A 45174-nucleotide genomic window follows, 5' to 3' on the forward strand; every position below is an offset into this window, starting at 1 on the left:
GGCGCCGGCTCGGCGCGCAGGTAACCGTGGTGGAATACTTAGACCGCATCTGCCCCGGCGTCGACGGCGAAGCCGGCAAAACCCTGCAACGCTCGCTGAGCAAACAGGGCATCAGCTTCAAGTTGAGCTCGAAAGTGACCAGCGCCACCTCCTCGGCCACTGGCGTACAGCTCAGCGTCGAACCCGCCGCTGGCGGCAGCGCGGAAATCCTCGAAGCCGATTACGTGCTGGTGGCCATCGGTCGGCGTCCGTACACCCAGGGCCTGGGCCTGGAAAATGTCGGCCTGAGCACCGACAAACGCGGCATGCTCGCCAATAAACAGCATCGCACCGAAGCACCCGGCGTGTGGGTGATTGGCGACGTGACGTCCGGGCCGATGCTCGCGCACAAGGCCGAAGACGAAGCCATGGCCTGCATCGAGCAGATCGTCGGCAAGGCCGGCGAGGTCAATTACGACCTGATTCCCAACGTGATCTACACCCGCCCGGAACTGGCCAGCGTCGGCAAGACCGAAGAGCAACTGAAGGCCGAAGGCCGGGCGTACAAGGTCGGCAAATTCCCGTTCACCGCCAATAGCCGGGCGAAGATCAATCACGAGACCGAGGGCTTTGCCAAGGTCATCGCCGATGAGCGCACCGACGAAGTCCTCGGCGTGCATCTGGTCGGGCCGAGCGTCAGTGAAATGATCGGTGAGTTCTGCGTGGCCATGGAATTCAGCGCCTCGGCCGAAGACATCGCGCTGACCTGTCACCCGCATCCAACCCGCTCCGAAGCGTTGCGTCAGGCGGCAATGAATGTCGAGGGGATGGCGACGCAGATGTAAGCACTGTGCGAATACTTCCCGCGCAATGCGGGAAGTATCAGGACGGCAGATGCCCCAGCGGTAACGCGCCGGGCGTCTTCACTGTGTGGATCGCAAAATTGCTGCGGATATCGCTCACCCCCGGCAGCTTCAACAGACATCCGGTGAGGAAGCGGTCATAAGCGCGCAGGTCCGGCACCACCACTTGCAGCAGAAAGTCTGATTCTCCGGACACCAGGAACGCCGAAATCACCTCCGGCAACGCCGTCACCGCCCGGTGGAACGCCTCAGCCTGTTCATCGTTGTGGCGCTCGACCTTGACCCCGACAAACACCGTCAGCCCCAACCCCACTTCATCACGATCCAGATTGGCCTGATAACCGCGAATGACTCCGGCCTCTTCGAGCATGCGCACCCGGCGCAGGCACGGCGATGCCGACAGACCGATTTCATCAGCCAGCTGCACATTGCTAAGGCGCCCGTCCCGTTGCAGCGCGGCGAGAATCTTGCGGTCGAAGGCATCCAGTTTCATGATTGGCAGATCCTGATGGTTTAGGCGGTGAAAGTGTGCAGATTATGCCAATTCATCCGCCCTTAGAAGCTGATTACGCAACCACCTGCCCTGCCCTTCGGCCCTAGACTGAGGCGACCGAATCGACAACGAGAGGGGTGCGACATGGCGAGTCTCTGGCTGTTTTTCCTGGCGTTGGGGGTGGTCTATCTGCTGCCCGGCCCGGACATGATCCTGCTGTTGCAGACCGGCGCCCGCCAGGGACGCGGCGCAGCGCTGGCCACGGCGATGGGCCTGGCGATTGCCCGAGGTTGCCACGTCGCGTTGGCGGCGTTGGGTTTGGCGGCGCTGTTCAAGGCGGCGCCGTGGACGTTCGATGCCGTGCGGATCGCCGGGGCGGCGTACTTGCTGTGGATCGGCGTTCAATGTCTGCGCACCACGCTGTTGCCGGATCTGAACGCCGACACCGTAACGGACAGTCATGCGCAGTGGTACGCAGCCATCCGTCGCGGCCTGCTGACCAATCTGCTCAACCCGAAAGCGTTGCTGTTCTGTTCGGTGCTGCTGCCGCAATTCATCGTGGCGAATGGCGCACCGGTGCTGACGCAGTTTGCGCTGCTCGGCGCGATGTTGGTGGGCGCAGGTCTGCTGTTCGACAGCGCCTACGCCCTGACCGGCGCCGCGCTGGGCCGCTGGCTGAAACACAGCCCGACAGCCCAACGAGTGCAACAGTGGCTGTTCGGCAGCCTGTTGATCGGCTTCGCCGTTCGCCTGACGTTTGTCCAGCAGGCTTAAGGTTTGCGGGCCTTGCGTTGGCGGCGAGCAATCAGCAACAACGCCACGGCAGTGAAGGCCACAATCGCGCCGATCTGGACCGGCCACTTGTACGGCCGCAGTGTCGAACGCACCGAATCGGTCACCTGAGTGACGTAGCGCTTGTCGGCGTTTTCGAAGTCCGGATAAGGGCATTGATGGCCGAAATCCACGGCCCACGGTACGTACGGCCCTTCGTCGACATAGCGTTTGTACAAGGCGCTCTGCTCTTCCAGGCTGCTGTTCCAGCCCGCCGCCGAGCACAATACGGCGGCGAATGCCTGACTGGTGTGCGGCAGATTATCCGCCGCCCGACTGGCCAGCGCCGTCGCGACGAACCGATAGTGATAACGCTCATCCGGCTGCGCCTCACTGGCTTTCTGACGTTGCACTTCGGCTTCGCTCACCAGCGGCCCGACTTTGAGCCCGGCATTTTCCAGGCTGTAGTTGCCGCCGAAGGTCGCGTAATCCGGGGCCATTTCGTAGCCCAGAATGTCCATGCCCCACTCACGGGCCGTCCACGCGGCATTGAACAGCGCGCTGGCACGCTTGGTTGGCCACCATGCCGAATCCGCCTTCAGGCGTTGCTCACCATAGAGCCGGGCCTTGTTCTGCAGATCGGCGCTGTCGAAATAGCCGACCGCCTCTTCATAACGCCCCTCACGCAGCAACCGCCGCCCCAGCAGATTGCGCAGGCTTGCGGCCACCGGCAGCGGCACGTAATTGTCGCGATCCTGCTGGCTCAGCGCGGGCGGTGCCGGGACATTGGTATCGACGTAGTTTTTCAGTTCTTCGACCGTCAGCACCCGCTCGGCCACGGTCGCGGCGTCGAACCAGTAAATATTCCGGCTGCGATACAACTGGTCAAAAGCCTGCAGATACTCGCCACGTTGCAGCGCGAGAATCGCGCTTTCACCCTCGACCCGGCACTTGGGCTGCACGCTTTCGAGATTCCAGTCGGCGGTGCGCCGCTCACCCCAGGATTCGTCCTGCGGGAACGCTTGCGCGGCTTTTGCGTAGGCCGCAGCTGCTGCGTTCTTGTCGCCGTCGCGCACCGCCAGTTTTGCCCGCAACCACCACGCCAGGCCACTGTCGCCAGCGTGTTCGAGGAACGCCTTGGCGCTGGCGTAATCGCCCTGTTGGTAATTCATCGCCGCCAATCGATCAGCGTTGTCGAGGCTGCCGCGCGTGCTCGCTTGCAGGGCCTTGACCAGCTTCTTCTCGTTCGGCGGCTCATCGCCAAACGACCAGCCCATCCGGCTGATGAGCGAGGCGGTCACCAGTTGCTGCACCGCTTCGCCGCGCAGCAATTTCGCCAGCCGGTCTTCGGGCTCCTCGGCCAGCTCGTTCATCAATTGTTTGAGCGAGGTGTAACCGACGTTCGAGCCGTGCAGGTTCTGCGCGGCATAGAGCTTGATGGCATTGTTCCAGTCACCTGCCGTGCGCAGCGCTCGCGCCTCTTCGCCGAGGCTGGCCACGCCGAGTTCCAGCGGATCGCTGAAACCGTCGATGCTCAATTGCCGGGTCTGGCGGAAGGCTTCGATGGCGTTTTCCAAAGCTTGTAGCGCATCCCCGGCTTCGCTGCTCATGGCAAAGAATGCCCGGCCCAGTGAATAAGCCGCCCAGGTGCTGCGCAACGCGCGCTGATCGGCCGGCAGCGCCAGCAACTGACGGAAATACTCGACAGCCAGTTGATGGTCACCGGCGCCGAACGCCACGGCGCCCGCCACATATAGACGCAGTTCCGCCGGCAGGCTCGCGCCCTGCACGTCGACCTGACGCGCATCGGTCAGGCTGCGCAGTCGTTTGACCAGTGCCTGCTGTTCAGGTGTCAGACCGATCTGCTCGGCCTTGTCGCGCACCTCGGCGGGTTCTGGCGCCTCGGCGTAGATGTCATCCGGATTATGGGTGGCGGCGGTGACGTTCTTCAGCCCGGCAATGGTTTTGCCGAGACGACTGATCTCGAACCTGAAGTTGCCCTCCGGCAGTTCCGCCAGCGATTGCCCGCGATCGTCGAGCAGACGCATCGGGAAATCAGGGCCGCAGGCCAGGGCCGATCCCAGCGGCAGGCTGAGACTCAGACAAAGCAGATGGCGGGGCCAGTTACGGGTCAACATGCGAACCTCCTTGATCAATATTTGCGCAGCGTGCCCAACCGATCGCCCGCTGCCCGCCCGCCGGCAATCGGCCGTCGCGCAGGCGGGTGAAGGTAAGCAGATCCGCCGTCTGTTGCAACGTGTAACCGGCGAGCGCATCAGCCCCTTCACAGCCCCGGGCCTTGATGGTGATGCGGGCGGGCCAGGTGCTGTCGAGGTTACCGACGTTACGCAAGGTGATGTCATTCACATCGTTCTGTTCGGTGAACACCAAGCCGAGCTGGCTGTTCAACGCATCGCCTCGGGCGACCGCACGCAACGTGCTCAGGCTCCAGGCTCTGCGGTCGTTGGCCAACGGCAGCCGAAACCAGATCAGACCGGCCAGATGCGCCGGGCGATCCTCGCGTAATGCTTTGGCCAACCGGCCCAACTGTTGTGGATCGGCCAGCAATTCGCGTCGCTGGCCGCCACGTTCGAGCGGCACTTCACTTTCCACCACCGGGGCGCCATCGGTATTCGCCAGCAACGCCACGCCGTAGGCCGGCAGCGCCAGATAAAACGGCTTGTTGGTCACCCGCGCCCAGGCCTTGGCCCAGCGCTGCGCCTGCTCGGGATCGAACAGACCGTGACGCGGATCGCTGACGGCGTGCACCTGCAACACGCTGCTGTCGACGGTCGTCAACAGCGCCGGCAATTGCGGGCTGTCGAGCCAGGCGGGCAATGCGGTGATGCTCAGGGGCAGGCTGGCCGGCAATGCGCCGCGCAAGTGAGTGAGGAATTCGATGTAAGCGGGCAGTCGGGCACTGCCGGCGTCATGGTCGATCTCGACGCCGCTCAGGTTCAGCCCCTGCCCTTGCCAGTCGGCAAGTACTTGAAGGATTTGCGCAGTGACCGCTTGCGGGTCGAGCGCCTTGAGCTGGCCGTCGAGGCGAATTACTGCGATCAACGGCCGGGCATCGCGTTTCAGCAGTGCGGTATCGATTCGTGCCCGACTCCATCCCGCATTCGGGAAAGCCTGCAGCGCCAATACCCGCAACGTCGAAAAGTCACTGCGACTGTCGTTCAGGGCAGGTTCATGGGCCGGCGTCCATTGCCGTTGCCAGACATAAAGCTGCTGATCGAGCGGCGCTGCGTCCTGCCGTTCACAAGCACACAGCAACAACACAGCCACCACGGCTGAACACCCGATGATAAAGCGCATACCTTGCAGATCCCTGAGACATCAGGCTGCAAGGTTACACAAAAGCGCTCAGGGCTTGCGGGCGATGATGACCTGACTCTTGGCCACCACCGCATCCAGCGCCTGCTTGATCTGCGCGCCGCGCGGCGAGTCCAGCACCGCTTGCCAGGTCTCGGCCCAGTGATTGAGCAGCGGATGATCCGGATTGCTGAATTCGACCTTGGCTTCCCAGAACAGCAACATCCACATCGACCAGTAAAAGCCGTACTGGCTGTGACTGATGATCTCGAGCCCCGCCTCGCTGACCATCGCCTTGAACTGTTCCTCACTGATGATGCGAATGTGGTTGGGCTTCTGGAAATACTCCGGTGCGGCGATGTCCTTTTGCAGGTCCTCGGAGCTGGGGTGCGGCACGCTGAGCAAATACAGCGCGCCCGACTGGCCGACCCGCACCAGTTCGGCAAGGAACTGCGCCGGGTCGTCGACGTGCTCGATGACTTCAGTGGACACCACGCGAGTGGCGGTGCCATCGGCGATCGGCAGCGGATTGCAATCGGTCACATGGCATTCGACGCCACGCGCCGGCGTATCGCTCAGGCGCTTACGGGTCGCTTCGACCTTGGCGCCGTCGATGTCGGCAATGATGATCTTCGCCCCGCGCATGCCGCAGAAATGCACGTTGCCACCGTCTCCGCAGCCAACGTCCAGCAAGGTGTCGTCGGCGGTCACCGGAAAGTCTTTGAACAGCTCACCGGTTTCCTGATTGAACCAGCCGCTGAGCATCGCATCGTGCAGGCCGAGCATATATGGGTCTACCTTGTCGGCGACCGGTGCGACAGCTTGTACGGGGGCCGGAGCCGCCGTGAGTTTTTTCAAAAGGCTCAGCATGAGGTGGCTCCAGAGGACGAGACGACGGTTCGCGAAGTGCCGAGGCGTTTCACCAGCGTGGCGCCTCGATTGCGCATGGGCATTTCGATAAAGCGGTAGTTGAGTTCGCTGAGCAGAACGATCAGGCCACCGGCGATCAGCAGCGTCACAATCGGATGCCCTGCCGGGCTCGGCAGACCGGCGCTCTGCAAACGGAAGGTCATTTCCCGCACCAGTTGATAGGCCGGGATGTGGATCAGGTAAATGCCGTAGGAGCGGCTGCCGATCCATGCCATCAGCCGTTGCAGGCCACCGGCCGGCAACAGGTAATTGCGATCGTACGAGGCGATCCACACCAGCACGGCGCTGAGCACGGCGATAGACCCGATGCGGTAACCGGCAAAGGTGAAACGGTCGGTAGCCATGAAGCTCAGCAGCGCTCCGAGACCGATCAGCGCGGACAATCCGGCCCATGGCCGACGCAGGAATACGGGCTCCCAACGGCGGTAACCCGGCTGCACGCTCCCTATCGCCAACAGCACACCCAGCGCCAGCGCGTCGGTACGGATCACCATCAGCAGTGGCGTACGCACGGTGAACAATTGCACCGCTACAAGTGCCAGCAATGCCCACACCAGACGCTTGCGGCACAGCAGGATCAATAGCGGAAACAACAGGTAGAACTGCTCCTCCAGCGCCAGACTCCAGTAGACGAAACTGCTGCCGTATTCGTAATGAAAGAACGCATCGGCAAAGCGGAAGTTGGCGTACTGAAGCACGCCTGCCAGGGTGGCCTGAACGTTGGCCGACCATGTGCCGAATGCCCCCGAACGGTTGAGAAACACACACGCCAGCAGCATCAGCGCCAGCCACAGCCAGGCCGACGGCAAGAGGCGAAAGACCCGGCGCAGCCAGAAATTGCGCGTCTGCTCCCAGTATTCCTGGCGATTGCTGCAACCGCGCAGCGCCGGGATCAGGCTGCGGGCGATAACAAACCCGGAGATGGCAAAAAACAGGTCGACGCCCCACCACGGTTGCGCTACGGCATGGATCCTTTCAAGCAGCGGTACCGGGTCGGTGAACAGGCTGCCCTGCAAGTGATGAAACAACACGCCGAGTACCGCGACAGCTCGCAAGACTTCGATGTCCATGATCCGTTTGCCGCTCATGACACACGTCCTGTATCAATCGGTTTGCGGGCGATGATCACCTGACTCTTGGGCATGAACCGGTCGAGCATCTGTTTGATCGCCAATCCATCGGGCTGCGCCAGCAAGTCCTGCCAGGTCCTGGCCCAACTCTCCATCAACGGTGGATACGGTGCCTGGATCCGGTCGCGCACGGCACCGTCGAGGTCACGTCCGGCAGCCCGTTCGCTGGCCCAGAAAAAGATCATGCCCATCACCCAGAAAAAACCCGTGGCCTGACGATGCTCGATCACCAGACCGGCATCCTCCACCAGGGCCGCGAAGCGCTCCGGGGTGAAGATCTGCACATGATTGGGTGACTGGTAATAACCCGCCGGAGCGATGCCTTGCTGCAAATGCTCGCCTACCGGTGCCGGCACACTGAGCAGATACAACGCGCCGGGACGGCCCATGCGCACCAGTTCGGCCATGAACGGCTCGGGCTGGTCGATGTGCTCCAGCACTTCCATGCACACGACCTTGCTCGCACAGCCGTCGCTCAACGGCAGTGGCAGACTGTTGCTGACCAGACCGAGGCTGGCCTTGCGGCTCTGCGCTTCGACTTGCCGGGCGAGGTCGCGCACCTTGTCGTGCTCGCTGTCGGTGAAGATCACCGAGGCGCCTTGGCGCACGGCGAACAATGTCGCCACGCCCTCGCCACAACCCACATCGAGCAAAGTGTCGCCGGCATCGATGACAAAGCCCTTGAGCAGCTCGCCACTGTCGCCGTGAAACCAGCCGTCGAGCATGGCATCGCGCAGGCCGACGTCTCGCGGCGAAACACTGGCGGCCAGCGGTTCAGGCGCAGCAACCGGCGAAGAGTCCGGCACCGATCGCGCAACCGGACGCAAACGCCTCAGCAATGCGCGGATCATGTGCCTGTGGCTTCCGTTGCAGCGACAGCGCGAGATTCCTGCACTTGAGCAAGGAAATCACGCAAACGCTGCTCGGCCACCGCCTGACTGCAGAACGCCTGGAGACTGGAAACGGCCTGCGCCGACATTTGCGCATAACGCCCGGGATCGTTCTTCGCCACCTCATAGCTGTTGCGATAGGCCACACAGACCGACGCCCAGTTGATCATGTAGCGCAATGTGCGGAACGCCTTGCGCGGATCGTGAGGCCAGGCGGTGAGTTCATCGGTGGACTCGACCAGAAACGCGTTGTCGGTGCTCAGGTAATCGATCATTGCCGTGGTGCGCGGCGCCACCGCTGGTTTGCCGCAGGACATGAATTCCATCAGCGGCAGGCACTGGCCCTCGCCGTAGGAAGTATTCACCACGTAACGGGTGGCCTGCACCAGACGCTCGTAGTCCGCGTCCGCGAGGTAGCCATAAATCAGCACGATGCGGCAGCGGTAGGACTGGTTTTTGTACAGGTGATGAAGAATGTCGCCGAGCGCCTCTTCGGCATCGTGATGCGTGAGCTTGAGCACCAGCGTCGCGTCTTCGATGTCGCGGAACGTCACGCAGAATGCACTGAGCATGTCTTCCCAGTTCTTGCGTCCGTCACCGGGATTGAACACCGATGTGTAGACGACACCGTCCAGCAGCAGCTCCTGCTCGCGCACCGGCGCCTGGAAATCGATGCCCTCGCCACGGCGCAAGTGTTTCGGGCCGAACGCGTCGAGATTGAGCTGACGACTGTCGGCGACCAAACCCTTGATCGTCAGTCGAACCGGTCCTGTCGAGGGCTGCCCCTGAGGCTGCGTGCCGCGGGCCGCGAAGCGATCCCACACCGGCGCCGGCACCGCGACAATCGGGTAATCGGCACCCATGGCTTCGCGCACCGCATTGACCGTGTAGCTGGAATGAGTGAGCGCCGCACCACAGGCCTGGAGCACCATGCGCCAGTCATTGCGCGGCTCGTTGTCGAAGGGTTCGTTGGGAATGGTGCTGAATTCCCAGGCGAACACCGGCAGCGTCGGGCATGCCAGATGAATCGGCGTGCGGTGCGGCGGCGAGAACGACAGAAACACGCACGGCTCGCCACGGGACAGGCATTCCAGATACAGCGCATCGACTTCGCGCACCGGGTCGACGACTTCCACCACACGCCCAAGGCGTTCGAGCACCGGTCGGTATTCCTTGAGCACGAAGTAATAGCTGTACTCCGACCGCCCCAGGTTCTGCGCGATGGTGTGCTGGTTGGTTTCCGAGTGAATGATGATCAGCATGAGGCGTTATCCGTCACGGGGGCGGCATCGGCAGCCAGCGGCACGAGACCGAAAAAGTCCGCCATGCGCCGTTGCACCGGAGCGAACGCGCAGTAGTCGTGCATGCGTTCGACAGCAGCGGCGGACATGCGCGCGTAATCCTGCGGCTGCGACTTGGCCATCCGGTAACTGTTCTCATAGGCGCGTTTGAGCGAAGCCCAGTCGGGCCGATAGCGCAGGGTGCGGTAGATGATTCGGGTGTCCTGGGGCCAGATCGTCAGCTCTTCGCTGGACTGCACGACGAAGGCCACCGTGTCGTCGATGTAGTCTTCCATCGCCGTATGGTCCGGGGCGATCACCGGTTTGCCGCTGGACATGAACTCCATCAGCGGCAGGCACAAGCCCTCACAACGTGAGGCGTTGACGTAAAAACTGGCAGCCCGGTAAAGCCGCGCGTATTGCTCGTCGTCGAGATAACCGTGCATCACCAGCACCCGGCAGGCGAACGGTGTCAATTGCGCGAGCAAGGTCATCAGTTCGCTGTAGTAGGACGCCAGATCGTTCTGGGTAATCTTCAGCACCAGGGTCGCGTCAGGCGTTTCGCGAAAGGCCCAGCAGAACGCGGTGATCAGATGGTGCCAGTTCTTGCGGCCGTCTTTGGGGTTGAACACAGTGACATAGACCACGCCTTCCACCGCAGCCTCGACTACCGAAGAGGTATCCGGCAAATCCAGCGGAGGTGGCTCGGCCACAGCCACCGCATGCGGCGCGGCGATGGCCGGGAAACGTTTTTCAAGCCAGGCGTGTGCGCTGTCCGACAGCAGATCCTGCACACCTTCCCAGTACCAGTTGTGCAGGTATTTCACCCGTTCTTCACCCGCGTCCAGCATCCACAGGCGCAGATAATGACGGGCAATGACCAGGCGCCGTTTGACCGTCAGCGGTGGCGGGCGCAGAGCCTCGATTTCAGCCAGTTGCTCGGCAGTCAGCGGTTTTGGCAGCAAGTCATCGGCAGACAGTCCCAGCGTGCGGCTGTCGAAAATGCAGCCCTTGATTGCCAGGGTCGCGCCGGTATTGATCGGCGCACTGGCAGGCTGCTCACGAATGGCGGCGAAGTTTTCCCACAAGGGTGTCGGCAGCACGAGTACCGGAAAGTCTTCGCCCATGGCGCGGCGGATCGCGCGGGCGGTATGGCTCGACAGCGTAATCACCCGTCCCTGTCGTGCGAGCATCTGCGTCCAGTCGTGGCGCGGATCGTCATCCCACGACTCATCGGGGATTGAATCGAACTCCCATGCGATCACGCAGATCGTCGGACATTCAAGGTCGGTCGGCGTATTTTGTGGCGGCGTGAAGGACAGGAAAACGCTGCTTTCCCCGGCGCCGAGCAGTGTTCGATAGAGTGGATCGACCTCGGCGCGGCTGGACACCACATGCACCCGCCCCAGGCTTTCCAGCACCGGGCGATAGGCCTTGAGCACAAAGTAGTAGCTGTATTCGGGACGCCCGAGACTCTGGCTGATGGAGCGGTCGTTGACATCCGAGTAGAGAATGAAATTCATGGCATCCCACGGTGAAACCACCATCCCGGCCGCTTCACGCTATGACGGCCAGGCGTCGGATCGAACCGGTATCAGCGGTGTTCGTCCTGCGTCATCGGGCACGTCTCTGTTCTTGTTTTAATGTTCGGTTTTACCCTGTCGCACGATCCTTGCGAAATGCCGCAGGAGATCGCGCCGAGGGGCATTCTAAACACATCCCCCAAGGATTCGGGAACCGCCCGGCGAGAAAAACCCGACTACTCTGACGAGAACTGACCGGTCACGATTTGCCCGGTTGAAATTGCTGCGCAATTGGCACAGATTGGCAACCAAACAAATACAACAACGACTTCACCCGTCTTCTGACATGGTTTTTCTCTTGGTCTGACAGACATCCCCTTAAAGCCTGTGGGAAGAGGTGAAAGTTAAAGACCGAGGGGTCGCTGTTTGAAAAAGAGTCTGTTCATCACGGGCCTCAGCGGGTTCGTAGGACAACACATCCAGTCACGTCTGCATGGGGAAGACGCGTCGTGGCAACTGCTGCCTGCCGCCGCTGCCTATGACCTGACAAAACCGGACAGCCTCATCGATCTGTGGCCGCAGCTGCCCGATGCGGTCATTCACCTGGCTGGCCAGACCTTTGTCCCCGAAGCCTTCCGCGACCCGGCACGTACGATCGACATCAACCTGCTCGGCACCCTGAACCTGTTGCAGGCACTCAAGACCCGTGGCTTCAAGGGCACGTTCCTGTATGTCAGCTCGGGCGACGTCTACGGCCAGGTTGAAGAAGCCGCACTGCCGATCACCGAACAACAACCGCCCTGCCCGCGCAATCCTTATGCCGTGAGCAAGCTGTCGGCCGAATTCCTCAGCCTGCAATGGGGATTGAGCGAAGGCTGGCCGGTGCTGGTGGCGCGTCCGTTCAACCACATCGGCACCGGGCAGAAGGACAGCTTCGTCATCGCCAGCGCCGCACGGCAGATCAATCGCATCAAGCAAGGGCTGCTGGCACCGCAGCTGGAAGTCGGTGACATCGATGTCACCCGCGACTTCCTTGATGTCGGCGACGTGGTCTCGGCCTATTTCGCGCTGCTGGAAAAAGGCACGCCGGGGCAGGTCTACAACATTTGCTCCGGACATGAGCAAAGCATCCGCAGCCTCATCGAACAGCTGGGCGATCTGGCCGAGGTCGAGTTGCAACTGGTTCAGGATCCGGCACGCATGCGCCGCGCCGATCAGCGTCGCGTCTGCGGCAGCCATCAACGGCTGGCCCGGACCACAGGATGGACGCCGCAAATCACTACACAACAATCCCTGCGGGCGATCCTGTCCGACTGGGAGACGCGAGTACGACAAGAATGACAAAAAGTGCATTGATCACAGGGATCACCGGCCAGGACGGCGCCTATCTGGCCAGACTGCTGCTCGACAAGGGCTACAAGGTTCACGGCCTGGTGGCACGGCGCAGCAGCGACTCACGCTGGCGCCTGCGCGAGATGGGCGTTGAAGCCGATATCGTTTACCTGGACGGCGACATGGCCGACGCCTGCTCGGTGCAGCGTGCGGTGATCAAATCGGCACCGGACGAGGTGTACAACCTGGCGGCCCAGAGCTTCGTCGCTGCCTCCTGGGATCAACCGGTGACCACCGGCATCGTCGATGGCCTGGGCGTGACTCACTTGCTCGAAGCGATCCGTCAGTTCAGTCCGCACACGCGTTTTTATCAGGCGTCCACCAGCGAGATGTTTGGCCTGATCCAGGCCGAGCAGCAGGACGAAAACACCCCGTTCTACCCGCGCAGCCCTTACGGCGTGGCCAAACTCTACGGCCACTGGATCACCGTCAACTACCGCGAAAGTTTCAATCTGCACGCCAGCAGCGGCATCCTGTTCAACCATGAATCGCCACTGCGTGGCATCGAATTCGTGACCCGCAAGGTCACCGACGCGGCCGCCCGCATCAAGCAGGGCAAACAGCAGGAGCTGGCCCTGGGCAACATCGACGCCAAGCGAGACTGGGGGTTTGCCGGTGACTACGTCGAGGCCATGTGGCTGATGCTGCAACAGGACAAGCCTGACGACTTCGTGGTCGCCACCGGGGTGACCACCACCGTGCGCGAGATGTGCCGCATCGCTTTCGATCACGTCGGCCTCAACTACCGCGACTACGTGAAGATCGACCCGGCGTTCTTCCGCCCGGCCGAAGTCGAAGTGCTGCTCGGCAACCCGGCCAAGGCCCAGCGCGTGCTCGGCTGGAAACCCAAGACCGACCTCGACACCCTGATCCGCATGATGATGGATGCGGACATGAAACGCGTCGCCAAGGAGTAGGCCATGCTGATCCCCGTGATTCTGTCCGGCGGTGCCGGCACCCGTTTGTGGCCGGTGTCCCGCGAGGGCCATCCCAAGCCATTCATGACCCTGCCCGACGGCCAGTCGCTGCTGGGCAAGACCTACCGCCGCGCCGCCGCGCTGCTGGACGGCTGGGGCGACATCGTCACGGTGACCAATCGCGAATACTACTTCCAGAGCAAGGATCACTATCAGGCCGCGCGCCTTTCACGCCATCGCGGGCACTTCCTGCTTGAACCCACCGGGCGCAACACTGCACCGGCCATCGCGGCGGCGGCACTGTCGCTGCAAGCCTTGCACGGTGATGCAGCGATCATGGTGGTGATGCCCGCCGACCATTTGATCGTCAACGAAGATGCGCTCAAAAGCGCAGTCGAGCACGCGGTCAATCTGGCGAAAGACGGTTATCTGGTGACCTTCGGTGTGGTGCCGACCGCCCCGGAAACCGGCTTCGGCTACATCGAGACCGGCGCCCCGCTGGATGCAAAAGGCGCAGCCAAGGTCCAGCGTTTCGTGGAAAAGCCCGACCTGCAAACCGCCACCCATTACCTGGAAAGCGGCAACTTCCTGTGGAACTCGGGAATGTTCTGCTTCACCACCGCCACCCTGATCGCCGAGCTGGAGCTGCACGCCCCCGAGCTGCTGGAACAGACCCGCGCCTGCATGGCCGCCAGCGAACCGCTGGAAACCACGGGTTACCTGCAACAGGAACTGTCGCCGCAACTGTTCGCCGAGATCACCGACATTTCCATCGACTACGCGTTAATGGAACGCTCCGAGAAAGTCGTGGTGGTGCCCGCCGGTTTCGACTGGAGCGATATCGGTTCGTGGGGCGCAGTCGCCGCGCTGGTGCCGGCCGACGCCGATAACAATCGCGCCAGCGGCGAGGCGATCTTCATCGACAGCCGCAACAACTTCGTTCAAAGCGAAGGCCGGCTGGTGGCCGCAGTAGGTGTTGAAGACCTGATCGTCATCGACACCGCCGACGCCGTGCTGGTGGCCCACGCCGACCGTGCGCAGGATGTGCGGCGGGTGGCCAAACAGCTCAAGGACAAATCTCACGAAGCCTATCGTCTGCATCGCACGGTCAGCCGTCCGTGGGGCACCTACACCGTGCTTGAGGAAGGCCCGCGCTTCAAGATCAAGCGCATCGTGGTCAAACCCGGCGGCAAGCTGTCGTTGCAGATGCACCATCACCGCAATGAACACTGGGTGGTGGTCGAAGGCATGGCCAAGGTCACCAACAACGGCAGCGGCACGACCCTGGTGGCAAAGAACGAATCAACGTTTATCGCCGCCGGTCACAAGCATCGCCTGGAGAACCCCGGCGTCATCGACCTGGTGATCATCGAAGTGCAAAGTGGCGAATACCTGGGAGAGGACGACATCGTCCGCTTCGAAGACCAATACGGCAGGACGGTGTGAATGCTGCTTTCCCTGTACCGCTCGCTGCATGACTACCGGGGTTTCATCCTCGGTAGCGTCAAGCGGGAGTTTCAAGCGCGGTATCGCAATTCGCTGTTCGGCGCGCTGTGGACGGTACTCAACCCGCTGTCGATGATCATCGTGTACACGGTGATCTTTTCCCACATCATGCGCGCCCGTCTGCCCGGCGTGGACGACGGCACGGCCTACAGCGTCTACCTGTGCGCCGGGCTGCTGACCTGGGGCCTGTTCTCGGAAATCACCCTGCGCAGCCAGAACATGTTTCTGGAGAACGCCAACCTGCTGAAGAAAATCAGCTTCCCGCGCCTTTGCCTGCCGGTGATCGTGCTGCTCAATGCCGGGATCAACTTCGCGATCATCATCGGCCTGTTCCTCGGCTTTCTGTTGATCACCGGACGCTGGCCGGGCATGGCCCTGTTGGCACTGGTGCCGCTGCTGGCGCTGCAAGTGCTGTTCTGCGCCGGGCTGGGCATGATCCTCGGCGTGCTCAACGTGTTCTTTCGCGATGTCGGACAGCTATTCGCCATCTGCCTGCAATTCTGGTTCTGGCTGACCCCGATCGTGTACCCGCTGAGCATCCTGCCCGAGTGGGTGCAGCACCTGTTGCAGCTCAATCCGCTGACCAATCTGATCGGCAGTTATCAGAACCTGTTTCTCTACGGTCAGTGGCCGGTGTGGAATTCGCTGCTGCCGATCTTCGTGATCGGCCTGCTGTTGTGTGCGGTCGGCCTGCGCCTGTTTCGCCGGCGGGTCGGCGAAATGGTGGATGAACTCTGATGGGGTACATACGCGTTACCGGCCTGGGCAAGGCCTACAAGCAGTACCCCACTCGCTGGAGTCGCCTGGCCGAATGGCTGATACCGTTTTCGCCAATGCGCCATCGCCAGCACTGGGTGCTGCAAGACGTGAATTTCGAGATCGCCCCCGGCGAAGCGGTGGGCATTGTCGGGGTCAACGGCGCCGGCAAAAGCACCCTGCTGAAAATGATCACCGGCACCACTCAGCCGACCTGCGGCCAGATCCAACTCGAGGGCCGGGTCGCCGCGCTGCTGGAACTGGGCATGGGCTTTCATCCGGACTTCACCGGCCGACAGAACGCAATCATGGCCGGGCAACTGCTGGGCATGCAGGTCGAAGACATCGAAGCACTGATGCCGGACATCGAACGCTTCGCGGAAATCGGCGAGGCCATCGATCACCCGGTGCGCACCTACTCCAGCGGCATGCAGATGCGTCTGGCCTTCAGCGTCGCCACCGCGCGCCGCCCCGACATTCTGATCGTCGACGAAGCACTGTCGGTGGGCGACGCCTACTTTCAGCACAAAAGCTTCGACCGCATCCGCAGCTTCCGCAAGGCCGGCACCACGCTGTTGATCGTGTCCCACGACCGTTCGGCGATCCAGTCGATCTGCGACTCGGCGATCCTGCTCGAGGGCGGCCACATGGTCATGCACGACAAGCCCGAAGCGGTGATGGATTACTACAATGCCCTGCTCGCCGAGCGCGAAGGCCAGACCGTGCGCCAGGAACTGCTCGACGGCGGCCAGGTACGCACCGTGTCCGGCACCGGCGAGGCCGGGATCCTCAGCGTGCGTCTGCTCGATGAACGCGAACGCTCTATCGACGCCGCCGAAGTCGGTCAGCCGGTGACACTGGAAGTCGAGGTGGAGATTCGTCAGGACATCGAACGGCTGGTGCTCGGCTTCCTGATCAAGGATCGCCTGGGCCAGGCCATGTACGGCATCAATACCCACCGCCAGAACCAGGCGCTGGAAGACCTGCGGGCGGGTGAGCGCATCACCTATCGCTTCGCCTTCGTCATGGGCTTGGGCAAGGGCAACTATTCAGTCGCCCTGAGCCTGTCGCGACTGGACTCGCACCTGGACCGCAACTTCGAATGGCGCGACTACGGTCTGGTATTTCACGTAATCAACAACCGCAAGGAAGATTTCGTCGGCTGTTCCTGGCTGGGCGCCCACACGTCGATCACCCGCCATGCGGACAACCTCGCGGAGCGTGCGCCATGACCCGCCTGCTGGTCGAATGCACCCACGTCTTCAAACACCCGAAGGTCAATTCGGGGATTCAGCGGGTGGTGCGCAACGTCATCAAACAGCTGCCGCCGAGTGCCGAAGGCGTCGAATGCGTGCCGGTGGTTCTGCTCAAGGGCCAGTTATACCGTGTGAAGCGTCTGGCGCCGCTGGATTCGCCGCTGTTCAATGCCATCGTCACATTTGGCGAACGCCTGGAACGGCTGGCTCATCGTTTCTGGCAGCTGCATCAACGGCTGGACACCCGTTGCCGCACAAAACTGGCACGACGCGTGTTGTACGTCGGCTATCGCCTGACCTCGTTCGGTGCATTCGGGCTACCGCTGCGGCTGGTCGAGCAGGTCAATCGCTATCAAATGCCTCAACGCTGTGAGCCACTGCAACACCAGCCAGGCGATCAACTGGTGCTGCTGGATTCGTCATGGCATTCGGACTTTTTCCTGCATGCCGAGCGCCTCAAACAGGAAGGCCTGGGCCTCGTTGCGGTGATCTACGACCTGATTCCGCTGTCCCATCCGCAGTTCTACGACACGCGGCTGGTCGAGGTGTACAGCGAGTGGTTCGACTGGATCGCCCGCAACGCCGACGGCTTCATGGCGATTTCCGCCACGGTGCGCGATCAGGTGCGGGCAGAACTGCAACGTCGCCTGGGATCGGCGCAAGTCGGCAAACGCTGGTTCGACTACTTTCACCTCGGTTCGGAGCTGGATCTGCAGAGCGTCGAAGCCGGCGTCGAACCACGTTTGCAACAGCTGTTCGCCACACCGGAGCCGGTGTTTCTGATGGTCAGCACCATCGAGCCGCGCAAGAACCACGACTATCTGCTGGATGCCTTCGACCATGCCTGGGCGAACGGCTCGAAAGCTCGCTTGTGCATTGCCGGGCGCATTGGCTGGAAGTGCGACGCGCTGCTTGCGCGGATCCGCAATCATCCCGAACTGAACCGGCGTCTGTTCATGTTCAACGACTTGAGCGACACCAGCCTGGAACACGCTTACGCTCATGCCAGCGCACTGGTGTTTCCGTCGTTCATCGAAGGTTTCGGCCTGCCGCTGGTGGAAGCGATGCAGCGCGGGCTGCCGGCGATGGGCAGTGACATACCGGTGTTCCGCGAGATCGGCGGTGAATTCATGGCGTATTTCGATCTGCAATCGCCGCACAGCCTCGCCGATCTGGTGCAGACCTTTGAACGCAGCGGTCGATTCCCCGCGGCCCGCGATGTGAGCGACTGGCAATGGATCGGCTGGCGCGAAGCCAGCGCGCAACTGGCCGAGCGTACCGCGCGCCATGTGCTGGAGGCACCTGAGGTGTCAGCGAGGCAACATGCGCATAGCCCTTAACGCCCGGATTCTCCAGGCACCGCGCACCGGCATCGGCCATTACGTGGCCGAGCTGGTGAATGCCTTGCACGCGGAAACCGATATCGAAGTGGCGCTGTTCCATGGCTGGGGCTGGAGCTCGCAACTGCCGGAAGCGACGATGCCCGGTTATTCGCGCCTGACGCCGCTGCTGCGACAGATCCCTGGCGCCTATCAGGCGCGCCGCTGGCTGGAGCAGAAACGCTTCGATCAGGGCCCTGCGCAACCGGTCGATCTGTATCACGAACCAAGCCTGTGGCCGCTGGCCTTCGACGGCCCGACCGTGATCACCCTGCACGATCTCACGCACCTGCATTTCCCCGAGACCCAGCCGCCGGCACGGCTGCGGGAAATCGAACGGCGGCTCGCCGACGGCGTACGCCAGGCGCGGATCATTCTGACCGACTCACAAGCCATCGCTGACGAGGCCCGGGATTATTTCGGACTGCCTGCCGAGCGCTTCGTGGTCGCGCCGCTGGGTGTCGCCGAGCGCTTCCATCCGCGCGAGCCGCACGACATCGATGCGGTGCTCAAGGCCCATGCGGTCGAGTGCCGGGAGTATTTCCTGTGTGTCGGGACTCTGGAGCCGCGCAAGAACCTTAACCTGGCCCTGCGCGCCCACGGGCGGCTGCCGGAACGGGTGCGCCAGCGTTTCCCGCTGTTGATCGTCGGCATGGCCGGCTGGCAGCGCGATCAGTTCAGTGAAGAATTGAATCAGGCGCTGGCTTGCGGGCACGTGTGCCTGCTCGGCTATTTGCCCGATGAGCAAGTCGCGCAATTGCTGGCCGGCGCCCGGGCGCTGGTTTTTCCGTCGCTGTATGAGGGGTTCGGCCTGCCGGTGCTGGAAGCGATGGCCAGCGGCACGCCGGTGGTGCTCACCCGCTCTTCGGCCATGCCGGAAGTGGCGGGCGATGCCGGCAACTATATTGAAGCTGACGATGCAGACGGCTTGCGCGATGCGATGAGCCGACTGATCGATGATCAAGCGCACTGGCAGGCATGCCGGGAAGCCGGATTGCAGCAGGCACGGCTTTTTTCCTGGAAGCGTTGCGCGCAGGCCACGGCCGGCGCCTACCACCAGGCCATGGGAGGTTGAATGCGGGTTCTCCATTTTTTCAAGACATACCTGCCTGACTCGGTCGGCGGTATCGAACAAGTCATCTTTCAACTCTGCGAAAGTGGCGCCCAGCACGGCATCGAAGGTCAGGTACTGACGCTCAGCGCCAATCCCGAGCCAGCCGTGGTACGCCTTGGCCAGCACGAAGTGCATCGGGCCAGACTGGACGTGCAGTTCGCCTCCACCGGGTTTTCCTGGAGCGTGTTCAAGCAGTTTCGCGAACTGGCCGCCGAAGCCGACGTGATCAACTACCACTTCCCGTGGCCGTTCATGGATCTGGTGCACTTCGCCAGCGGCGTGAACAAACCGACGGTGGTGACGTACCACTCGGACATCATTCGCCAGAAGCACCTGCTCAAACTTTATCGCCCCCTGATGAACCGCTTTCTCGCCAGCGCCGACCGGATTGTCGCGGCTTCGCCGAACTACCTGCACACCAGCGATGTGTTGCAGCAGTTTCGGGACAAGACCCGCGTCATCCCGTATGGATTGAACAAGGCAGGTTATCCACAGCCCGACGTCGAGCGCATGAACCGCTGGCGTCAGCAGCTTGGGGATAAGTTTTTCCTGTTCGTCGGGGTAATGCGCTATTACAAGGGCCTGCACATCCTGCTCGACGCCTTGAAAGACGTGGACTATCCGGTGGTGATCGTCGGCGCCGGCCCGCTGGAGCAGGAACTGCACGCCCAGGCCGCCGCGCTGGGCCTGCGCAACATTCATTTCCTCGGCCGTCTGAGCGATGAAGACAAGGTCGCCCTGCTGCAACTGAGCTACGCCATCGTATTCCCGTCGCACCTGCGCTCGGAAGCGTTCGGCATTTCGCTGCTCGAAGGCGCGATGTACGGCAAACCGATGATCTCCAGCGAGATCGGCACCGGCACCAGCTATATCAATATCCACAACGAAACCGGACTGGTGGTGCCACCGAGTCATCCACAGGCGTTTCGTGAAGCGATGCGCACCCTGTGGGAAAACCCGGCCCGCGCCGCCGAAATGGGCCTCAAGGCTGAGGCCCGTTATCGGCAGTTATTCACAGCCGATGAGATGGGCCGCAAGTGGACCGAGTTGTATCAGGAGCTGCTGGAAGAAAAGGCATTGTCCTTCGCCTGATCCGTTACAGATCCAGCACCAGCGGCTGGGCACTTTGTGCCGGTACCGCGCAGCAAATCAGCACCTGCCCCTCCTCCGGCACGTCCGCCGGAGGCTGTGGATAATTCACCGCGCCGCTGATCAGCCGTGTCTTGCAGGTGCCGCACGAACCACCGCGGCAACTGAATTCCGGACGCAGACCGCGGCTTTCAGCCAGCTCCAGCAAACTGCCGCCGTCAGGCTGCCAGCGTGCTTCCTTGGCCGAACGCTCGAACACCACCGGCACCGACGTGGTCGCGGCGGGCAATTGCTCGATCACGATCGCATCCGGATCGGCTTGGCGCTTGAGGGTCGAAGGGCCGAAGGTTTCGGCGTGGATCTGCCCGTCCCGCACATCCAGTTCACGCAAAGTGTCGTAGATCCCCTGGGTAAAACCGCCGGGACCACAGAGCACAAAGTCGACCTGATCAAAGTCCTCGTCGGTCAGCAGATTGCGCAATAGATCGCCATCGATACGGCCACGAATATCGAAATCCTCGCCTTGCACCAGATCGTCCTCTGGCTGGCTGAGCACTCGCAACACCTTCACGGCGTCACCGGCGTCTTCCAGCAAGCGATCCAGCTCCGCGCGAAACGGCTGGTCGGCGAGGCTGCGGGAGCTCTGAACAAACAGGGTCGGACGAATCCGCCGAGTCCGCAGGCCCTGATACACCACCTCACGCAGCATCGACAGCAACGGCGTGATGCCGACTCCGGCGGCGAGCAACACCAATGGACGGCGTTCCAACGCCGCGACGGTGAAATGTCCTTGAGGCAAGCGCGCCTCCAGTACATCGCCCACGCGAATCTGCTCGTGCAGGTGCGTCGACACACGACCTTCACGTTTGACGCTGATCCGAAAGAAATCGTCTGACGGCGCGCCCGACAGGCTGTAGGTGCGGATGTGCACCTCGCCATCGAGGTTGAACCGCAGCGGCAGGTGTTGCCCTGCCAGAAACACCGGCAGACCCGCGCCGTCGTCCGGCTCCAGATAGATCGAGCGGATGTGGCGGCTTTCCATTTCGATCCTGGACACCCGCAATGGCCGCCAGCTGTCACCCAATGCCTTGGCCTGCAACCGTGCATCGGCCTGGGCCCAGTTACCGGTCAGCAGACTGGTTGGCGACATACCCTCGAAGCGCCAGCGCAGAGCCAGGGCCGCCGGACGTCGAACCAGCTTTTCCACTTCAAATGTCCACAACCGCTCGGCGCCCTGGAAGGCTTCGATCTGCGGCCCTTCGAGAATCACCTCGGTACGACCGCTGAGCTGCAACACATCGCCTGTGGAAAAGTCGATAAACAGCAAACCGGCCAAGGGATTCAGCAGCAGATTGCCGAGGGTGTTGAAGTGCAGATTGCCGGCAAAATCCGGGATCGTCAGGCGATTGCCTTCGATCCGCACAAAACCCGGCTGGCCGCCACGGTGAGAAACATCCACCGAACGCTCACCGTCGACATCAACGTAACTGGCGACAAAGAACGTGTCGGCGCTTTCAATCAGCGCAATGGCGGCGTCATCGAGGCTGTCACGGTGTTCGGCCTTGCGAGTCTGCGGATCCGTCAGTGGCACCCGCTGAAACTGGCGCAATTGGATGTACTGCGGACAGTTGCCGAACGACTGATCTACCGTCAGCGCAAAACCGTCCGCCCCCAGGCTGCCAATATGGCCATTGAGCCGATTGCGCCGGCGGGTGTGCAGCTCGATGCCGAGCAATCCGATCGCGGCGCCGGCCTGCAACTGCGCCGGATCATCGGCAGCCGGCAGACTGGCGAACTGCAGTTGCGTCGGCTCGGGAGAGTGAGCAAAACCCGGCTCCCCCTCCAGCACACTGGCCCAGGGGCGACCTTCGGCATCCACCGCGCCGTACAGCATGAAGGGCAATTGCTGATAGAACTGGCGGTGCTGATCCGGCATCCAGGTGCGAATCACCTTACGACCGAATTCCTCCATGCGTTCGGCAACGCCGACATGGGCCTGCAATTGTTGCTCGCCAGCGTGCCACGGTGAACGTTCCATCTCGGCCTCTCCCCTGCACCCTCGGCGCAGTGTGGATGATCAATGTCAGGCGGTGGTTTGCAGGCCGGCGACAGTGCGCGGCATGCCGACAAAACCGGGCAGCGCTTCGATGCGCGAGAGCCAGGCGCGAACGTTAGCGTAGTCGTCCAGCGACACATTGCCTTCCGGCGCATGGGCGATGTAACTGTAGGCCGAGACATCGGCAATGGTCGGCTCGCTACCCACCAGGTACGGGGTTTTGCCCAGTTCCTGATCCATCACCTTGAGAAAGTTATGCGCACGGGTGATCACTTCCTCGGCGTTGAACTTCGCTCCGAATACCGTGATCAGGCGGGCGGCGGCGGGACCGAAAGCAATTGGCCCGGCGGCTGCGGACAACCAGCGCTGTACGTGCGCGGCGCCGACCGGATCGCTTGGCAGCCAGCGACCATTACCGTATTTCTGTGCCAGGTAGACGAGGATCGCGTTGGAGTCGGCCAGCACCACGCCGTTGTCATCAATGGCCGGTACTTGCCCGAAGCTGTTGATCGCCAGGTAGCCGGGCTGTTTGTGCTCGCCTTTGGCCAGATCGACAAAGATCAGCTCGGTCGGCAATTGCAGCAGGGACAACATCAGCTCGACGCGATGGGCGTGGCCGGAACGCGGGAAGTTGTAGAGTTTGATCGCTTGCATGGTCGACTCCGTTGAATGATGGCGCCGTTCAGGGTGGACGGCGGCCGTGGGAGCCATCTTCCACCTATCGTGAAAACAACAGAATCACCAGCAAACGCAATCCATTATTTCTCTGGATGAAATAAAGCGGCATTTTTCAAGGCGGGATGCTCACGCAATGCGTTCACCATGAAGTCGACAAAACTGCGCACCCTCGCCGGCGCCTTGCGCCCGCCCTGATACACCACATGGATCGGCAGCGCAGGCAATTCAAACTCGGCGAGGACGATTTCCAGTTCGCCGGAAGCCACCTTGCTGGCCACCTGATAAGACAGCACACGGGTCAGCCCCAGGCCCAGCGACGCTGCCGTGATCGCAGCCTGATTGGCGGTGACCACCAGACGCGGCTCCGGTCTTACGCCAATGAGTTCACCGTTTTCCATGAATGGCCAGCTGCGCTGCTGGCCGATGGCCGACGTCGCCACCACCGGCGCCCCTGCCAGGGCCTGTGGATGGGTCGGCCGGCCATGGACCGCAAAGTACTCCGGCGAGCCACAAATCACCCGCCGCACCTCACCGACCCGGATCGCATGCTGATTGCTGTCCGGTAGCTCGCCGATACGTATCGCGACGTCGACACCCTCCTCGACCATGCTCACCACCCGGTCGAGCAACAGGGCGTTGATGGCAACGTCCGGGTATTGCGTCAGATAACGCGCCATCACCGGTGTGACAAACAACTCGCCGAACAAAACGGGCGCCGTCACCATCAACTGCCCACGGGGCTGGGTATGACTGCCGGCAGCGGAATCCTCCGCTTCCTGCACCTCGGCGAGAATTCTCCGACAGTCTTCCAGATAACGCAGACCCGCTTCGCTCAGATGCACGCTGCGGGTGGTACGAATCAGCAACTGCGTACCGATCCGCTGCTCCAGCGCCGCCACCGCCCGGGTCACGCTGGCTGCCGACAGACCCAAGCGCCGCGCAGCAGCAGAAAAACCCTGCTCCTGGGCGACGATGGCGAAAACCTGCATTTCCTGGAAGCGATCCATGGTGTCCTCGATCCGGATAAAAAAATCGCAGCCGAAGCTGCGATTTTATTGGGTGATCCACTGTGGATAACTTATTCCACCGTCACCGACTTCGCCAGGTTACGCGGCTGATCCACGTCAGTTCCCTTGAGCACCGCGACGTAATACGACAGCAGTTGCAGCGGAATGGTATAGAGGATCGGCGACAGAATGTCGTGGATGTGCGGCATCTGCACCACATGAGTGCCTTCGCCGTTGGTCATCCCGGCCTTCTCGTCGGCGAACACGATCAGTTCGCCGCCGCGGGCGCGGACTTCCTGCAGGTTGGATTTGAGTTTCTCCAGCAGCTCGTTGTTAGGCGCGACGGTCACCACCGGCATGTCGTTATCCACAAGCGCCAGCGGACCGTGCTTCAATTCGCCGGCCGGGTAGGCTTCGGCGTGAATGTAAGAGATTTCCTTGAGCTTCAAGGCCCCCTCCATCGCTACCGGGAATTGCGCGCCACGGCCCAGGAACAGCGTGTGGTTCTTCTCGGCAAACAACTCTGCGATCTTTTCCACCGTGCTGTCCATCGCCAGCGCTTCGCCCAGACGGGTTGGCAGACGACGCAGTTCTTCGACCAGCGTGGCTTCAACGCCTTTGCCCAATGTGCCGCGCACTTGGCCCAGAGACAGGGTCAGCAACAGCAGACCAACCAGTTGCGTGGTGAACGCCTTGGTCGAGGCCACACCGATTTCGCGACCGGCCTGGGTCAGCAGAGTCAGGTCGGACTCGCGCACCAGCGAGCTGATGCCGACGTTGCAGATCGCCAGGCTTCCCAGGAAACCCAGTTCCTTGGCGTTGCGCAGGGCGGCCAGGGTGTCGGCGGTTTCGCCGGACTGGGAGATGGTGACGAACAGAGTGTCGGGCTGCACCACCACCTTGCGGTAGCGGAACTCGCTGGCGACCTCGACCTGACAAGGAATGCCGGCCAGCTCTTCGAGCCAGTAACGGGCAACCATCCCGGCGTGATAACTGGTGCCGCACGCCACGATCTGCACGTTGCGCACTTTGGCGAACAGTTCAGCGGCTTGTGGGCCAAACGCCTGAACGAGCACCTGATCCGAACTCAATCGACCTTCCAGGGTGCGCTGCACCACGGATGGCTGCTCGTGGATTTCCTTGAGCATGTAGTGACGGAACTCGCCTTTGTCGGCGGCTTCGGCGCCATCGGTGTACTGGACGGTCTGGCGCTCGACGGCTTTACCGGTCACGTCCCAGATCTGCACCTTGTCACGCTGGATCTCGGCGATATCGCCCTCTTCCAGGTACATGAAACGGTCGGTGACCTGACGCAGGGCCAGTTGGTCGGAAGCGAGGAAGTTCTCGCCCAGACCCAGACCGATGACCAATGGGCTGCCGCTGCGGGCAGCAACCAGACGATCCGGTTGCTGCGCGTGGATGACCGCCAGACCGTAAGCGCCATGCAGCTCCTTGACCGCAGCCTTGAGGGCGTCGGTCAGGTCCGGCAGCGTCTTGAGTTTCTCAGTCAGCAGGTGGGCGATGACTTCAGTGTCAGTATCGGAACTGAACACATAGCCTTGCGCCTTGAGTTGTTCACGCAGCGCCTCATGGTTTTCGATGATGCCGTTGTGCACGACAGCGATGTCACCGGAGAAATGCGGGTGGGCATTGCGTTCGCTCGGTGCACCGTGGGTCGCCCAGCGGGTGTGGGCGATACCGAGACGGCCGACCAGCGGATGTTCGGCCAGAGCGGCGTCGAGTTCGCTGACCTTGCCCACACGGCGGGTGCGTTCGAGGGTTGCGTCATTGGTAAAGACAGCCACGCCTGCGCTGTCATAGCCCCGGTACTCCAGACGCTTGAGGCCTTCGACCAGAATGGCGGTGATATTACGTTCAGCAACGGCGCCGACAATTCCACACATGCTTATTTCTCCTGACTGACAGTCGCGCAAATCAAGTTGATACCGCGAGCCTGAATCTGATCCCGTGCGTCTGAAGGCAGGCGATCATCGGTAATTAGGGTATGGACGCTGCTCCATGGCAGCTCCAGGTTGGGAATCTTGCGGCCGATCTTGTCGGCCTCGACCATCACGATCACTTCCCGCGCCACTTCCGCCATCACCCGGCTGAGGCCGAGCAATTCATTGAACGTGGTGGTACCGCGCACCAGGTCGATGCCATCGGCACCGATAAACAACTGGTCGAAGTCGTAAGAGCGTAGTACCTGCTCCGCGACCTGGCCCTGAAAGGACTCCGAGTGCGGATCCCAGGTGCCGCCGGTCATCAACAGCACAGGCTCGTGTTCGAGTTCGCTCAGGGCGTTGGCCACATGCAGGGAGTTGGTCATCACCACAAGACCCGGCTGCTGGCCGAGTTCGGGAATCATCGCGGCGGTGGTGCTGCCGCTGTCGATGATGATGCGCGCATGCTCGCGGATGCGTGTAACCGCAGCCCGGGCGATCGCCTGTTTGTATTTGGAAACACTGAGGCTGGCGTCCGCCACCAGCTCATGCGGCATGGTGATGGCTCCACCGTAGCGACGCAGCAGCAGGCCATGACTTTCCAGCGCGGCGAGATCCTTGCGAATCGTAACTTCCGAAGTTTCGAAGCGCTTCGCGAGTTCGTCGACACTCACTTCGCCCTGTTCATTGAGCAAGGCAAGAATGTTGTGACGGCGCTGAGGTGTATTGCGTTTCGACATGGCTGATTAAGTTTCGATTCGAAAGATAACGGAAGCAATCAAAACCTATCAGTTGCAAGTCGTCAAGCCGACGCCCATAAAAAAAGACCGCCGGCGGCGGTCTTTTGAGATTTCAAGCGTTGTGGATAACTCAGTTCTTTTTGATTTTCTCAGGCCGCTTCCAGCCATCGATATTTCTCTGCCGCGCCCGGCCAACCGCCAATTGCGCGTTATCCACATTCTGGGTGATGGTCGAACCGGCCGCAGTGGTTGCACCGGCGGAGATATCCACAGGCGCCACCAGCGAGTTGTTGGAACCGATGAACACATCCTCACCCAACACGGTTTTCCACTTGTTGGCGCCGTCGTAGTTGCAGGTGATGGTGCCGGCGCCGATGTTGGTGCGCGCACCAATCTCGGCGTCGCCCAGATAAGTCAGGTGCCCGGCCTTGGCGCCTTCACCCATGCGGGCGTTTTTCAGCTCGACGAAGTTACCCACATGGGCGCGGGCCTCCAGCACGGTGCCCGGTCGCAGACGGGCAAACGGGCCGGCATCGCTGCCTTCGCCCAACACCGCGCCTTCGATATGGCTGTTGGCCTTGACCACCACGCCCTTACGCAGAGTGCTGTCCTTGATCACGCAGTTCGGGCCGATGACCACGTCATCCTCGATGACGACCTTGCCTTCGAGAATCACGTTGATGTCGATCAGCACGTCGCGACCCACGGTCACTTCGCCACGCACATCAAACCGGGCCGGATCACGCAGAGTGACACCCTGGGCCATCAGACGGCGACCGGCGCGCAACTGATAGTGACGCTCCAGTTCGGAGAGTTGTTTGCGATCATTGGCGCCCTGCACTTCCATCGGGTCGTGCGGTTGTTCAGTGGCGACGGTCAGGCCATCGCTGACTGCCATCTCGATCACATCGGTCAGGTAGTACTCGCCCTGAGCGTTGTTGTTCGACAGGCGACTCATCCAGTCCGCCAGACGATTTGCCGGCACAGCGAGAATGCCGGTATTGCCTTCGGTAATCGCCCGCTGTGCTTCGCTGGCGTCCTTGTGCTCAACGATCGCGGTAACCTTGCCGTCGGCGTCGCGCACGATGCGGCCATAACCGGTCGGGTCAGCCAGTTCGACGGTGAGCAAACCCATCTGCCCGGGCACAACGTGCTTGAGCAGGCGCTGCAGGGTTTCGACTTCGATCAACGGCACATCACCGTAGAGAATCAGTACGGTATCGGCAGTGATGAACGGAACAGCCTGAGCCGTGGCGTGACCAGTGCCCAGTTGCTTGTCCTGCAGCACGAAATTCAGGTCATCGGCGGCCAGACGTTCGCGTACCACATCCGCGCCGTGGCCAATCACCACATGAATCCGTTGTGGATCAAGTTGACGAGCGCTGTGGATAACATGCCCAAGCATGGAGTCGCCGGCAATCGGGTGCAGCACTTTGGGCAGCGCGGAACGCATGCGAGTGCCTTGGCCGGCCGCGAGGATAACGATTTCAAGAGACATGACTGGCTACCAATCCTGGGTGGTCAGCAACTGCGACCGGGGGTTTTGAAAGTCGGAAAAGAAAAAAGGGTAGCCGAGGCTACCCTTTTTTATCAATCGCACAACAAGTGGCTGACGGATTAACCGCCAAACTTCTTGCGGATCTGCTGGACGGTGCGCAGCTGAGCTGCAGCCTCGGCCAGACGTGCGGATGCAGCTCCGTAGTCGAAATCTGCGCTCTTCTCATGCAGAGCAGCTTCGGCAGCCTTGAGAGCTGCTTGAGCCTGAGCTTCATCCAGGTCGGCGGCACGTTGCACGGTATCGGCAAGCACCTTGACCATGTTCGGCTGAACCTCGAGGAAACCACCGGAGATGTAGAACACCTCGGCTTCCCCGCCTTGCTTGATCAGGCGGATCGGACCTGGCTTCAGATTAGTGATCAGCGGCGCGTGGCCCAGAGCGATACCAAGATCACCCAGAGCACCGTGCGCAATCACCATCTCGACCAGGCCGGAAAAGATCTCTCCTTCCGCGCTGACGATGTCGCAATGGACTGTCATAGCCATCTGATTGCCTCAACCTAAATTAGCGCCCGTTGCCGGGCGCCTGGATTACAGTTTCTTGGCTTTCTCGATCGCTTCTTCGATGCCGCCGACCATGTAGAACGCTTGTTCTGGCAGGTGGTCGTAGTCACCGTTGAGGATGCCTTTGAAGCCAGCAATGGTGTCTTTCAGGGAAACGTATTTACCCGAAGCACCGGTGAAGACTTCAGCCACGAAGAACGGCTGCGACAAGAAGCGCTGGATCTTACGAGCACGGGCTACCAACTGCTTGTCGGTTTCCGACAGCTCGTCCATACCCAGGATCGCGATGATGTCCTTCAGCTCTTTGTAACGCTGCAGCACGTACTGAACGCCACGAGCGGTCTCGTAGTGCTCGTTGCCGATCACGTTCGGGTCCAGCTGACGCGAAGTCGAGTCCAGTGGGTCTACCGCCGGGTAGATACCCAGGGAAGCGATGTCACGGGACAGAACGACGGTGGCGTCCAGGTGAGCAAACGTGGTTGCTGGCGACGGGTCGGTCAGGTCGTCCGCAGGTACGTATACGGCCTGGATCGAAGTAATCGAACCTTGCTTGGTCGAAGTGATGCGCTCTTGCAGCACGCCCATCTCTTCAGCCAGGGTCGGCTGGTAACCCACTGCCGAAGGCATACGGCCCAGCAGTGCGGATACTTCGGTACCGGCCAGGGTGTAACGGTAGATGTTGTCGACGAACAGCAGAACGTCGTTACCTTCGTCACGGAACTTCTCGGCCATGGTCAGACCGGTCAGCGCTACACGCAGACGGTTTCCCGGTGGCTCGTTCATTTGACCGTAGACCAGGGCTACCTTGTCGAGAACGTTGGAGTCCTTCATCTCGTGGTAGAAGTCGTTACCCTCACGAGTACGCTCACCCACACCGGCGAACACGGAATAACCGCTGTGCTCGATGGCGATGTTGCGGATCAGTTCCATCATGTTTACGGTCTTGCCTACACCGGCACCACCGAACAGACCGACTTTACCGCCCTTGGCGAACGGGCAGACCAGGTCGATAACCTTGATACCGGTTTCGAGCAGGTCGTTGCCACCTGCCTGTTCAGCGAAGGAAGGAGCGGCGCGGTGGATACCCCAGCGCTCTTCTTCGCCGATCGGGCCGGCTTCGTCGATCGGGTTGCCCAGTACGTCCATGATCCGGCCCAGGGTCGCTTTACCGACCGGTACGGAGATGGCTGCGCCAGTGTTGTTGACGTCCAGACCGCGCTTCAAGCCTTCGGTGGAGCCCATCGCAATGGTACGAACCACGCCGTCGCCCAGCTGCTGCTGAACTTCCAGAGTGGTTTCGGCGCCTTGAACCTTCAAGGCGTCGTAGATGCTCGGTACGCTGTCGCGTGGAAATTCCACGTCGATAACGGCGCCGATGATTTGAACGATACGTCCGCTACTCATAGCTGGATCCTCTGAATATTTGAACCGTTAAACCGCGGCAGCGCCGCCGACGATTTCCGAGATCTCTTGGGTGATCGCAGCCTGACGCGCCTTGTTGTAGATCAGCTGCAAATCGCTGATCAAATCACCGGCGTTGTCGGTAGCGTTCTTCATCGCGATCATCCGCGCAGCCTGTTCAGCCGCGTTGTTCTCGACCACCGCCTGGTACACCTGCGACTCCACGTAACGCACCATCAAGCCGTCAAGCAGCTCTTTGGCGTCTGGTTCGTAGAGATAGTCCCAGTGGTGCTTGAGTTCTTGATCCGGGGTCGCCACCAGTGGAATCAACTGCTCCACGGTAGGCTGTTGCGTCATGGTGTTGATGAACTTGTTGGATACCACGGACAGGCGGTCGATACGGCCGTCCAGATAAGCATCCAGCATCACCTTGACGCTGCCGATCAGATCGTTGATCGACGGTTCTTCACCCAGGTGGCTGATAGCTGCAACGACGTTACCGCCGAAGTTGCGGAAAAAGGCCGCACCCTTGCTACCAACGACACACAGATCAATCTCGACGCCGTTTTCGCGGTTTACCGCCATGTCCTTGACCAGAGCCTTGAACAGGTTGGTGTTCAAGCCGCCGCACAGACCACGGTCACTGCTCACCACGACATAGCCGACGCGCTTGACGGCGCGGTCGATCATGAACGGATGGCGGTATTCCGGGTTGGCGTTGGCCAGATGCCCAATTACCTGGCGGATACGCTCCGCATAAGGGCGGCTAGCAGCCATGCGCATTTGTGCCTTGCGCATTTTGCTGACCGCCACTTTTTCCATGGCGCTGGTAATTTTTTGCGTGCTTTTGATGCTCGCAATCTTACTGCGAATCTCTTTTGCGCCTGCCATGTAACACCTATCAGGTTAGCAAGCGGGAGCCTTGCGGCTCCCGCTGCGGCTTACCAGGTTTGGGTGGCCTTGAACTTCTCGATACCAGCCTTCAGGCCAGCGTCGATTTCGTCATTGAAGTCACCTTTAACGTTGATCTTGGCCATCAAATCGGCGTGATCGCGGTTGAAGTAAGCAATCAGCGCTTGCTCGAAGCTGCCGACTTTGGCGATTTCAATGTCAGTCAGGAACCCACGCTCAGCGGCATACAGCGACAGCGACATGTCGGCGATCGACATTGGCGCGTATTGCTTCTGCTTCATCAGCTCGGTAACGCGCTGACCATGCTCAAGTTGCTTGCGGGTCGCTTCGTCCAGATCAGAAGCGAACTGGGCGAATGCCGCCAGTTCACGGTACTGAGCCAGAGCGGTACGGATACCACCGGACAGCTTCTTGATGATCTTGGTCTGAGCGGCACCACCCACACGGGATACCGAAACACCGGCGTTCACTGCAGGACGGATGCCCGAGTTGAACATGGCCGATTCCAGGAAGATCTGACCGTCGGTGATGGAAATCACGTTGGTCGGAACGAACGCGGAAACGTCGCCAGCCTGGGTTTCGATGATCGGCAGTGCGGTCAGGGAACCGGTTTTGCCGGTGACTGCGCCGTTGGTGAACTTCTCTACGTACTCTTCCGAAACGCGGGATGCGCGCTCCAGCAGACGGGAGTGGAGATAGAACACGTCGCCTGGGTAGGCTTCACGTCCTGGTGGACGGCGCAGCAGCAGGGAAATCTGGCGGTAAGCCACTGCTTGCTTGGACAGATCGTCATAAACGATCAGCGCGTCTTCACCGCGGTCGCGGAAGAATTCACCCATGGTGCAACCGGAGTACGGAGCCAGGAATTGCAGTGCTGCAGATTCCGAAGCGCTCGCTGCAACGATGATGGTGTTGGCCAGTGCACCGTTTTCTTCCAGCTTGCGAACCACGTTGGCGATGGTCGATTGCTTCTGACCGATTGCCACGTAGACGCAGAAAATGCCGCTGTCTTTCTGGTTGATGATCGCGTCGATCGCCAGAGCGGTTTTACCGATCTGACGGTCACCGATGATCAGCTCACGCTGGCCACGGCCGACAGGGATCATGGCATCGACAGCCTTGTAGCCAGTCTGTACAGGCTGGTCTACCGACTTACGCCAGATCACGCCCGGAGCAACTTTCTCGACCGCGTCGGTCTCGGTGTTGCCCAGTGGACCTTTGCCGTCAACAGGGTTACCCAGTGCGTCGACAACGCGACCCAGCAGTTCCTTACCAACCGGAACTTCGAGGATGCGGCCGGTGCACTTGGCGCTCATGCCTTCAGCCAGAGTCGTGTATGCGCCCAGTACAACGGCACCTACGGAGTCTTGCTCCAGGTTGAGGGCCATACCGTAGACGCCGCCCGGAAACTCGATCATCTCGCCGTACATGACGTCGGCCAGACCGTGAATCCGCACGATACCGTCAGATACGCTGACGACAGTGCCTTCGTTACGGGCTTGGGAGGTCACATCGAGCTTTTCGATGCGGCCCTTGATAATTTCACTTATTTCGGAAGGATTGAGTTGCTGCATTGCTCTGCTGCCCCTTCAAACTCAAGATTTCAATGCTTCGGCAAGTTTCGCGATTTTGCCGCGAATCGAGCCATCGATAACCAGGTCGCCGGTGCGGATGACGACACCCCCTATAAGGGAAGCATCCTCCGCAACTTGCAGGCGCACTACCCGGCTGAGTCGTGCACTGAGAACCTTGGCGAGTTTGTCTTGCTGTTCTTGGTTCAATGCAAAAGCACTGGTCACTTCAACGTCTACCGATTTCTCTTGTTCGGCCTTGTACAGGTCGAAAAGAGCGGCAATCTCCGGCAGAAGCGGGAGACGGTCGTTCTCGGCAACGACATTGATGAAGTTCTGTGCCTTGGCATCAAACTTGTCGCCGCACACGTCAATGAACGTGGCGGCCTTTTCTGCGCTCGTCAGTCGCGGGGCCTTGAGCACGCGCTGCATGGTGTCGTCTTGCGACACCGCTGCTGCCAGGCCGAGCATGGCTGACCAATTGGCCAGTTGCTGGTGGGCCTGAGCGTGCTCGAAGGCCGCCTTAGCGTAAGGTCGGGCCAACGTGGTCAGTTCTGCCATGATCGCCCTCGCTTAGATTTCAGCAGCCAGTTGGTTAACCAGCTCTGCGTGCGCGTTTTGATCGATTGTGGCACCCAGGATCTTCTCGGCGCCGCCGACAGCCAGCAAGCCCACTTGGGCGCGCAGCTTGTCTTTGACACTGTTCAGTTCCTGTTCGATCTCGGCTTGAGCCTGAACCTTCACACGGTCAGCATCGACGCGGGCCTTTTCAACGGCCTCTTCGACAATCTGGTTACCGCGTTTCTTGGCTTGCTCGATGATTTCAGCTGCCTGAGCTTTCGCTTCGCGCAGTTGCTGACCCGCTTTTTCTTGGGCCAACTCCAGGTCGCGAGCTGCACGGCTGGCAGCGTCCAGACCATCAGCGATCTTCTTTTGACGTTCGTGCAGAGCTGCGATGACCGGAGGCCATACGAACTTCATGCAGAACAGTACAAAAATCAGGAACGCAACGGACTGGCCAATCAGGGTCGCATTAATGTTCACGCCAACACCTCGCAGTTACGTTGTCCATCACACCAAATCACTCGGAAAATCCGAATGATTAGCCAGCGATCTGACCAACGAACGGGTTCGCAAAGGTGAAGAACAGAGCGATACCAACACCGATCATGGTTACGGCGTCGAGCAGACCGGCAACGATGAACATTTTAACTTGCAGCATTGGAACCATTTCTGGCTGACGCGCTGCGCCTTCCAGGAACTTGCCGCCCAGCAGGCCGAAACCAATTGCGGTACCCAGTGCGCCCAGGCCGATCAACAGTGCAACAGCGATAGCGGTTAGACCAACTACAGTTTCCATCTTTCCTCCCGACTTTTACGTCGTATGGTTTAGGTTTTTTAGATTAAAGCGGTAAAACAAATCGTTTCATGGTGCCCCGTGAGGAGCCCCTTCCCGTTTGACCGGGAAGGACATCAGACTAGTCGAGACTGGTCTTAATGGTTTTCTTCGTGCGCCATCGACAGGTAGACGATGGTCAGCATCATGAAGATGAACGCCTGCAGGGTGATGATCAGGATGTGGAACACAGCCCACGCCCACTGCAGGACAACGCCCAGGCCGCTCAGCCAGAGCAGGCCGCTGCCGAACATCACAGCGATCAGGATGAACACCAGCTCGCCGGCATACATGTTGCCGAACAGACGCAGAGCGAGAGAGATCGGTTTGGCGATCAGGGTCACGAATTCCAGCAGGAAGTTCACCGGAATCAGCAGGGCCTGAACGAAGATGTTCTTGCTGCCGAACGGATGCAGGGTCAGCTCGCCGATGAAGCCGCCGAGGCCCTTGACCTTGATGCTGTAGAAAATGATCAGTGCGAAAACCGAGAACGCCATGCCCAGGGTCGCGTTCGGGTCAGTAGTCGACACGGCGCGGAACGGGATGTGGTGGTCGCCGGAGATCAGGACGGCCAGCTGAGGAATCCAGTCGACCGGTACCAGGTCGACGGCGTTCATCAGGAACACCCAGACGAAGATGGTCAGTGCCAGCGGTGCGATCACCGGGCTACGGCCATGGAAGCTGTCTTTCACGCTGCCATCGACGAATTCGACCAGGACTTCAACGAAGTTCTGCAGCGCACCCGGCTGACCGGAAGTCGCCTTCTTGGCCGCCATGCGGAAAAGAATGACGAAGATCAGACCCAGCGCGACCGACCAGCCGAGGGTATCGACGTGGAAAGCCCAGAAGCCCATTTCCTTGGCTTCTGCTGCGGTGTGGGCAAAGCCCCAGCCGCCGTTGGGTAGCTGACCGAAGGTCAGGTTCTGCAAGTGGTGCTGGATATAGCCCGAAGCGGTTGTTTCTGCCATGGTTGCCTCAAACGCCCTAAGGTCTCGAAAGTCTTGTTCTCATCAGCAGGGGAGCGAACCAGCTGACCGACTGAGTCAGCACGAACGCGCCGAATACAGCAATCGGCGCCAGTGGCTTCACACCTGCAAACACCAGTGCAAACAGCACTGCCGTCAAAATCAGTTTGCCTGCCTCGCCGGCATAGAAAGACCGGACGATGGACTGGGCTGCTCGGGCGCCGGAAAACCGAAAAGCCTTATGAGCGAAATAAACATTGGGCAGCAAGGCTATCAGGCCTCCGCAAAGTCCCGAGTATCCGGCAACGACTCCGTGCCATTGCCAGAGCGCCAAAGCGGCAATGAGCAAAATGACAAATTGAGCCATCAACACCGGAAAAACCGCCAGGCGATGGAACGGCAGGCGGTTTGGCTTGCGGGTTTCCATCACTATTGCTCTCCAATGGTCGGCTGCCAAAATTCAATAACTTGGCATAATTTGTGCCGACAAAATGCGCGCAGAGTATAGGGGCGGTTCTGCCCCTATTCAACTGTCAGGTAGTGATTTCCGACTGCGCGCTACAAGGGGAATTGTTTCAGCGGATGTGTGCGAGCACACCTTGAAGCTCATCGAGGGAGTTGTAACCAATCACCAACTGGCCTTTGCCCTTCTTGCCGTGGCGGATCTGCACCGCAGAGCCCAGCCGCTCGGCCAGACGCTGTTCAAGCCGGGCGATATCCGGGTCGGGTTTGGCAGGCTCGACCGGCTCCGGTTTCCCGCTCAGCCACTGACGAACCAGTGCCTCAGTTTGGCGCACAGTGAGGCCGCGTGCGACAACATGTCGCGCCCCTTCCACCTGCTGATTGTCCGGCAGACCGAGCAATGCACGGGCATGACCCATTTCCAGGTCGCCATGGGACAGCATGGTCTTGATGACTTCCGGCAGCGCAATCAGGCGCAACAGGTTGGCTACCGTGACGCGGGACTTACCCACAGCCTCGGCGACCTGTTGCTGAGTGAGCTGGAATTCCTGCTGCAAGCGCTGCAGGGCCACCGCTTCCTCGATCGGATTCAGGTCTTCGCGCTGGATGTTCTCGATCAGCGCGATGGCGATCGCGGTTTCATCCGGCACGTCGCGAACCATCGCAGGAATGGTTTCCTGCCCGGCTTGCTGACTTGCGCGCCAGCGACGTTCGCCGGCGATGATTTCGAAACGACCACCGCCAATCGGGCGAACCACGATCGGCTGCATCACGCCCTGGGCCTTGATCGACTGCGCCAGCTCTTCCAGCGCCTGCGGATCCATGTCCCGGCGTGGCTGATACTTGCCGCGCTGCAGCAGGTCCAACGGCAGGTGCTGCAACTCACGGCTGTCCGCCTGCGCTGCCTGTTCTTCCAGCGCGCTGACAGTCGGACCGCTCAGCAGTGCATCCAGTCCTCGTCCGAGACCTCGTTTCTTGACGGCCATGGGAATTCCTTAAGTTGGCTGGGCAGCGGCGGTGCGTGAATTTTTGCGCTGACGGCGAACCATCTCGCCCGCCAGGGCCAGATAGGCCAGCGCGCCACGCGATTGCTTGTCGTACGCCAGCGCCGGCATGCCGTAGCTCGGGGCTTCGGCGAGACGGATGTTGCGCGGGATCACCGTGTCGTAAAGCTGATCGCCGAAGTGTTCCTTGAGCTGGGCCGATACATCGTTCATCAGGCTCAGGCGCGGGTCATACATGGTCCGCAGCAGGCCTTCGACTTTCAGGTTCGGGTTCAGCAGTTCGGCGATGCGTTTGATGTTATCCACAAGGTCGCTCAGACCTTCGAGCGCAAAATACTCGCACTGCATGGGGATAATGACCCCGTCGGCGGCAACCAGTGCGTTCAGCGTGAGCATCGACAGCGACGGCGGGCAGTCGATCAGAATGTAATCGTAGTTTTCACGGATCGGCGCCAACGCGCTGCGCAGACGGCTTTCCTTCATCTGCATTTCCAGCAGCACCACCTCGGCCGCCGTCAGGTCGCGGTTGGCCGGTAGCAGTTGATAACCGCCGTGTTCCGAATAGTGCATGGCCTGGGCCAGATCGCATTCACCGATCAGCAGGTCGTAGACCGAATTTTCCAGGCCATGTTTATCCACACCGCTGCCCATGGTGGCGTTGCCCTGTGGATCGAGATCGATCAACAGCACCCGGCGCTTGGTCGCGACCAGGGATGCTGCGAGGTTGATGCAGGTGGTGGTCTTGCCCACACCACCCTTCTGGTTCGCTATCGCGAATACCTTAGCCATTCTTGCTTGTGTTCCCAATCATGCCGTGCGGCGCAGTATCAGCAGATGGCGTTGGCCTTGGCAACCGGGTACGGCCAGGGCGTGTTCGCTATCGAGTTTGAAGTCTGCCGGCAATGCTACCAGCTCATCGGCCGGATGGACGCCCTTCATTGCCAGCCAGCGCGTATCGGCGTCGCCGAGGTGGCGAGTCCAGTTGGTGAAGTTCTCCATGCTGCTGAATGCCCGGGAAATAATCCCGTTGAATGGCTGTGCAGGCTGGAACGCTTCGACGCGACTGTGGATAACTTGCAGGTTATCCAGTTTGAGTTCGAGTTTGACCTGGGTCAGAAAACGGGTTTTCTTGCCGTTGCTGTCCAGGCACGTCACTTGCGAGTCCGGATACAGGATCGCCAGAGGGATCCCCGGCATGCCGCCGCCGCTGCCGACATCCAGCCAGCGACCGTTTTCGATGAACGACATCACGCTGAGGCTATCGAGCAAGTGACGGGACACCATTTCGTCCGGGTCGCGAACGGCGGTCAGGTTGTAGGCCTGGTTCCATTTGATCAACAGGGCCAGATAACCCAGCAGCAATTCGTGCTGGGTTTCAGTGAGATTGACACCGAGCTCGCGGGCTCCTGTGGATAACTCTTCGGCGTGTTGCGAAGTGACCTTAGAACTCAAGCGCTTTGCTCCAACTGACGGCCCGCGCCGCGTTTTTTCAAATGAATCATCAACAGCGAAATTGCTGCCGGGGTCACACCCGGGATCCGCGAAGCCTGGCCCAGCGTCTCGGGACGCGTGGCGCCCAACTTGCTCTGGATCTCCTTGGAAAGACCGGAAATGTTGGTGTAATCGATATCCACAGGCAGTTTCGTGTCTTCACTGGCGCGCAGACGGGCGATTTCGTCCTGTTGGCGATCGATGTAACCGGCGTACTTGGTCTTGATCTCGACCTGTTCGGCGACCTGTGGATCTTCAGCGCCCTGCCCGGTCACTTCGACCAGACCAGCGTAGTCGATTTCCGGACGGCTCAAGAGATTGAGCAGGTTGTATTCGTGAGTCAGCGGAGTGCCGAATTTTTCTGCAATTGCATCGCCCTGCTGGGTGCCCGGGCGAACCCAAGTGCTTTTCAGACGCTGCTCTTCCAGCTCGATGTTTTCGCGCTTCTTGCAGAAAGCCGCCCAGCGCGCGTCATCGACCAGACCCAGTTCGCGACCTTTTTCGGTCAGACGCAAGTCCGCGTTGTCCTCACGCAGGATGAGGCGGTACTCGGCACGGGAAGTGAACATGCGGTACGGCTCTTGAGTACCGAGGGTGATCAGGTCGTCGACCAATACCCCGATGTACGCTTCATCGCGACGCGGACACCAGGCTTCTTTGCCTTTCGCACGCAGCGCGGCGTTGGCTCCTGCGAGCAAACCCTGGGCGCCGGCTTCTTCGTAACCGGTGGTGCCGTTGATCTGGCCAGCGAAAAACAGACCGCCGATGACTTTGGTTTCCAGGCTGTACTTCAGGTCGCGCGGATCGAAGTAGTCGTACTCGATCGCATAACCCGGACGCACGATGTGCGCGTTTTCCATGCCGCGAATCGATTGCACGATCTGCAATTGCACGTCGAACGGCAGGCTTGTGGATATCCCGTTCGGATACAGCTCATGGGTGGTCAGGCCTTCCGGCTCGATGAAAACCTGATGGCTTTCCTTGTCGGCGAAGCGATGAATCTTGTCTTCGATCGACGGGCAATAACGCGGGCCAATGCCTTCGATCTCGCCGGCAGCGGAATACATCGGCGAACGGTCGAGGTTCGCGGCAATGATTTCGTGGGTACGGGCGTTGGTGTGAGTAATCCAGCAACTGACCTGCCGTGGATGTTGTTCTTTGTTGCCCATGAACGACATCACCGGAATCGGCGTATCACCTGGCTGCTCGGTCATCACCGAGAAATCCACAGACTTGCCGTCGATACGCGGTGGCGTGCCGGTTTTCAGGCGTCCAACGCGCAGCGGCAATTCACGCAGGCGATGCGCAAGGGCGATCGACGGGGGATCACCGGCACGACCGCCGGAAAAATTCTGCAAACCGATGTGGATAAGTCCGCCGAGGAACGTGCCGGTGGTCAACACCACGGAATCGGCGAAGAAACGCAGACCCATTTGCGTGACAACACCGCGTACTTGTTCCTGCTCGACGATCAGGTCGTCAGCGGCTTGTTGAAATATCCACAGGTTCGGCTGGTTTTCCAGAATTTCGCGGACAGCGGCCTTGTAAAGAATACGGTCGGCTTGCGCACGGGTTGCACGTACGGCCGGGCCTTTGCGGCTGTTCAACACGCGAAACTGGATACCGCCCAGATCGGTGGCCATGGCCATCGCGCCGCCGAGGGCGTCGATTTCCTTGACCAGATGGCTTTTGCCAATGCCTCCGATGGCCGGGTTGCAACTCATGGCACCGAGGGTTTCCACGTTGTGCGTCAGCAGAAGGGTTTTTGCACCCATGCGTGCTGAGGCCAGTGCTGCCTCGGTACCGGCATGACCGCCGCCGATGACGATCACTTCAAAACGGGAAGGGAAATCCACCACGCACCTCGTGCCTGCTTAAGTAGGTAATTCAGGAATAGTTTGAGATCAGGTTTCTGGACCTGGTCGGCAAGTATAGGGACTTCGCCCTTCCTAAAGAACCCTTTGCACAAAATTTAACCAGCTGTGGAGAACTCGCGGTTAAAAGAATAAAAAAGAGAGAAATTTATAAAACCTTTGTTTTAAAGCTTATTCTTACTGCCCATGATTTCTGTGGATAGATTTCTACAGGCCTTTATTTTCAATGTGTACAGAGATTCAAAACCCTGTGGCCATGTCGCCATGAGGCCCTTGGATAACCGGTTTAAGCCTGTGGATTAATGCGGTGGTTATCCACAGAGGCAGTTATGTTCACTTTTCAGGCCCTGTTATCAACTGCCCTCAGCGGCGGTTATTCACAGGGCTTAATTCACAGAAATCTGATGAATGAAGGGATCGCGGACGCAGAAAATCCGCCCAGGATCAGAAAACCTGTCCGGCACTGGGGGAAGGAAATACGAGGAAGAGGGAACAGACAGGTCGCGTATGGACCTGTCTGTGGACAGCGGATGGATTATTTACCGATGCAGAAGCTGGAAAAGATCCGTCCCAGCAGATCATCGGAGCTGAAGGCGCCGGTGATTTCCCCAAGGGACTGCTGGGCCTGACGCAGGTCTTCGGCCAGCAACTCACCCGCTCCCGCCAACGTCAGTTGGGCACGTCCATGTTCCAGGGCATCACTGGCATGACGCAGGGCTTCCAGGTGCCGGCGGCGTGCGCTGAAGCTGCTTTCCGACGTCTGTTCGTAGCCCATGCAGGCCTTGAGGTGATCACGTAGCAGATCCAGCCCTTCACCGGCGGATTTTGCGCTCAGACTGATCGTTACATGGCCGTCGTCGCTGACTTCCAGAGCAATGGGTTCACCGGTGAGATCAGCCTTGTTGCGAATCAGCGTGACCTTCGCCGGATCCGGCCGGGTTTCAAGGAATTCCGGCCACAGCGCAAACGGATCGGCGGCCTCGGGCGCCATGGCATCGACAACCAGCAGCACTCGATCAGCTTCGCCGATGGCTTTCAATGCTCGTTCAACGCCGATCTTTTCCACATGATCATCGGTGTCGCGCAGACCGGCGGTGTCCACTACGTGCAGCGGCATGCCGTCGATGTGGATATGTTCGCGCAGGATATCCCGAGTCGTGCCGGCGATCTCCGTCACGATGGCGGCTTCTCGTCCGGCCAATGCATTCAGCAGACTGGATTTGCCGGCATTCGGACGACCGGCAATCACCACGGTCATGCCGTCACGTAGCAATGCGCCCTGCCCGGCTTCGCGCAATACGGTGGATAACTCGTTACGAACCTTGTCGAGCATGCTCAGGACATGGCCATCGGCGAGGAAGTCGATTTCTTCTTCCGGGAAGTCGATCGCGGCTTCGACATAAATCCGCAAACCGATCAGCTGTTCGGTGAGGTTATGCACACGTTGGGAAAATGCACCCTGCAACGAACGCAGAGCGTTTCGTGCGGCCTGTGCAGAACTGGCTTCGATCAGGTCGGCAATGGCCTCGGCCTGGGCCAGGTCGAGTTTGTCATTGAGGAATGCTCTTTCGCTGAACTCACCGGGCCGCGCCAGACGGCAACCCAGTTCCAGACAACGCTTGAGCAACATGTCGAGGACGATCGGGCCACCGTGTCCCTGCAGTTCCAGTACGTCTTCGCCAGTGAACGAGTTCGGCCCCGGGAAATATAACGCCAGACCTTCATCCAGCACCTGCTGATCTTCACTGAAGAACGGGCCGTAGTGGGCAAACCGTGGTTTCAGTTCACGGCCGCTGATGGCTTTGGCTGCAACGCTGGCCAGCGGCCCGGAAATTCGAACGATGCCCACGCCGCCACGGCCCTGGGCGGTAGCGACGGCTGCGATGGTTTCACGAGGTGCGCTCATAAACCGGTATCCAGACAAAAATGGCAGATAGCAAAACGCCCCACTAGGGGGCGTTTTGAGTGGTGTTATCCACAGAGTAAGTTACGCCTCGGCTTTTTTCGTCGCCGCTTCGATCTTACGCGTGATGTACCACTGTTGGGCAATCGACAGGCAGTTGTTCACAACCCAGTACAGCACCAGACCTGCCGGGAACCACAGGAAGAAGAAGGTGAAGATGATTGGCATCATTTTCATCACCTTGGCCTGCATCGGATCCGGAGGTGTAGGGTTCAGACGCTGCTGGATGAACATGGTCGCGCCCATGATGATCGGCAGGATGAAGAACGGATCCTTGATCGACAGGTCGGTAATCCACAGCATGAACGGCGCCTGGCGCATTTCCACGCTTTCCAGCAGAACCCAGTACAGAGAAAGGAAAACCGGCATCTGCACCAGGATCGGCAAGCAGCCGCCCAGCGGATTGATCTTCTCTTTCTTGTACAGCTCCATCATGGCTTGCGACATTTTCTGCCGGTCATCGCCATGTTGCTCTTTCAGTGCAGCCAGTTTCGGAGCCACGGCGCGCATGCGGGCCATCGACTTGTAGCTGGCGGCCGACAGAGGGAAGAAAATCCCTTTGATCAGCATGGTCAGGAAGATGATCGACCAGCCCCAGTTGCCGACGATGCTGTGGATATGTTGCAGGAGCCAGAAGATTGGCTGGGCAATGAACCACAGAATGCCGTAGTCGACGGTCAGTTCCAGACCTGGGGACAACTCTTTCAGCACAGCCTGGCTTTTCGGACCGGCGTACAGAACAGCGCTGGTTTCGACTTTCGCACCCGGTGCAGCGGTCAGCGAAGGACCGGTGTAACCGATGATGTAATTGCCTTTGCTGTCTTTACGGGTCTGGACGATGTTGTTTTCGCCCTTCGGAGCAACCCATGCCGTCACGAAGTAGTGTTGCAGCCAGGCTACCCAGCCACCGGTGACGGTTTCCTTGAGCTGACCTTTGTCCATGTCCTTCATGGACACTTTCTTGTACGGCTCGGAACTTGTCCACAGGGCAGCGCCCAGGTAAGTCGCGGTACCGGTAGCAGTAGTCGATGAAGGATCGGCGCTTGCATCACGTTTCAGCTGGGCAAACATCGAACCGGACCAAGGCTGAGCGCTCTGGTTGTCGATCAGATAAGTCACGGTCACGTCATACAGGCCACGTTTCAGAGTGAAACGCTTGATGTAATTGACGCCGTCCTTGCTGAACTTCAGGTCAACGACCAGTTGGTCCTGACCGTCAGCCAGTTGATAAGTCTTCTTCTCCGAGGAGTAGATCGGACGACCGGCCGGATTTGCATCCGGACCGTTGGTGCCGATCAGACCGCTCTGTGCCAGATAAGTACGTTCGCCGCCGTTGTCGAACAGCTGGAACGGTACGTCCGGACGATCCTGACGGCGTGGATACAGCGGCAAGGTCAGCTGGGCAACATCGCCACCTTGTGGATCGATCGCGAGATCGAGCACGTCGGTCTTGATCTGGATCAGATCCTTGCTGACGGCGACCGGCGTTTCGGCAGGTGCGCTGGTATCACTTGCGGCGCGCGGAATATCGTCACTGGCGGCAGCATTATTGCCAGTGGCGGTGTCCGGCAAACCGGATGTAGTCGTACTGGAAGCAACATTCTGAGTCGGCAGGGCAGCCTGGCCATAGTCCTGGTTCCATTTAAGGACCATGACGTAGGACACGATTGCCAGGGCGACGATCAGGATCGTGCGTTTGATATCCATGATTACTCGGCCATCGAAGAAGAACGGGAGGTAGGGATAGGTGGAACCGGGTCATAACCACCGGGATTCCACGGATGACAGCGACCTAAACGACGAAAGGTCAGCCAGCCACCGCGCAGAAGGCCATGATTTTCGATGGCTTCATACGCGTAGCAGGAACAGCTGGGGTAGAAACGACAGTGACTGGCCATCAAGGGACTAATGGCGTAGCGATAAAACTGGATCGGAACGAGTGCCAGTTTACGCATCGGGACTGTCTACCCCTACAGTTTCGGTTTTGACTGCTGGTACCGGCTTGTTGCGTGCCAGACGCTTCCAGAGTTTGCCGAAATGCTGAATCAATTCGGGGTTTTCTACGTCACCCAAACCTTTGCGCGCGACGATAACGATGTCCCAGCCGACCAGTGAATCCTGGTGCAGGCGAAACGATTCGCGCATCAGACGTTTGAGGCGATTGCGCTCGACGGAGAGTTTTACACTCTTTTTCCCGATAACCAGTCCGAGACGGGGGTGATCGAGATCGTTGTTGCGCGCAAGGAGCAGGAGATTTTTCCCCGGAACCTTGCCGGTAGGGGAGTCAAAGACCGCCTTGAAGTGCCGGGGAGTAAGCAGACGCTTTTCCCGACTGAAGTCCTGACTCACCTCCAGTGCCGGATTATCAAACTGCCAGACGTGCGCGGCCTTTGGCGCGACGACGCGACAGTACGGCACGACCGTTCTTGGTAGCCATGCGAGCACGGAAACCGTGGGTACGAGCGCGTTTGATAGTGCTTGGTTGGAAAGTACGTTTCATGTCGTGTTACCTGGTTCGTCCACAACGGGCCGGAATGGCCCCCGTTTTAAGAGACCGGGGATTCTAGAGAAAGCAAGTCCATAGGTCAATTTCCAACCAACGTTTCCTTATAAATAGATCTTCGGAGCGTGGGGGACCTGATTAACCGTTTGCCAGAGATAAAAATAAAGAAGGGAATTATTTAAAGCTTTTCTGTAAAGCTTGTAAAAGCTAGGCACGTCCTCGTCTGTGGATAACTGGCTCAAGGCCTTGTTTCAAGCGATGTACAGAGAATGACAACTACAGTGGAAAACCGTGTTAAGCCTGTGCTGCACTGTCGGATAACCTGTGTGTGGAAAGGGCGGTTATCCACAGGCCGGTTATCCACCGACTTTCGCCCCCAGTTGTCCAGTGTGCTCAGATAGGGTTATCCACAAAGCTTATGCACACACCGTTGGTCGCCTTTTTCTCGTTTAACGCATTGATAAATCATGTGCACCGGGCAACCTGCATGTGGATAAGTGGACGACTGGCCGCTACAATGGCCGCTTGTTTTTGCCTCACCGGCTTTCAACTTAGGGGATATCC

The 45174-nt window shown here is 60.0% G+C and carries 42 protein-coding genes (1 of these 42 cut by a window edge); 10 read left to right on the forward strand and 32 right to left on the reverse strand.

Translation table 11 applies throughout. The annotated features are described in order from the left end of the window. Positions 1-824, forward strand: partial view of a dihydrolipoyl dehydrogenase gene (gene lpdA, locus I5961_RS28380; RefSeq protein WP_227233980.1) — the 3' portion only. Its footprint begins 577 nt before the window's first position; 824 of the gene's 1401 nt are visible here — the last part of the coding sequence; its start codon lies beyond the left edge, outside the window; the stop codon is at positions 822-824. A 37-nt stretch (positions 825-861) separates the two neighbouring features. Here lpdA and I5961_RS28385 read toward each other — a convergent pair whose 3' ends face one another. Next, positions 862-1335: an Lrp/AsnC family transcriptional regulator gene (locus I5961_RS28385; protein ID WP_007954205.1), complete on the reverse strand. Its 474-nt coding sequence runs from the start codon at positions 1333-1335 to the stop codon at positions 862-864. A 144-nt stretch (positions 1336-1479) separates the two neighbouring features. Here I5961_RS28385 and I5961_RS28390 point away from each other — a divergent pair, with 144 nt between their 5' ends. Next, entirely contained in the window at positions 1480-2109 is a 630-nt protein-coding gene (locus tag I5961_RS28390) for a LysE family translocator (protein ID WP_227233982.1), read from the forward strand. Here I5961_RS28390 and I5961_RS28395 read toward each other — a convergent pair. From I5961_RS28395 to I5961_RS28425, 7 genes are read right to left on the reverse strand one after another with little or no spacing between them, the layout of a single operon-like run. Continuing rightward, a complete protein-coding gene (locus I5961_RS28395) occupies positions 2106-4244 on the reverse strand; it encodes a hypothetical protein (RefSeq protein ID WP_227233984.1) in 2139 nt (712 codons plus the stop codon). The genes I5961_RS28390 and I5961_RS28395 overlap by 4 nt on opposite strands. Continuing rightward, positions 4231-5424 carry a DUF3142 domain-containing protein gene (locus tag I5961_RS28400; RefSeq protein WP_227233985.1) on the reverse strand — a complete coding sequence of 398 codons (1194 nt, stop codon included), beginning with the start codon at positions 5422-5424 and terminating at the stop codon, positions 4231-4233. The genes I5961_RS28395 and I5961_RS28400 overlap by 14 nt, the downstream gene beginning before the upstream one ends. A 48-nt stretch (positions 5425-5472) precedes the next feature. Continuing rightward, entirely contained in the window at positions 5473-6291 is an 819-nt protein-coding gene (locus I5961_RS28405) for a class I SAM-dependent methyltransferase (RefSeq protein WP_085696665.1), read from the reverse strand. Beyond that, positions 6285-7439: an acyltransferase family protein gene (locus I5961_RS28410; RefSeq protein WP_227233987.1), complete on the reverse strand. Its 1155-nt coding sequence runs from the start codon at positions 7437-7439 to the stop codon at positions 6285-6287. Before I5961_RS28410 ends, I5961_RS28405 begins: the two co-directional genes overlap by 7 nt. Then, positions 7436-8332, reverse strand: coding sequence for a class I SAM-dependent methyltransferase (locus tag I5961_RS28415; RefSeq protein WP_227233988.1), 897 nt, complete (start codon positions 8330-8332; stop codon positions 7436-7438). The genes I5961_RS28410 and I5961_RS28415 overlap by 4 nt, the downstream gene beginning before the upstream one ends. Continuing rightward, entirely contained in the window at positions 8329-9633 is a 1305-nt protein-coding gene (locus I5961_RS28420; RefSeq protein WP_227233989.1) for a glycosyltransferase, read from the reverse strand. The genes I5961_RS28415 and I5961_RS28420 overlap by 4 nt, the downstream gene beginning before the upstream one ends. Continuing rightward, on the reverse strand, positions 9627-11174 hold the full coding sequence (locus I5961_RS28425; RefSeq protein WP_227233991.1) for a glycosyltransferase: 1548 nt from the start codon (positions 11172-11174) through the stop codon (positions 9627-9629). The genes I5961_RS28420 and I5961_RS28425 overlap by 7 nt, the downstream gene beginning before the upstream one ends. Positions 11175-11600: 426 nt before the next feature. On the opposite strand from I5961_RS28425, the gene I5961_RS28430 reads away from it, so the two are divergent. From I5961_RS28430 to I5961_RS28465, 8 genes are read left to right on the forward strand one after another with little or no spacing between them, the layout of a single operon-like run. Beyond that, positions 11601-12515, forward strand: coding sequence for a GDP-mannose 4,6-dehydratase (locus I5961_RS28430; RefSeq protein WP_227233992.1), 915 nt, complete (start codon positions 11601-11603; stop codon positions 12513-12515). Beyond that, complete coding sequence (gmd, locus tag I5961_RS28435) at positions 12512-13483, forward strand: GDP-mannose 4,6-dehydratase (protein WP_007954189.1); 972 nt, start codon at positions 12512-12514, stop codon at positions 13481-13483. Before I5961_RS28430 ends, gmd begins: the two co-directional genes overlap by 4 nt. A 3-nt stretch (positions 13484-13486) precedes the next feature. Then, positions 13487-14929, forward strand: coding sequence for a mannose-1-phosphate guanylyltransferase/mannose-6-phosphate isomerase (locus I5961_RS28440; RefSeq protein WP_085702254.1), 1443 nt, complete (start codon positions 13487-13489; stop codon positions 14927-14929). Continuing rightward, a complete protein-coding gene (locus I5961_RS28445; protein WP_227233994.1) occupies positions 14930-15727 on the forward strand; it encodes an ABC transporter permease in 798 nt (265 codons plus the stop codon). It abuts the gene before it with no gap. Continuing rightward, positions 15727-16977: an ABC transporter ATP-binding protein gene (locus tag I5961_RS28450; protein ID WP_085696652.1), complete on the forward strand. Its 1251-nt coding sequence runs from the start codon at positions 15727-15729 to the stop codon at positions 16975-16977. The genes I5961_RS28445 and I5961_RS28450 overlap by 1 nt, the downstream gene beginning before the upstream one ends. Then, on the forward strand, positions 16974-18341 hold the full coding sequence (locus I5961_RS28455; protein WP_227233995.1) for a glycosyltransferase family 4 protein: 1368 nt from the start codon (positions 16974-16976) through the stop codon (positions 18339-18341). The genes I5961_RS28450 and I5961_RS28455 overlap by 4 nt, the downstream gene beginning before the upstream one ends. Further along, a complete protein-coding gene (locus tag I5961_RS28460) occupies positions 18325-19455 on the forward strand; it encodes a glycosyltransferase family 4 protein (protein WP_227233997.1) in 1131 nt (376 codons plus the stop codon). The genes I5961_RS28455 and I5961_RS28460 overlap by 17 nt, the downstream gene beginning before the upstream one ends. Beyond that, positions 19456-20586, forward strand: a complete 1131-nt coding sequence (locus I5961_RS28465) for a glycosyltransferase family 4 protein (protein ID WP_227233999.1) — start codon at positions 19456-19458, stop codon at positions 20584-20586. Positions 20587-20590: 4 nt separating this feature from the next. Here the strand turns inward: I5961_RS28465 and I5961_RS28470 are convergent, their stop codons facing one another. The 24 genes from I5961_RS28470 to rpmH form a co-directional block, all read right to left on the reverse strand. Beyond that, positions 20591-22621 carry a pyridoxamine 5'-phosphate oxidase family protein gene (locus I5961_RS28470; RefSeq protein WP_227234000.1) on the reverse strand — a complete coding sequence of 677 codons (2031 nt, stop codon included), beginning with the start codon at positions 22619-22621 and terminating at the stop codon, positions 20591-20593. Positions 22622-22666: 45 nt separating this feature from the next. Then, the gene (locus tag I5961_RS28475; protein ID WP_085696644.1) at positions 22667-23293 is read right to left on the reverse strand and encodes a glutathione S-transferase family protein; all 627 of its coding nucleotides are present in this window, start codon (positions 23291-23293) and stop codon (positions 22667-22669) included. A 104-nt stretch (positions 23294-23397) separates the two neighbouring features. Next, positions 23398-24324 carry a LysR family transcriptional regulator gene (locus tag I5961_RS28480; protein WP_227234001.1) on the reverse strand — a complete coding sequence of 309 codons (927 nt, stop codon included), beginning with the start codon at positions 24322-24324 and terminating at the stop codon, positions 23398-23400. Between the two features lie 71 nt (positions 24325-24395). Then, on the reverse strand, positions 24396-26228 hold the full coding sequence (gene glmS, locus I5961_RS28485) for a glutamine--fructose-6-phosphate transaminase (isomerizing) (RefSeq protein WP_227234003.1): 1833 nt from the start codon (positions 26226-26228) through the stop codon (positions 24396-24398). A gap of 2 nt (positions 26229-26230) precedes the next feature. After that, a complete protein-coding gene (locus tag I5961_RS28490) occupies positions 26231-27007 on the reverse strand; it encodes a DeoR/GlpR family DNA-binding transcription regulator (RefSeq protein WP_085696639.1) in 777 nt (258 codons plus the stop codon). A gap of 130 nt (positions 27008-27137) precedes the next feature. Further along, the gene (gene glmU, locus I5961_RS28495; RefSeq protein WP_227234004.1) at positions 27138-28505 is read right to left on the reverse strand and encodes a bifunctional UDP-N-acetylglucosamine diphosphorylase/glucosamine-1-phosphate N-acetyltransferase GlmU; all 1368 of its coding nucleotides are present in this window, start codon (positions 28503-28505) and stop codon (positions 27138-27140) included. A gap of 119 nt (positions 28506-28624) precedes the next feature. Further along, positions 28625-29050, reverse strand: coding sequence for a F0F1 ATP synthase subunit epsilon (locus tag I5961_RS28500; RefSeq protein WP_007954164.1), 426 nt, complete (start codon positions 29048-29050; stop codon positions 28625-28627). A gap of 45 nt (positions 29051-29095) precedes the next feature. Then, on the reverse strand, positions 29096-30472 hold the full coding sequence (gene atpD / locus I5961_RS28505) for a F0F1 ATP synthase subunit beta (protein ID WP_065260117.1): 1377 nt from the start codon (positions 30470-30472) through the stop codon (positions 29096-29098). Between the two features lie 27 nt (positions 30473-30499). Further along, on the reverse strand, positions 30500-31360 hold the full coding sequence (atpG, locus tag I5961_RS28510) for a F0F1 ATP synthase subunit gamma (RefSeq protein WP_040071850.1): 861 nt from the start codon (positions 31358-31360) through the stop codon (positions 30500-30502). A gap of 50 nt (positions 31361-31410) precedes the next feature. Further along, on the reverse strand, positions 31411-32955 hold the full coding sequence (gene atpA / locus I5961_RS28515) for a F0F1 ATP synthase subunit alpha (RefSeq protein ID WP_085696635.1): 1545 nt from the start codon (positions 32953-32955) through the stop codon (positions 31411-31413). A gap of 21 nt (positions 32956-32976) precedes the next feature. Beyond that, complete coding sequence (locus tag I5961_RS28520; protein WP_227234005.1) at positions 32977-33513, reverse strand: F0F1 ATP synthase subunit delta; 537 nt, start codon at positions 33511-33513, stop codon at positions 32977-32979. A 12-nt stretch (positions 33514-33525) separates the two neighbouring features. After that, on the reverse strand, positions 33526-33996 hold the full coding sequence (locus I5961_RS28525) for a F0F1 ATP synthase subunit B (RefSeq protein ID WP_007954149.1): 471 nt from the start codon (positions 33994-33996) through the stop codon (positions 33526-33528). 58 nt (positions 33997-34054) lie between these two features. Beyond that, positions 34055-34312 carry a F0F1 ATP synthase subunit C gene (gene atpE / locus I5961_RS28530; protein ID WP_003097235.1) on the reverse strand — a complete coding sequence of 86 codons (258 nt, stop codon included), beginning with the start codon at positions 34310-34312 and terminating at the stop codon, positions 34055-34057. A gap of 134 nt (positions 34313-34446) precedes the next feature. Beyond that, on the reverse strand, positions 34447-35316 hold the full coding sequence (gene atpB, locus I5961_RS28535; RefSeq protein WP_085696631.1) for a F0F1 ATP synthase subunit A: 870 nt from the start codon (positions 35314-35316) through the stop codon (positions 34447-34449). Between the two features lie 16 nt (positions 35317-35332). Next, positions 35333-35740: a F0F1 ATP synthase subunit I gene (locus tag I5961_RS28540; RefSeq protein ID WP_003229783.1), complete on the reverse strand. Its 408-nt coding sequence runs from the start codon at positions 35738-35740 to the stop codon at positions 35333-35335. Positions 35741-35888: 148 nt separating this feature from the next. Beyond that, on the reverse strand, positions 35889-36761 hold the full coding sequence (locus tag I5961_RS28545; RefSeq protein WP_085686130.1) for a ParB/RepB/Spo0J family partition protein: 873 nt from the start codon (positions 36759-36761) through the stop codon (positions 35889-35891). 9 nt (positions 36762-36770) lie between these two features. Continuing rightward, positions 36771-37568: a ParA family protein gene (locus tag I5961_RS28550; RefSeq protein WP_039764974.1), complete on the reverse strand. Its 798-nt coding sequence runs from the start codon at positions 37566-37568 to the stop codon at positions 36771-36773. Between the two features lie 18 nt (positions 37569-37586). Beyond that, a complete protein-coding gene (rsmG, locus tag I5961_RS28555) occupies positions 37587-38231 on the reverse strand; it encodes a 16S rRNA (guanine(527)-N(7))-methyltransferase RsmG (protein WP_007911906.1) in 645 nt (214 codons plus the stop codon). After that, complete coding sequence (gene mnmG / locus I5961_RS28560; RefSeq protein ID WP_085702244.1) at positions 38228-40126, reverse strand: tRNA uridine-5-carboxymethylaminomethyl(34) synthesis enzyme MnmG; 1899 nt, start codon at positions 40124-40126, stop codon at positions 38228-38230. The genes rsmG and mnmG overlap by 4 nt, the downstream gene beginning before the upstream one ends. 553 nt (positions 40127-40679) lie before the next feature. After that, a complete protein-coding gene (gene mnmE / locus I5961_RS28565) occupies positions 40680-42050 on the reverse strand; it encodes a tRNA uridine-5-carboxymethylaminomethyl(34) synthesis GTPase MnmE (protein WP_085702242.1) in 1371 nt (456 codons plus the stop codon). Between the two features lie 81 nt (positions 42051-42131). Beyond that, the gene (yidC, locus tag I5961_RS28570; protein WP_007954136.1) at positions 42132-43814 is read right to left on the reverse strand and encodes a membrane protein insertase YidC; all 1683 of its coding nucleotides are present in this window, start codon (positions 43812-43814) and stop codon (positions 42132-42134) included. A 2-nt stretch (positions 43815-43816) separates the two neighbouring features. After that, positions 43817-44062 carry a membrane protein insertion efficiency factor YidD gene (gene yidD, locus I5961_RS28575; RefSeq protein ID WP_010465488.1) on the reverse strand — a complete coding sequence of 82 codons (246 nt, stop codon included), beginning with the start codon at positions 44060-44062 and terminating at the stop codon, positions 43817-43819. Beyond that, positions 44055-44456 (reverse strand): ribonuclease P protein component, encoded by a 402-nt coding sequence (rnpA, locus tag I5961_RS28580; RefSeq protein WP_011336726.1) that lies wholly within the window; start codon positions 44454-44456, stop codon positions 44055-44057. The genes yidD and rnpA overlap by 8 nt, the downstream gene beginning before the upstream one ends. A gap of 16 nt (positions 44457-44472) precedes the next feature. After that, entirely contained in the window at positions 44473-44607 is a 135-nt protein-coding gene (gene rpmH / locus I5961_RS28585) for a 50S ribosomal protein L34 (RefSeq protein WP_003213577.1), read from the reverse strand. Positions 44608-45174: the final 567 nt, after the last annotated feature.

This window comes from Pseudomonas sp. IAC-BECa141 (assembly GCF_020544405.1).
GTDB lineage: Bacteria > Pseudomonadota > Gammaproteobacteria > Pseudomonadales > Pseudomonadaceae > Aquipseudomonas.

What these genes read in the sequence shown, in the direction of transcription:
- atpA (WP_085696635.1), bottom strand. Translation starts at nt 32,955, where the DNA reads ATGCAGCAACTCAATCCTTCCGAAATAAGTGAAATTATCAAGGGCCGC.
- I5961_RS28480 (WP_227234001.1), bottom strand. Translation starts at nt 24,324, where the DNA reads ATGGATCGCTTCCAGGAAATGCAGGTTTTCGCCATCGTCGCCCAGGAG.
- yidC (WP_007954136.1), bottom strand. Translation starts at nt 43,814, where the DNA reads ATGGATATCAAACGCACGATCCTGATCGTCGCCCTGGCAATCGTGTCC.
- I5961_RS28465 (WP_227233999.1), top strand. Translation starts at nt 19,456, where the DNA reads ATGCGGGTTCTCCATTTTTTCAAGACATACCTGCCTGACTCGGTCGGC.
- I5961_RS28405 (WP_085696665.1), bottom strand. Translation starts at nt 6,291, where the DNA reads ATGCTGAGCCTTTTGAAAAAACTCACGGCGGCTCCGGCCCCCGTACAA.
- I5961_RS28540 (WP_003229783.1), bottom strand. Translation starts at nt 35,740, where the DNA reads ATGGAAACCCGCAAGCCAAACCGCCTGCCGTTCCATCGCCTGGCGGTT.
- I5961_RS28440 (WP_085702254.1), top strand. Translation starts at nt 13,487, where the DNA reads ATGCTGATCCCCGTGATTCTGTCCGGCGGTGCCGGCACCCGTTTGTGG.
- I5961_RS28490 (WP_085696639.1), bottom strand. Translation starts at nt 27,007, where the DNA reads ATGTCGAAACGCAATACACCTCAGCGCCGTCACAACATTCTTGCCTTG.
- I5961_RS28445 (WP_227233994.1), top strand. Translation starts at nt 14,930, where the DNA reads ATGCTGCTTTCCCTGTACCGCTCGCTGCATGACTACCGGGGTTTCATC.
- I5961_RS28400 (WP_227233985.1), bottom strand. Translation starts at nt 5,424, where the DNA reads ATGCGCTTTATCATCGGGTGTTCAGCCGTGGTGGCTGTGTTGTTGCTG.
- gmd (WP_007954189.1), top strand. Translation starts at nt 12,512, where the DNA reads ATGACAAAAAGTGCATTGATCACAGGGATCACCGGCCAGGACGGCGCC.
- I5961_RS28500 (WP_007954164.1), bottom strand. Translation starts at nt 29,050, where the DNA reads ATGGCTATGACAGTCCATTGCGACATCGTCAGCGCGGAAGGAGAGATC.
- I5961_RS28470 (WP_227234000.1), bottom strand. Translation starts at nt 22,621, where the DNA reads ATGGAACGTTCACCGTGGCACGCTGGCGAGCAACAATTGCAGGCCCAT.
- I5961_RS28420 (WP_227233989.1), bottom strand. Translation starts at nt 9,633, where the DNA reads ATGCTGATCATCATTCACTCGGAAACCAACCAGCACACCATCGCGCAG.
- I5961_RS28385 (WP_007954205.1), bottom strand. Translation starts at nt 1,335, where the DNA reads ATGAAACTGGATGCCTTCGACCGCAAGATTCTCGCCGCGCTGCAACGG.
- I5961_RS28410 (WP_227233987.1), bottom strand. Translation starts at nt 7,439, where the DNA reads ATGAGCGGCAAACGGATCATGGACATCGAAGTCTTGCGAGCTGTCGCG.
- I5961_RS28415 (WP_227233988.1), bottom strand. Translation starts at nt 8,332, where the DNA reads ATGATCCGCGCATTGCTGAGGCGTTTGCGTCCGGTTGCGCGATCGGTG.
- atpD (WP_065260117.1), bottom strand. Translation starts at nt 30,472, where the DNA reads ATGAGTAGCGGACGTATCGTTCAAATCATCGGCGCCGTTATCGACGTG.
- atpE (WP_003097235.1), bottom strand. Translation starts at nt 34,312, where the DNA reads ATGGAAACTGTAGTTGGTCTAACCGCTATCGCTGTTGCACTGTTGATC.
- atpB (WP_085696631.1), bottom strand. Translation starts at nt 35,316, where the DNA reads ATGGCAGAAACAACCGCTTCGGGCTATATCCAGCACCACTTGCAGAAC.
- I5961_RS28455 (WP_227233995.1), top strand. Translation starts at nt 16,974, where the DNA reads ATGACCCGCCTGCTGGTCGAATGCACCCACGTCTTCAAACACCCGAAG.
- I5961_RS28450 (WP_085696652.1), top strand. Translation starts at nt 15,727, where the DNA reads ATGGGGTACATACGCGTTACCGGCCTGGGCAAGGCCTACAAGCAGTAC.
- glmS (WP_227234003.1), bottom strand. Translation starts at nt 26,228, where the DNA reads ATGTGTGGAATTGTCGGCGCCGTTGCTGAACGTAATATCACCGCCATT.
- I5961_RS28475 (WP_085696644.1), bottom strand. Translation starts at nt 23,293, where the DNA reads ATGCAAGCGATCAAACTCTACAACTTCCCGCGTTCCGGCCACGCCCAT.
- glmU (WP_227234004.1), bottom strand. Translation starts at nt 28,505, where the DNA reads ATGTCTCTTGAAATCGTTATCCTCGCGGCCGGCCAAGGCACTCGCATG.
- I5961_RS28395 (WP_227233984.1), bottom strand. Translation starts at nt 4,244, where the DNA reads ATGTTGACCCGTAACTGGCCCCGCCATCTGCTTTGTCTGAGTCTCAGC.
- I5961_RS28460 (WP_227233997.1), top strand. Translation starts at nt 18,325, where the DNA reads ATGCGCATAGCCCTTAACGCCCGGATTCTCCAGGCACCGCGCACCGGC.
- mnmE (WP_085702242.1), bottom strand. Translation starts at nt 42,050, where the DNA reads ATGAGCGCACCTCGTGAAACCATCGCAGCCGTCGCTACCGCCCAGGGC.
- I5961_RS28520 (WP_227234005.1), bottom strand. Translation starts at nt 33,513, where the DNA reads ATGGCAGAACTGACCACGTTGGCCCGACCTTACGCTAAGGCGGCCTTC.
- rpmH (WP_003213577.1), bottom strand. Translation starts at nt 44,607, where the DNA reads ATGAAACGTACTTTCCAACCAAGCACTATCAAACGCGCTCGTACCCAC.
- I5961_RS28545 (WP_085686130.1), bottom strand. Translation starts at nt 36,761, where the DNA reads ATGGCCGTCAAGAAACGAGGTCTCGGACGAGGACTGGATGCACTGCTG.
- atpG (WP_040071850.1), bottom strand. Translation starts at nt 31,360, where the DNA reads ATGGCAGGCGCAAAAGAGATTCGCAGTAAGATTGCGAGCATCAAAAGC.
- I5961_RS28550 (WP_039764974.1), bottom strand. Translation starts at nt 37,568, where the DNA reads ATGGCTAAGGTATTCGCGATAGCGAACCAGAAGGGTGGTGTGGGCAAG.
- yidD (WP_010465488.1), bottom strand. Translation starts at nt 44,062, where the DNA reads ATGCGTAAACTGGCACTCGTTCCGATCCAGTTTTATCGCTACGCCATT.
- I5961_RS28425 (WP_227233991.1), bottom strand. Translation starts at nt 11,174, where the DNA reads ATGAATTTCATTCTCTACTCGGATGTCAACGACCGCTCCATCAGCCAG.
- I5961_RS28390 (WP_227233982.1), top strand. Translation starts at nt 1,480, where the DNA reads ATGGCGAGTCTCTGGCTGTTTTTCCTGGCGTTGGGGGTGGTCTATCTG.